Annotated in this window: 38 protein-coding genes and 1 pseudogene; 23 read left to right on the plus strand and 16 right to left on the minus strand. The window is 66.0% G+C overall.

Translation table 11 applies throughout. The features are described from left to right. A partial coding sequence (bla, locus tag AC1DQR_RS34590; RefSeq protein WP_477134668.1) for a class A beta-lactamase occupies positions 1-665 on the minus strand: 665 nt, incomplete at its 3' end. A gap of 29 nt (positions 666-694) precedes the next feature. Beyond that, positions 695-1,495, minus strand: coding sequence for a class D beta-lactamase (gene blaOXA / locus AC1DQR_RS34595; RefSeq protein ID WP_416053365.1), 801 nt, complete (start codon positions 1,493-1,495; stop codon positions 695-697). A gap of 220 nt (positions 1,496-1,715) precedes the next feature. On the opposite strand from blaOXA, the gene AC1DQR_RS34600 reads away from it, so the two are divergent. From AC1DQR_RS34600 to AC1DQR_RS34610, 3 genes are all read left to right on the plus strand, one after another. Continuing rightward, positions 1,716-3,395 carry a hypothetical protein gene (locus AC1DQR_RS34600; protein ID WP_416051725.1) on the plus strand — a complete coding sequence of 560 codons (1,680 nt, stop codon included), beginning with the start codon at positions 1,716-1,718 and terminating at the stop codon, positions 3,393-3,395. Between the two features lie 78 nt (positions 3,396-3,473). Continuing rightward, positions 3,474-5,027 (plus strand): metallophosphoesterase family protein, encoded by a 1,554-nt coding sequence (locus tag AC1DQR_RS34605; protein WP_416051724.1) that lies wholly within the window; start codon positions 3,474-3,476, stop codon positions 5,025-5,027. Continuing rightward, complete coding sequence (locus AC1DQR_RS34610; RefSeq protein ID WP_477134669.1) at positions 5,024-6,361, plus strand: cytochrome-c peroxidase; 1,338 nt, start codon at positions 5,024-5,026, stop codon at positions 6,359-6,361. The genes AC1DQR_RS34605 and AC1DQR_RS34610 overlap by 4 nt, the downstream gene beginning before the upstream one ends. On the opposite strand, the gene AC1DQR_RS34615 is transcribed toward AC1DQR_RS34610, so the two are convergent. Further along, positions 6,358-6,933 (minus strand): hypothetical protein, encoded by a 576-nt coding sequence (locus AC1DQR_RS34615; protein ID WP_416051722.1) that lies wholly within the window; start codon positions 6,931-6,933, stop codon positions 6,358-6,360. The two genes, AC1DQR_RS34610 and AC1DQR_RS34615, sit on opposite strands and share 4 nt — an antisense overlap. Positions 6,934-7,185: 252 nt before the next feature. Between AC1DQR_RS34615 and AC1DQR_RS34620 the strand changes: the two are divergent. The 5 genes and pseudogenes from AC1DQR_RS34620 to AC1DQR_RS34640 all read left to right on the plus strand — a co-directional run. Continuing rightward, a pseudogene (locus tag AC1DQR_RS34620) lies at positions 7,186-7,620 on the plus strand (pyridoxamine 5'-phosphate oxidase family protein); the annotation flags it as partial. A gap of 280 nt (positions 7,621-7,900) precedes the next feature. Beyond that, positions 7,901-9,070, plus strand: a complete 1,170-nt coding sequence (locus tag AC1DQR_RS34625) for an MFS transporter (RefSeq protein WP_416053364.1) — start codon at positions 7,901-7,903, stop codon at positions 9,068-9,070. A 28-nt stretch (positions 9,071-9,098) separates the two neighbouring features. Beyond that, positions 9,099-9,794, plus strand: coding sequence for a glutathione S-transferase family protein (locus AC1DQR_RS34630; RefSeq protein WP_416051720.1), 696 nt, complete (start codon positions 9,099-9,101; stop codon positions 9,792-9,794). Between the two features lie 35 nt (positions 9,795-9,829). Continuing rightward, positions 9,830-9,961, plus strand: coding sequence for a hypothetical protein (locus AC1DQR_RS34635; RefSeq protein WP_477134670.1), 132 nt, complete (start codon positions 9,830-9,832; stop codon positions 9,959-9,961). A gap of 60 nt (positions 9,962-10,021) precedes the next feature. Beyond that, on the plus strand, positions 10,022-10,990 hold the full coding sequence (locus AC1DQR_RS34640) for a serine hydrolase domain-containing protein (protein ID WP_477134671.1): 969 nt from the start codon (positions 10,022-10,024) through the stop codon (positions 10,988-10,990). 460 nt (positions 10,991-11,450) lie between these two features. On the opposite strand, the gene AC1DQR_RS34645 is transcribed toward AC1DQR_RS34640, so the two are convergent. Then, the gene (locus AC1DQR_RS34645; RefSeq protein WP_477134672.1) at positions 11,451-12,323 is read right to left on the minus strand and encodes a LysR family transcriptional regulator; all 873 of its coding nucleotides are present in this window, start codon (positions 12,321-12,323) and stop codon (positions 11,451-11,453) included. A gap of 167 nt (positions 12,324-12,490) precedes the next feature. Here AC1DQR_RS34645 and AC1DQR_RS34650 point away from each other — a divergent pair, with 167 nt between their 5' ends. From AC1DQR_RS34650 to AC1DQR_RS34675, 6 genes are all read left to right on the plus strand, one after another. After that, positions 12,491-12,913, plus strand: a complete 423-nt coding sequence (locus AC1DQR_RS34650; RefSeq protein ID WP_150990449.1) for a VOC family protein — start codon at positions 12,491-12,493, stop codon at positions 12,911-12,913. A 34-nt stretch (positions 12,914-12,947) separates the two neighbouring features. Further along, positions 12,948-13,643 (plus strand): fumarylacetoacetate hydrolase family protein, encoded by a 696-nt coding sequence (locus AC1DQR_RS34655; protein WP_416051717.1) that lies wholly within the window; start codon positions 12,948-12,950, stop codon positions 13,641-13,643. Between the two features lie 213 nt (positions 13,644-13,856). Next, complete coding sequence (locus AC1DQR_RS34660; protein WP_463322598.1) at positions 13,857-14,648, plus strand: HpcH/HpaI aldolase family protein; 792 nt, start codon at positions 13,857-13,859, stop codon at positions 14,646-14,648. A gap of 168 nt (positions 14,649-14,816) precedes the next feature. Continuing rightward, entirely contained in the window at positions 14,817-15,707 is an 891-nt protein-coding gene (gene glxR / locus AC1DQR_RS34665) for a 2-hydroxy-3-oxopropionate reductase (RefSeq protein WP_416051715.1), read from the plus strand. Positions 15,708-15,852: 145 nt separating this feature from the next. Further along, positions 15,853-17,043, plus strand: coding sequence for a glycerate kinase (locus AC1DQR_RS34670; RefSeq protein WP_416051714.1), 1,191 nt, complete (start codon positions 15,853-15,855; stop codon positions 17,041-17,043). Positions 17,044-17,192: 149 nt separating this feature from the next. Continuing rightward, positions 17,193-17,567 (plus strand): hypothetical protein, encoded by a 375-nt coding sequence (locus tag AC1DQR_RS34675; RefSeq protein ID WP_416051713.1) that lies wholly within the window; start codon positions 17,193-17,195, stop codon positions 17,565-17,567. Positions 17,568-17,782: 215 nt separating this feature from the next. Here the strand turns inward: AC1DQR_RS34675 and AC1DQR_RS34680 are convergent, their stop codons facing one another. Then, a complete protein-coding gene (locus tag AC1DQR_RS34680; protein ID WP_416051712.1) occupies positions 17,783-18,226 on the minus strand; it encodes a MarR family winged helix-turn-helix transcriptional regulator in 444 nt (147 codons plus the stop codon). A 129-nt stretch (positions 18,227-18,355) separates the two neighbouring features. Between AC1DQR_RS34680 and AC1DQR_RS34685 the strand changes: the two genes are divergently transcribed. Further along, positions 18,356-19,894 (plus strand): DHA2 family efflux MFS transporter permease subunit, encoded by a 1,539-nt coding sequence (locus AC1DQR_RS34685; RefSeq protein WP_477134673.1) that lies wholly within the window; start codon positions 18,356-18,358, stop codon positions 19,892-19,894. A gap of 18 nt (positions 19,895-19,912) precedes the next feature. On the opposite strand, the gene AC1DQR_RS34690 is transcribed toward AC1DQR_RS34685, so the two are convergent. Further along, a complete protein-coding gene (locus AC1DQR_RS34690; RefSeq protein ID WP_416051710.1) occupies positions 19,913-20,590 on the minus strand; it encodes an alpha/beta hydrolase in 678 nt (225 codons plus the stop codon). A gap of 252 nt (positions 20,591-20,842) precedes the next feature. On the opposite strand from AC1DQR_RS34690, the gene AC1DQR_RS34695 reads away from it, so the two are divergent. Continuing rightward, positions 20,843-21,232 (plus strand): hypothetical protein, encoded by a 390-nt coding sequence (locus AC1DQR_RS34695; RefSeq protein ID WP_477134674.1) that lies wholly within the window; start codon positions 20,843-20,845, stop codon positions 21,230-21,232. Positions 21,233-21,323: 91 nt separating this feature from the next. Beyond that, the gene (locus AC1DQR_RS34700) at positions 21,324-21,764 is read left to right on the plus strand and encodes a GFA family protein (RefSeq protein WP_416051708.1); all 441 of its coding nucleotides are present in this window, start codon (positions 21,324-21,326) and stop codon (positions 21,762-21,764) included. A 203-nt stretch (positions 21,765-21,967) separates the two neighbouring features. Here the strand turns inward: AC1DQR_RS34700 and AC1DQR_RS34705 are convergent, their stop codons facing one another. Both AC1DQR_RS34705 and AC1DQR_RS34710 read right to left on the minus strand, forming a co-directional pair. Then, the gene (locus tag AC1DQR_RS34705; RefSeq protein ID WP_477134675.1) at positions 21,968-22,915 is read right to left on the minus strand and encodes a DMT family transporter; all 948 of its coding nucleotides are present in this window, start codon (positions 22,913-22,915) and stop codon (positions 21,968-21,970) included. Between the two features lie 109 nt (positions 22,916-23,024). Further along, positions 23,025-23,552 carry a hypothetical protein gene (locus AC1DQR_RS34710; protein WP_043353372.1) on the minus strand — a complete coding sequence of 176 codons (528 nt, stop codon included), beginning with the start codon at positions 23,550-23,552 and terminating at the stop codon, positions 23,025-23,027. Between the two features lie 119 nt (positions 23,553-23,671). Here AC1DQR_RS34710 and AC1DQR_RS34715 point away from each other — a divergent pair, with 119 nt between their 5' ends. Further along, the gene (locus tag AC1DQR_RS34715) at positions 23,672-24,721 is read left to right on the plus strand and encodes a DMT family transporter (protein ID WP_416051707.1); all 1,050 of its coding nucleotides are present in this window, start codon (positions 23,672-23,674) and stop codon (positions 24,719-24,721) included. 256 nt (positions 24,722-24,977) lie between these two features. After that, a complete protein-coding gene (locus tag AC1DQR_RS34720; RefSeq protein ID WP_477134676.1) occupies positions 24,978-25,742 on the plus strand; it encodes an SDR family oxidoreductase in 765 nt (254 codons plus the stop codon). Between the two features lie 202 nt (positions 25,743-25,944). Here the strand turns inward: AC1DQR_RS34720 and ada are convergent, their stop codons facing one another. The 5 genes from ada to AC1DQR_RS34745 all read right to left on the minus strand — a co-directional run bounded on the left by ada (position 25,945) and on the right by AC1DQR_RS34745 (position 36,525). After that, positions 25,945-27,012 carry a bifunctional DNA-binding transcriptional regulator/O6-methylguanine-DNA methyltransferase Ada gene (gene ada, locus AC1DQR_RS34725; protein WP_416053362.1) on the minus strand — a complete coding sequence of 356 codons (1,068 nt, stop codon included), beginning with the start codon at positions 27,010-27,012 and terminating at the stop codon, positions 25,945-25,947. Between the two features lie 151 nt (positions 27,013-27,163). After that, complete coding sequence (locus tag AC1DQR_RS34730) at positions 27,164-31,006, minus strand: response regulator (RefSeq protein WP_416051705.1); 3,843 nt, start codon at positions 31,004-31,006, stop codon at positions 27,164-27,166. After that, on the minus strand, positions 31,003-32,169 hold the full coding sequence (locus AC1DQR_RS34735; protein ID WP_477134677.1) for a response regulator: 1,167 nt from the start codon (positions 32,167-32,169) through the stop codon (positions 31,003-31,005). The genes AC1DQR_RS34730 and AC1DQR_RS34735 overlap by 4 nt, the downstream gene beginning before the upstream one ends. A 720-nt stretch (positions 32,170-32,889) precedes the next feature. Beyond that, positions 32,890-34,527, minus strand: a complete 1,638-nt coding sequence (locus AC1DQR_RS34740) for a methyl-accepting chemotaxis protein (protein WP_416051704.1) — start codon at positions 34,525-34,527, stop codon at positions 32,890-32,892. Between the two features lie 384 nt (positions 34,528-34,911). Then, complete coding sequence (locus AC1DQR_RS34745; RefSeq protein WP_416051703.1) at positions 34,912-36,525, minus strand: EAL domain-containing protein; 1,614 nt, start codon at positions 36,523-36,525, stop codon at positions 34,912-34,914. Positions 36,526-36,998: 473 nt separating this feature from the next. Between AC1DQR_RS34745 and AC1DQR_RS34750 the strand changes: the two genes are divergently transcribed. The 3 genes from AC1DQR_RS34750 (at position 36,999) to AC1DQR_RS34760 (ending at position 41,629) form a co-directional block, all read left to right on the plus strand. Beyond that, complete coding sequence (locus AC1DQR_RS34750) at positions 36,999-37,838, plus strand: tetratricopeptide repeat protein (RefSeq protein WP_477134678.1); 840 nt, start codon at positions 36,999-37,001, stop codon at positions 37,836-37,838. Between the two features lie 709 nt (positions 37,839-38,547). Beyond that, positions 38,548-39,591: a transporter gene (locus AC1DQR_RS34755; RefSeq protein ID WP_416051701.1), complete on the plus strand. Its 1,044-nt coding sequence runs from the start codon at positions 38,548-38,550 to the stop codon at positions 39,589-39,591. Between the two features lie 49 nt (positions 39,592-39,640). Continuing rightward, the gene (locus AC1DQR_RS34760) at positions 39,641-41,629 is read left to right on the plus strand and encodes an alkyl/aryl-sulfatase (RefSeq protein WP_477134679.1); all 1,989 of its coding nucleotides are present in this window, start codon (positions 39,641-39,643) and stop codon (positions 41,627-41,629) included. Positions 41,630-41,652: 23 nt separating this feature from the next. On the opposite strand, the gene AC1DQR_RS34765 is transcribed toward AC1DQR_RS34760, so the two are convergent. Genes AC1DQR_RS34765 through AC1DQR_RS34775 form a run of 3 tightly spaced genes read right to left on the minus strand, consistent with a single transcriptional unit; the run spans position 41,653 to position 46,035 of the window. Next, complete coding sequence (locus AC1DQR_RS34765; protein ID WP_477134680.1) at positions 41,653-43,245, minus strand: hypothetical protein; 1,593 nt, start codon at positions 43,243-43,245, stop codon at positions 41,653-41,655. Then, complete coding sequence (locus AC1DQR_RS34770; protein WP_477134681.1) at positions 43,223-44,500, minus strand: ATP-grasp domain-containing protein; 1,278 nt, start codon at positions 44,498-44,500, stop codon at positions 43,223-43,225. Before AC1DQR_RS34770 ends, AC1DQR_RS34765 begins: the two co-directional genes overlap by 23 nt. Beyond that, positions 44,497-46,035, minus strand: coding sequence for a pyridoxal phosphate-dependent decarboxylase family protein (locus AC1DQR_RS34775; RefSeq protein WP_477134682.1), 1,539 nt, complete (start codon positions 46,033-46,035; stop codon positions 44,497-44,499). Before AC1DQR_RS34775 ends, AC1DQR_RS34770 begins: the two co-directional genes overlap by 4 nt. A gap of 280 nt (positions 46,036-46,315) precedes the next feature. On the opposite strand from AC1DQR_RS34775, the gene AC1DQR_RS34780 reads away from it, so the two are divergent. Next, positions 46,316-47,722, plus strand: a complete 1,407-nt coding sequence (locus AC1DQR_RS34780; RefSeq protein WP_416051695.1) for an MFS transporter — start codon at positions 46,316-46,318, stop codon at positions 47,720-47,722. Positions 47,723-48,016: the final 294 nt, after the last annotated feature.

Consider the following 48,016-nt stretch of genomic DNA (forward strand, 5'->3'; position numbering starts at 1 on the left):
AGCTGTTCGCGCTCTGCCCCGCCCAGCAGCTGTTCGCGCTCTGCCCCGCCCAGCGCATCGCCCAGCGTGAGCCGTTGCAGGCTAGCTGCCATGGCCGCCGGGGTTGACGTGTCGCGCGGGTCGCCAGGCAGCGCGGTGTTGAGCTCGGTCTCCCAGCGGTCGAGCCGGAACTGGTCRTCGCCGAMCGCACGGGCAAACGCRGTCACGGCGGCAGGGCCGCCGAGCAGCTTCATCAGCAGGTTGGCGGCCGTGTTGTCGCTGTACTGAAGGGCCGCCGCACACAGTTCGGCGACCGTCAGGCCGTCGCCGACGTGCTTCTCCGTGATCGGGGAATACGCGACCAGTTCGTCCTTCTTGTAGGCAATGCGCCGTTGCAGCAGCCCGGCCTGCGTTGCGCTGCGCTGCAGGACGGCGGATGCGGCGATCACCTTGAATGTGCTGCATAGCGCAAAGCGTTCGCTTGCGCGGTGACTGAGCCGCGCGCCATTGGCGGTGTTCAGCGCAGCGACGCCAAGGCGCCCGCCTGCCGCGGATTCGAGCGCGGCCAGGCGGTCTTGCGCCGCGACGCTCCCTTCGGTCCTGCCGGCCCACGAAGTGCAGGCTGCGGCGAAGGGGGCCGTCGCGGCGGCGAGCAGCAGCGTGCGGCGAGCGGGGGAATGTGTCATCGGTCCTTTCCTGTGATTGAGCGGTTGCATCAGAGCGATCCCAACAGTCCCGGCAACGCCTGCATGAACGCATCACGCGCGCGCAATCCTGCGCTGACAGGCTCCTCCTTCTCATCCTGGATCAGGCGCGCAAAGACGACGTTCCGGCCGTCCTTCACCGCCCAGCCGACAAACCATCCATAGCCGTGGCTCCAGTCCTCGGCGCCATTGGCCAGGCGCGGGGCGCCGGTGCCCGTCTTGCCGTAGACGGCCCATCCGTTTGGCAACGCGCCGAGCGCCATGATCCGGCTTGTCATGTCATAGGCATGCGCGGTCACGGGCAATTTGCGATTGACCACCTTTTGCAAAAAGGCAACCTGCTCCAGCGGCGAGATCTTCAGCGACGAGCTAAGCCATGAGTGCGTCAGCCCGTTGTGCTTGCCGGGGTCGCCAGAGATATCGCCGTTGCCGTACTGGAACGCACTGATGTACCGCCCGAAGCGCGCCTGGCCAAGCTGTTGCGTCAACTGCTGCGAGTACCACACGACCGAGATCTTCATCCAGCGCTGCGGGTCCGTGGTGACGCGCTTTGACGGGTTGCTCTCACGATACGCCTCGCGATACGGCATGGCTGGCGCGTGCTCATCGGCCAGCAGCCCCGCGTCGAAGCCCATCAGGCTGAGCGGGACCTTGAACGTCGATGCCGCGGTCACGCGCTGGTCGCAGGTGCCCTCTTGTTTAAGCAGCTTGCCGCTACTGGCATCCGCCAGGACCGTGCACGTCAGCTCGGCACGGGCGGTTGATAGGGACAGCGCCGCGCAGAGCGCGGCAAAGATGGCGATTGGCTTCAATATGATCTCCGTGATTTTTATGAGCGCGATCGATTTGGCCGGCCAGGCCGGCGCACGAAACGGAGCATAGGAGCGCGGCGGCATGGCGCCAAGCCCGCCGGCTGTAACCTGCGTAACTTAGTACCCTCGGCACACGCGCGGATGGCACAATTCCCACACGCCCCGCTAAGAAGTACCGCCGCAAAATCCCGTTTCAACGTCCCACACACAACCGTCCCGCATGCGCCAGCCCGCCCTTGCCATCGAGCTATCCGCCCCCTATCTCGTCAACGGCGAGCCCGCGCGCTACCAGAGCCTGTGGCTGCTCGCCGCCGTCTGCGCGGCCGCGCGCAACCGCGGGGCCAGCCTGCCGGCGGTGCATTTGCAAACGCGCTTCCCCGATGCCGCCAATATCCGCATGATGGTCTCGCGCGCCTTTGCCGACTTCGCACGCTGGGGCGTGCCGGTGGGCTGGGGTCCGGACCGGGGCCAGGGCATCGCGGGCCTCAACCCGGCGCGCCGCAGCCGCGGGCCGTTCTGGATCGAGCCGGCGCACGGCAAGCGCGTGCGCTTCACCGTGGATGGCCACAGCGCTGGCGATGCGGCATTGGCGCGCTTCGTGGGGCTGGGCACTGCCGCCGCGCAGCACGCCGCCGCCCAAGCGGACGAGGCCCACCCCGCGGTTGACTACGTGATGCGCGACATCAGCTACTGGAGCCATCTCACGCAAGCCATGCGCGGCATGCAGGACGGTGTGGGCGTTGCCGGCGTTGCGGGTGGTGGTGCCAGCAACGGGGTAGCGGATGCCCTGCGCGCCGCGCAGCGCTGCGCCACCGACGATTTCCAGCACGCCTTCGCGCTGCTCAAGGAGAGCCTGGCCTGGCGGCGCGGCGACGACCTTGCGCGCAGCCGCGCGGCGCTCCAGCGCTTTGACCGCATTGTGGGCACCGGCACCGTGGACACGGCGGTGCCCACCTTCGCCGCCATGGCGCGCGTGGTGCGGGCCTGGGAGCGCTATGCAGGCAACCAGATGGAGGCGGCGCAGGCGGAACTGGAAGGCCTTGCCGCCGATCCGGCGCTGCAGCCCGTGGTGCGCTACAACCCGCGCGTGCGTTTCGAGACCCTCAACCTCGGTGCGCTGATCCACAAGACGGTGGCGATCCGCGACATGGCAACGCAGCCAGAGGCGGCGCGGCAAGCGGCCGAAGCGGCCGTGGCAGGCTTCTCCGGCGCCCTGCAGGCAGCCTATGAGGCGGACTCGGTGGATGCCGCGCAGCACGTGGCGGCCAACCTCGGGCTTTGCCTGTGGCTGTTCTGGAACCACGCACTGATCGATCCCCGGCGCGCATGGCCCGCGGGCCAGGTGCAGCGCCAGGCCGTGCGCTGGCTGGGCTTGTCGGAATGGATCTGCGACCGCTTTGGCGTGGGGGGCGGTTCCGCGTGGAACACCATCTTCCTGCTGCGCATTGCGCGCGGCAACTGCGCGCAGGACGGCGGCGGGGCGCTCAAGGCGTTTCGCGCGCAACAGCCACTGCCGCTGAATGAAGCGGTGGACGCGCTGCGCCCCTTCCATGCGCCCTTTGCGCGAGCCAAGGGCTTTATCAGCTGGTCGTCGCTGGCCAGCTTTGCGCTCGACGAGCACGACACCGGCCACGTGCACTACGGCGCCCTGCCACTCGCCAACCTGCTGCTGGAAGCCAGCTGGTTCCACGCCTTCGAGCACGGCGCCACGCCTGCCGCGTTTGCCACGGTGGAGCGCCTGGCCGAGCTGCTCGGCAAGCTGCGCCCGGCGGAGCGCCGCTTCTTCGTCTCAGCCATCACCGCGCTGCCACGCGAGCTGCAACTGGCCGCCGCCGAAGCCATCCGGGCCGCACCGCGCCCCGCCCGCAAGACCAAAGCAACGCCACGCCGGTCAGGCTGACACATAACGTTCATCGTGCCGAAACATCCCATCCGTATATTTCCGCCTCGCAATCAGGGATAACAGGGAGATATAAGAATGGGTAACCACAACACCAACCGGCAAGCCGGTCCCGCCATGCGCCTGGGCGCTGGCGCCATCCTCGCCATGCTGGCTGCGGCCGCCGTGCTGCACGGCTGCGGCAGCGACAGCACGGACGCGGCGCCAGCCGCCGCCGCGCCGGTCACGCCGGTCACGCCGTCCGGCGATGCACCCAGCGCCAGCGCCAACATCCAGGCCGCGTGGGTCGAGATCGGCGACAGCAACCAGGCCATCGCCCGCGTCATCACCAACTATGCGGCGCCAACCGCCGCCGCAGGCAGCGCGTTGCCCTCGAACGCCCTTTGCCCGCTGCTGACGGTGGACGGCGTGCAGCAACGCATGGCGCTGCGGGCCGGCGCCGGCACGATGGCGCAGCGCACCACCGCCAGCGCCGCGGCCGACTCCAAACCATCGGATTTCCCGGTCTCCGTATGCGAAGCCACGCTGCCGGCCGGCGCCGCCGCTGCCAGCGTGGCGGGCCAGACGCTGCCGCTGCCCAAGGCCCAGCCGCAACGCGTGCTGGTGCTGGCCGATACCGGCTGCCGCCTGAAGAAGGCGGATAACGCCTACCAGCCTTGCAGCGACGGCACCGCCTGGCCGTTTGCCGCACTGGCCACCACCGCCGCCGGCATGAACCCGGACCTGGTGCTGCATATTGGCGACTACCACTACCGCGAAAACCTCTGCCCGCCCGACATCGCCGGCTGCCAGGGCACGCCGTGGGGCTACGGCTGGGATACGTGGCAGGCCGATCTCTTCAAGCCCGCCGCGGCACTGATGGCCAAGGCACCGTGGGTGGTCGTGCGCGGCAACCATGAAGAATGCGCCCGTGCCGGCCAGGGCTGGTTCCGCTTCCTCGATCCGCGCCCGTACTCGGACGCGCGCTCCTGCAACGACCCCGCCAACGACAGCAACGCCAACTACTCGGAGCCCTATGCGGTTGCGCTGGGCACCGGCTCGCAGGTCATCGTGTTCGACTCGGCCAAGGCCGGCAAGGCCGCGCTGCCGACCACCGACCCGCAGTTCATCGCCTACCAGAAGCAGTTCCAGACGGTAGGCTGGCTGGCCGCCAAGCCGGGCATGACCACCACCATGTTCACCAACCACCATCCCATCCTGGCCTTTGCGCCGGTGGCGGGCAGCAACCCGGCGCCGGGCAATCTGGCCCTGCAATCGGTCATGAGCAATGCCAACGCCCAGGCCTACTACCCGCCCGGCGTGCAAGTGGCGCTGCACGGCCACGTGCATGACTTCCAGGCCATCAACTTTGCCTCCAGCCACCCGGCCACCATCGTGTCGGGCAACGGCGGCGACAACCTGGACGTAGCGCTGCCCGATCCGCTGCCGCCCGGCACGATTCCCGCGCCCGGCACCGTGATCGACAAGATCACGCACAGCGCAAGCTTTGGCTTCCTGATGATGGAGCGCAATGCGTCGCCCGCCACCGGCTGGACCTTCAAGGCGTATAGCGTGGCCGGCAAGCTGATGGCGACCTGCGTGCAAACCTCCAATACGCTGGCTTGCGACAAGACCGGCTTCCTGGCGCCGTGATCGGGGCCCTGCGCGCCGCCAGCGCCACCCTTGCCGCCATCTGTCTTGCGGCTGGCGCTGGCGGCGCGGCGCTTGCAGCGCCCGCGCCGGGGGTGGTGCTGATGCCCGGCGCCCCACCCGCCAGCGTGGTGGACACCATCGGCAAGGGCAYGCCCAAGGTTGCCGCCAAGGTCGACCCCACCGCTGCCGTGTTCCGCTCCGACCCCGCGCTGGCCGCGCTGGGCAAGCGCATCTTCTTCGATGCGCGCCTGTCCGAGCCGCGCGGCATGTCCTGCGCCGGCTGCCACGACCCCGCGCGCGCCTTCGCGCCGACGCTATCGCCCGCGTCACTGGCAGGCCCGCACGTGCCTCAGGGCAGCCGGCCCGGCCGCTTCAGCCTGCGCAACGCGCCCTCGCTGCTGTACGTGCGCTACATCCCGCGCCGGCACTTCTACCAGGACGACGACGCACCTTACGCGTCGCCCTTCGGCGGCCTGTTCGCCGACGGGCGCGCCGACACGCTTGCCGAACAGGCGCGCGGTCCCTTGCTCGATCCCAACGAGATGAACAACGGCACGCCGGCCAGCCTGCTGCGCAAGGTCAAAGGGACAGAGCTGGCGCCCGCGCTGGCGGCGCGCTTCGGCCCCGCCGTGCAGACCGATCCCGAGCAAATGCTGCTGGCGCTCGGCAAGGCGCTGGAGGCCTACCTGCAGAGCGATGAGATGGCGCCGTTCAGCTCCCGCTTTGACGACTACCTGCGCCATCGCACGCCGCTGGCGCCGGCGCAAGCTCGCGGCCTGGCCTTGTTCAAGAACCCGGACAAGGGCAACTGCATGACCTGCCACACGCTCTCGGACACCGCCAGCCGGCCGGAGCGCTCGCTGTTCACGGATTTCGGCTATGACGCGATTGCCGTGCCCCGCAACCGGGCGCTAGCCGCCAACCGCGATCCCAAGCGCTTCGACAATGGCCTGTGCGACACCGCCCGCCGCCTGCGCTGGCCCGAGCCGGAGCAATGGTGCGGGTATATCCGCACGCCCGGCCTGCGCAATGTCGCGGTGCGCCAGAGCTTCATGCACAACGGCGTATTCACCACGCTGCGCGATGCCGTGGCGTTCTACAACACGCGCTCGACCGACCCGGGCAAGTGGTATCACGGCAGCAAGACCTTCGATGACGTGCCGGCGGCGTATCGGGGCAATATCAATATCAATTCGACGCCGATGAACCGGCGCGCGGGGACCTCGCCGGCCATGACCGAAGCGGAGATCGACGATCTCGTGGCGTTCCTGCGCACGCTGACCGACGCGCCCTATGTGGGCGTCATGCCGGCCGCGCAGGCCGCCAAGCCCTAAGGGCCCCGCGCCTCGCAGACGGCATCGGCCTCGAACCCGCGAAAGACCAGCTGCGTGGGATCCGGCTGAGGCTCGATCTCGCGGCCGTCCTTGCCGGCCAGCCGCAGCACCTGCCCGGTGCAGCTCTTCGCCGCCGCGTTGCGCTGGTAGCGCAACTCGTACTGCCAGCCCGGCAGCGGCACAAAGGAAACCCCCACCGCGCACCGATAGGGCTGCTCGCCAGCGGCAACCGCCCCTGCTGTCAGGTAGATGCGCTGGCCAGCCACCAGCCACCGCTCACGCGTGCGGCCGGGCGGCTCCGGCGATATCCCCACCATGGCCAGGTCACGCTCCGTGCCCATCGCGGGCAGCTGCTTGCCCGTGCCGCCCAGCAGGAGCGGCTTGGGTGGCTTCGGGCACCGGGTGGCGTCCACCACGTTGAAGGTCGTGTTGTCGTCCGTGTTGGTCACCAGCCGGATGCGGGCGGCGGGCGTGCCGGTCTCGACCCGGTAATGGGAGATGCAGCCGGACAGGGCAAGCGCCAGGACGCAGAGCGCAGCGGGCGGGATGGCGGTTTTGCGGACTTTCGACATGGGGATGCAGGAAAGTTGGCCACCGGCAGAGCATACCCGCTTTGATTTCATGACGGGTTCCCCCAAGCGGCCATCCGTATGGCTCATGGCACAATGGCCGCGAGCGCGTGGCGGATATCGTCGCTGCGCACATCCGGGCGCGCCCCGCCAAACGCAACGGACCTCTATGCAAATGCCTTCCCTTGCCTTGCCGATGCCTGGCCCACCATCCGCGCGCTGATCGAGCGCTGACAGCGATCCTCCCTTTATTGCGCCCTTGCCACCGTCGGCGCCGACGGCATGYCTACGGTCACGCCCATCGGAACCGTGTTCGCGCGCGCGGACCAGACGGCATTCTTCTTCGACCGCTACACCAGCACGCTGGCCGCCAACCTTGCGCACAACGACCAGGTTTGCCTGATGGCCGTCGATTTCGGCAAAGGCTTCTGGTTTCGTTCGCTGCTACGCGGCCGCTTTCACCAGCCACCTGGGGTACGCCTCTATGGCACCGTCGGTCCGCTGCGCCCGGCAACGGCCGCAGAGCTGCAGCTGATCCAAGCCAGGGTAAAGGGGTCTCGCTGGCTCAAGGGTACGCGGCTGCTGTGGTCGAGCTTCACCCACGTGCGGGATATCCAGTTCTCTGCCTTCAGGCCAGTGGCCTACCCGGTGATGATGGAGGGGCTGTGGGAGGCGGCGCGCAAGCCTTGACCTCGCCCGGCTAGCCAAACCCAGCCTTTTCCATATCCAGATTGACAGCGCTTGCGCTCGGACTTACCCTCGGCCGGGTTATCCGATCGGCCCGCATACCGATATCAATATCGATATCACTTCACGGCTGCGTGGCTTCACGCCTACTCGTAGTGTGCCGATCAGGTCACGACAAAGAAGAAAACAATAACAACAATACAAAGACAGAGACCGTTCCACCGTGCCCCCTCGCCTGTCCGACCTCCGCCCCGTCCTGCCGATCCTGCTCGGCGCTTCCGTCATGCTGAGCCTGGCCATGGGCCTACGCCAGAGCCTTGGCATCTTCATGCCCCCGCTGACCAGGGACATCGGCATCTCGGTGTCGGATTTCACGATTGCGATCGCGGTGCAGAACCTGGCCTGGGGACTGCTCCAGCCCATGGCCGGCGCCTGGGCCACGCGGGTGGGGTTCCGGCCGTTGATGATGAGCGGCTCGCTGCTCTATGTGCTGGGGCTGGCGCTGCTGGCCACGGCGCACGGCATCGCAGGCGTGACGCTCGGCGCGGGCGTGGCGATCGGCGCATCGATGGCTTGCACGGGCAGCGCCATTGCCATGGCGGTGGCCGCGCGGCCGGTGCCGGCGGCGTTGCGCAGCGCGGTGCTTGGCATTGTGTCCGGCGCCGGCTCGCTCGGGGCGCTGGTGGCGGCGCCGATCGGACAGGTGGTGGCGCAGTCGTTCGGTTGGCGCGTGGGGCTGGCGGCCTTTATCCTGCTTGCACTGGTCATGCTGCCCGCCGCGTGGTACGCGGGCAAGGTGGATCGCCTGCCGTTGCCCTCGTTGCCCGGCGCCGTGCAGCAGAATGCGCGCGAGGCGCTGGGCGCGGCCCTGCGTAACAAGGCGTTCCTGGTGATGGGCGCCGCGTATTTCGTGTGCGGCATGCAGCTGGTCTTCCTCACCACGCATCTGCCTTCGTATCTCGACATCTGCGGCATGGACCCGATGCTCAGCGCCAAGGCACTCGGCGTGATCGGCGGCTTCAATGTGCTGGGCAGCCTGTTCTTCGGCTGGGCCGGCGGGCGGGTCAACAAGCTGGTGCTGCTCGGCAGCATCTACAGCGTGCGCTCGCTGGCGCTGGCATGGTACTTCTCATCGGCGCCCACGCCGGGCAGCACGCTGGTGTTTGCCGCCGTGATGGGCTTCCTGTGGCTGGGCGTCGCGCCGCTGGTGGCGGGCTGGATCGCGCAGACCTTCGGCCTGCGCTGGCAGGCCATGCTGGGCGGCGTGGCGTTCTTCAGCCACCAGATCGGCAGCTTCGTCGGCGCGTTTGGCGGTGGGCTGGTCTACGATGCGCTGGGCTCGTACACCCTGGCGTGGCAGATCGGCGTGGCGCTGGGGCTGGCCGCCGGGCTGGCGCAGATTGTCTTTGCGGTGGCCACGCGCCCGCGGCCGCCGCAGCTGATGACCACGTAGGCGGGCACTACGGCAAGGAGCAACCATCATGGCCCTGACGCTTCATTATCATCCGCTGTCTTCGTTCTGCCACAAGGTGCTGATCGCGCTCTACGAAAACCAGACGCCATTTTCCGGCGTTGTGGTGCACCTTGGAGAAAAGGACTCGCGCGCCGCGTTCCTGGCGCTCTGGCCCGTCGGCAAGATGCCGGTGCTGCGCGACGACAGCCGCGACGTGACGCTCCCGGAAACCACGATCATCATCGACTATCTCGACCAGTACTACCCGGGCGCGCAAGCGCTACTGCCGGCCGGCGACGATGAGCGCCGCGAGACGCGGCTGTGGGATCGCATCTTCGACCTGTACGTGCACCAGCCAATGCAGAAAATCGTGGGCGACCAGCTACGGGCCGAGGCAGAGCGCGACCCACGCGGCGTGGCGGACGCGCAAGCCGCGCTGCGCACTGCCTACGACGTGATCGAGCAGCGCATGGCCAGCCGCACCTGGATGGTCGGCGAGCACTTCACGCTGGCGGACTGCGCCGCGGAACCCGCGCTGTTCTACGCGGCAATGCTGGTGCCGTTCGCGCAAACGCATCCGCTCCTGGCCGCTTATTTCGAGCGGCTGGTAGCTCGTCCTTCGGTTGCGCGGGTGCTGGCCGAGGCCCGTCCCTACTTCCACATGTTCCCAATCAAGGACGCCATCCCTGCGCGCTTTCTCCAGGGCGAGCCCCCGGCTGCCTGATCCTGTTTATGCAAACTGACGAAGGACGACCTGAGATGCCGGCTACAGATCGCAGGAAATTCCTGCTCAAGTCAGGCGCGCTGCTAATGAGCGGCGTGGCCGGCATGGGGGCCGGCGGCATGGCGCGGGCCGCCGGGTGGCAGGCCGTTTCGCCGGCGGACGCCTGATTCAAGCCCGACCTGGAAGGCCGCTTCAATGCGCTGCAGGCAAACGGCAAGCTGGCTGGCTTGCATGGCGTCGTCGCCTTGCGCCACGGCCGCATCGTGTTCGAAAAATACATGGCGGGCCCGGATGCGCGCTGGGGTGAACCGCTTGGCAAGGTCAGCTTCGGGCCGGACACCTTGCACGATATGCGCTCCGTGACCAAGAGCGTTGTCGGCCTGCTATACGGCATCGCGCTGGCCAGCCAGAAGGTGCCCGCGCCGGACCAGCCGCTGCTGGCGCGGTTTCCCGAGTACCCCGACCTGGCAGCCAACCCCAAGCTTGCGCCACTGACGGTGGCGCAAGCGCTGACCATGACGCTGGGCACCGAGTGGAATGAGAACGTGCCCTACACCGACCCGGCCAACAGCGAGATCGCCATGGAGATGGCGCCGGACCGCTACCGCTTTATCCTGGACCGCCCCGTGGTAGCCACGCCCGGACGCGGCTGGATCTACAACGGCGGGGCGCCGGCATTGCTGGCCAGGCTGATCGAGAAAGGCACCGGACAGTCGCTACCCGCGTTTGCTGACGCGGTGTTGTTCGCACCGCTGGAGATCGGCAAGACGGAATGGGTCCGGGGCGCCGACGGCGTGCCATCGGCCGCGTCCGGGCTGCGGCTGACGCCACGGGACCTGGMGCGGATCGGCCAGATGGTGCTGGCCGGCGGCAAGTGGAATGGCCGGCAAGTGGTGCCCAAGACTTGGCTCGACGCCAGCCTGCGCCCGGCCGCGGTAGTCGACGATACGCGGCGCTATGGCTACCTGTGGTACGTCGGCGAGATTCCCCTGAACACCAAGGGCGGCGTCATCGGACAACGCTGGGCGGGCGCATTCGGCAACGGCGGGCAACGCCTCTTCGTGTTTCCGGACCTGGATTTCGTGCTGGCCGTCACGGCCGGCAACTACGACACGCCGGACCAATGGGTTGCGCCTGTTGTGGCCCTGCGACAAGTCTTCCTCGCCAGCCTGGTGGAATCAATGCCTGCGCGCTGAAAGCGCATGACGACACCTGCGCGGCATGTGCACCAATATGCGGCGAATTGCCGCCTCAAGCGCCCGCCAGGTGACGCACGCGGCAGTTCATCCGCCCTCCCCGCTCCCGCCTCGCCGGCCACGGGCCGCACCGCCGTTCCTAAAGCCGGGATAAAGCCGCAATGGCCCTGCTCCTCCTCGCATTGATCCCTCTTCCCGCTGCTTAAGATGCCGCCGCACCTCGCGAAACGCGACGAGGTGCCACAGCCTCACCACCCATCACGCAAGAAGGCCCCGGCCCACGCGGTGCAGGGGACATGATGAACTGGAACCCGGAACTTTGAGAATCTGAAGATTTGCTGGCCCGGCAGCGCCCATGCGGGCGCCGCCATTTAGTCCTGGTCGCCCCGCGTGTGCTCCCGCCGCGCGGGGCGCTTTTTTTTCAGGCCGCGGCAACGTATGCGCGGCCCGGGCAAGGGCATCATGGCGCGCGCGCGGCCTCGGCAACAAGCGCATCGATCAGCGCTGCCATCGACGCCCGCTTGAGCGACGACTGCCTGACCAGCACGCCGATCTCGCGGAATATGGGTTCGCCGGGCAACGGTATCTCCACAACGTGACGCGCGGCCCGCAGCGGCACCAGCTCGGCCGGAATGATCGCGCAGCCCAGCCCTTCATCGACCATCCGCAGGATCACGGCGGGCTCGTCCAGCTCCATGCCTTCCTCGACCCACAGCCGGTGCCGGCGCAGATAGCGGTCCACCAGTTGCCCGCCCATGGAATGCCGGTTGTAGCGGATGAAGGGCATGGCCGCCAGCACCGCCTTCAAGTCGCGCGGCGAGCCCGTCGGCGCAATGCCGACAAAGCGCTCGCGCATCAGCGACACCCATTTGAGTTCCTGCGGAATGCCGAGCCTTGGCTTGATCAGCACCGCCACGTCGAGCTCGCGGGCATCGACCTGGGTCAGCAATTGGGTAGATGTGCCGGGGACGATGTTGACGTGTGTCTTGGGAAATCCGGCGCGAAAGCGCTTCATGGCCCCGGGCAGCAGCGTGGCCTGCACGGTGGAGACGGCGCCAAGATCCAGCGGCGTGGTGTCGGAGGCGGAATGCACACGGCCCTTCATGGACTCATATAGCTCGACGAAGCGCATGGCTTCAGGCAGCAGCTTGCGGCCCTCCTGGCTCAGCGCGACCGATTTGCCGGCCCGGTCGAACAACGTACAGCCAAGGTCTTCCTCCAGCCGGCGTATCTGGGTGCTCACCGCTGACTGGGTGAGGGCAAGGCGTGCGCCGGCGGCGGAAAAGGAGGAGGTCTCGGCCGCCACAAGGAAGGTGCGGAAGTAACGGATCATTTGGGGGTCATGTTGGGATCATGTGGGGATCACAGGCGGCATGGCGTGATTCATATTCATATTTTTGATGCTGAGAACAGAAATCATTCGTTTCATATTACGACTTCTGCTGATTACAATCAAACACGGCAACACACCGACAACCCCCACGCACAAGAGCCCCTTTGATGAGCGCAACCCCGTTGTTCCACCTGGCCTTTCCCGTCAACGACCTGGAAGAAGCCCGCCGCTTCTATGGCGAGCTCCTCGGCTGCCCCGAAGGCCGCAGCTCAAATGCCTGGATCGATTTCAATTTCTATGGCCACCAGGTCGTCGCCCACCTCGCGCCGGAAGAGTGCGGGCACCGTGCCACCAGCGCCGTCGACGGCGACGAGGTGCCGGTGCGCCACTTCGGCGCGATCCTGTCCATGGATGCCTGGGAAGCGCTGGCCGAAAAGCTGCGCGCTGCCAATACGCAGTTCGTGATCGAGCCCCATGTGCGCTTCAAGGGGCAGGTCGGCGAGCAGGCGACGATGTTCTTCCTGGATCCGTCGGGCAACGCGCTGGAGTTCAAGGCTTTTGGCGACATCAGTCAGGTCTTCGCAAAGTAATCCCTCCACGCTTTCGTCACAGAAGGACCCAGACATGACCGAATTCGTTATCCAGCCCGCCGAACAGGCAAGCGTCGCCGTGGCCGGCAGCAGCGCCCGCTTTCCCATCCGCCGCGTGTTTTGCGTGGGCCGCAACTACGCCGCGCACGCCCGCGAGATGGGCAATGACCCGGACCGCGATCCGCCGTTCTTCTTCACCAAGCCGGCCGATGCCGTCGTGGCCGCCGAGGGCACGGTGCCATATCCGCCGCTCACGGAGAACCTGCACCACGAGATCGAACTGGTGGTGGCGATCGGCAAGGGCGGTGCGAACATCAAGCCCGAACAAGCACTCGACCTGGTGTGGGGCTATGCCGTGGGCGTGGACCTGACCCGCCGCGACCTGCAGGACACCGCCAAGAAGATGAGCCGTCCGTGGGACTGGTCCAAGGGTTTCGACGCCTCCGGCCCTTGCGGCCCGCTGCACCCCGTGGCCAGCATTGGCCATCCCGGCGCAGGCCACGTGTGGCTCAAGGTCAATGGCGAGACGCGCCAGGAAGGCGACCTGAACGAGCTGATCTGGCCCGTGGCCGACGTCATTGCCTATGTGTCGCAAAGCGTGACCCTGGCACCTGGCGACCTGATCTTCACGGGCACGCCGGCCGGCGTCGGCGCGCTGCAGCCCGGCGACGAAGTGACCGCCGGTGTGGCGGGTGTCGGCGAGATCGCTTTCCGCGTGGGCAAACGTTAAGACGCATTGCATCAGCAAGACATACTATGACATGACTCACCACGAGCCATGTCATAGCCTCAGCACGATTCCCGCCTGCCTCGGGCCACGCCGAACGCACTAACTTTCCTCAAATCGGCCTTAACCTTGCCGCTTCGCTTGACGACGTGCCTGCGCGGGTTATACTTGCCCCATGTTGTACGATAACTTATAAGTCAGGCTACAGGAGACACAATGCGCGAGAACCGGATACGGAACATGTGGGCGAACGGGCAAGCCGTCGTCAATGGCTGGCTGTCCATCCCCAGCAGCTTTGCCGCGGAGACCATGGCCCACCAGGGCTGGGACTCCCTCACGGTGGACCTGCAGCACGGCGCGCTGGACTACCGCGACGCCCTCAGCCTGTTCACGGCGATCTCCACCACCGACACCATGCCGGTGGCGCGCGTGCCCTGGAATGAGCCAGGCATCCTGATGAAGGTGCTCGACGCCGGCGCGTACGGTGTGATCTGCCCGATGATCAACACGCGCGAAGACGCGGAGCGCCTGGTCGCCGCCACCCACTACCCGCCGATGGGCACGCGCAGCTTCGGGCCGATCCGCGGCATGCTGTATGGCGGCCCCGACTATCCCGAGCGCGCCAACGAAACCATCGTCGTCTTCGCGATGATCGAGACCAGGCAGGGGCTGGATAACCTGGACGACATCCTGTCGGTCAAAGGGCTCGATGCGGTTTATATCGGCCCGTCCGACTTGTCGCTCGCGCTCGGCTGCCGCCCGACCTTCGACGATGTCGACCCGCCCGTTGCGGAGGCGATCGCGCACGTGGTGGCCCGCGCCAAGGCGCACGGCGTGGTCGCCGGCATCCACAACGGCGCGCCGGAAGCGGCGTTGCGCAGGATCGAGCAAGGCTTCCAGTTCGTCACCGTTGGCTCCGATGCGCGCCTGATGGCGGCCGGTGCGCGGCAGGTGGTGACGCAGATGCGCGACGGGCAGGCAGCAGGCGGCCAAACATCGGGATACTGAGCCGGTACTGAGCCGACCCCGTTTCGGGACAAGCATTTCAGACAGCGATTCAAACAGCGCTTCAGACAATATCGAGGCAAGAGATTTGAGGCACCGGCATCGCGGTGCCCGCCGCGCAGGCGTCCGGCGGCAAGCGATGCCATTGAGATCGACTAACGGAGAACGAAAGTGAAGCTTGGATTTATTGGCCTTGGCATCATGGGCACCCCGATGGCCACCAACCTGATCGCCGGCGGGCACGAAGTCAGCCTGTCCAGCCGCAGCGGCGTGCCGCAATCCCTGCTGGACAGCGGTGGCGTGGCTTGCAGCTCCGGCAAGGAAGTGGCCGAACGCGCAGACGTGATCTTCCTGATGGTGCCGGACACGCCCCATGTGGAAGCCGCGCTGTTCAACGACGGCGGCATTGCCGCCGGGCTGAGCGCCGGCAAGATCGTGGTCGACATGAGCTCGATCTCGCCCATCGCCACCAAGGCCTTCGCCGAGCGCGTGAACGCGCTTGGCTGCCAGTACCTGGATGCGCCGGTGTCCGGCGGCGAGGTCGGCGCGCGCAACGCCACGCTGTCGATCATGGTCGGCGGGCCGCAAGCGACGTTCGAGACCGTGCGCCCGCTGTTCGAGCTGATGGGCAAGAACATCACGCTGGTGGGCGACAACGGTGCGGGGCAGACCGCCAAGGTGGCCAACCAGATCATCGTGGCACTGAACATCGAGGCGGTTGCCGAGGCCCTGCTGTTCGCCTCCAAGGCCGGCGCGGATCCGGCGCGCGTGCGCCAGGCGCTGATGGGCGGCTTTGCGTCGTCCAAGGTGCTGGAAGTGCACGGTGAACGCATGATCAAGCGGACGTTCGACCCGGGCTTTCGCATCGGGCTGCACCAGAAGGACCTGAACCTTGCGTTGTCGAACGCGCGCGAGATGGGCGTGTCGCTGCCGAACACGGCCACCTGCCAGGAGTTGTTCAATGCCTGCGCAAGCCATGGCGGCTCGGACTGGGATCACTCCGCACTGGTCCGCGCGCTTGAGCTGATGGCCAACCACGAGGTCGCGGCCAAGAAGGATTGAGGGCACGACTTAGCCAGCAGTCTTTGCCATCGGGCGGTACCTGCCGCCGCCCGATGGCCCCTCCCCTTCCCCCCTTCCCCCCTTCCCACTTTTCCTCGGCATGGCGCTTGCCCTGCGGTGAGCGCCGTTCACCCCGCCCCGCCCTATGCCTAGCCTTCCCGATCCCCTTATCGTCATTGCCCCCGATTCATTCAAGGGCTCCCTTGCGGCCGACCAGGTCGCCGCCGCCATCGCCGCCGGGATCCAGCGCGCGCTGCCCGGCGCGACGATCCGGCAACGCCCGATGGCGGACGGCGGCGAAGGCACCCTCGACGCGATGCTGGCCGCCGGCGGCCAGCGCGCCGGCATCGAGGTGCGTGGCGCGGACGGCGCCCCGCGCATCGCCACGGTAGCGCTGCTCGCGGGCGACCGCGCCGTGATCGAGTCCGCGGAAATCGTCGGCATCACCGATCCGGCAGGCATGGCATGCTCCGTGGCGCAGCGCTCGACGACCGGCCTCGGCGATGCCATCAAGGCCCTGCTCGACCTGGGCGTGCGCGAGATCTTCGTCGGCCTTGGCGGCAGCAGCACGAACGATGGCGGCGCCGGCCTGCTGCATGGCCTGGGGCTGCGCTTGCTGGATGCGCAGGGCCGCGACATCCCGCCAACGCCCGCCGCGCTGCCCCAGCTGGCGGCAATCGATGCCCGCCAGCTCGACCCGCGGCTGGCCTCCACCAGGCTGGTAGCGATGTGCGATGTCACCAACCCGCTGACCGGGCCGCAAGGCGCCACTGCCGTGTTCGGCCCGCAAAAGGGCGTGCAAGCGCAGGATGTGGATGCCATCGATGCCGCGCTCGCCAGCTATGCGAGCTTGCTGGAGCCGGCGCTCGGGCGCCACGCCGTGGACGCCGCGGGTGCGGGCGCGGCCGGTGGCCTGGGCTACGCCTTGCTGATGCTTGGCGCGCAGATGCGCCCGGGCGCCGACATCGTGGCGGACTGCGTAGACCTCGATGGCGCGCTCGCGGGCGCCGACTGGCTGATCACCGGCGAGGGGCGCAGCGATGTGCAGACGCTAAGCGGCAAGGCGCCGTTGATCGCCTGCCAGCGCGCGCATGCCTGCGGGGTGCCCGCCTCACTGCTTTCCGGCGCCATCGACCCCGCCGCGCTGCCGGCACTCGGGACCCATTTCACGGGTTGCTTTTCCCTGGCGCCCGGCCCGATCACTGTCGAGCAGGCCATGGCCAACGCGAGCGCTTTGCTATCGGATGCGGCGGAGCAGATGGCAAGGCTGCGCTTCACTAGCACCCACCCGCTCGAACATGAGCGCCCCCGCCAGGCGGGCGAGGCCTTGCACTGAGGGCAAGGGCGCACGCCTTCCTGCAAATCCAGAAATTTCTTAAAGGTGAGCGACCGCGGAAGCAGTATGCTTTTACGAGTCCGCCACGCTCGCGTTGAAGCAGGCGGCCTGGTCTTGCCCCGTAGCCTCCCCTTCTTTCAGGAGCTTGCATGTATCCTAGCGCCCGAGCCGGCCCCAATTCGATCACGCGCGGCGGCAGTCCCACCGCCCCCCTCCCAGCCATCAGCAAGCAAGGCGATCTCATCGCCGAGCTGATCGGCATGACGCGTCCCGCCAATGCCGAGGAACAGCCCCTCGTATCCGCACTGATCGACCGGATCGAAACGCTGGATCGCGGCCTGCGCGAACGCATCGCCAACGGTTGCGCGGAGTTGCAAAGCGTCAGCGCCGGGATGGATAGCCTGCTGCAACTGGCGGAGCTGCAGAGCGAGAAGACGGAGGAAGCTTACGGCTTGTATTGCTTGCTCAAGCTGCTGAAGCTGCAACTGGATAACGCTGTGGAGGATGTGGCTCGACTGGTCTGAGACGCCGGCTGCCGGGCCGCGGCCTCCACGTTGAAGACATTGCAAACCGTGCCGCTACGCCGGCGTGTCATGCGAATTGGATTTGATTTAAATAGAATGATTTAAAAATCCTGACGGAACGCATTTCCGGGCGGGTCCCTTCTCCCCTATCAAGCGTCTTTTGGCGGCGCCGGGGTAGTGAACTCCAGGGGCTCGGGTGGGCTCGCCACCCGCCTTCAACGATCGACGATCGTGCCCAGGTTTTGCCGCACGCGCTGGAGCAGGCCAATCAGTTGCTCCCGCTCCGGCTCGCTGAGGCCGGCCAGCGCCTCCGCCGCAACCTCGTCGCCGACCCGCCGGGCCTTGTCCAGTGCGCTTTCCGCCTTGGGCGTCATGCGCACCACGCGCTCGCGGCGGTCTTCCGGGTTGGGCACGCGCGCTATCCAGCCGCCCTCTTCCATCCGGTCAAGCAGGCGTCCCGCCGAAATCGGCGCGACTTCCAGCAGCTCGGCGAGCCGCACCTGGTTGACTTCACCATAGTGCGACAGATAGGCGAGCGCGCGGCATTGCGCCCGCGTGAGATCGAGGGACGACTTGGCCAGTTCATCGAACCGCTTGCCGTTGAGGCGGCCAACGTCCGAGACCAGGAAGCCAAAGCGCTTTTCCAGTTTCGTTTCCATGGCGCGATTGTACAAAGATCTCCCTCGGGCACGCCGCCACGCTCGCAAGAAGCGGCTTGCCATGCTTTGGCGCGACCGTATAATAAGCATGCTTATTATCTAACCAAACCCCTCCAGGTTGTTCAAACCATGTCTTCCGAAGCGGTAGCCGGGCGCATAGAAATGCCGCTCAACCGGCCCATGATCACCATCGCGATCATGGCCGCGACCCTGATCCAGACACTCGACAGCACCATCGCCAACGTGGCGCTGCCGCACATGCAAGGCAGCCTGTCGGCGTCGCAGGACGAGATCACCTGGGTGCTGACCTCGTACATTGTCGCTGCCGCGATCGCCACGCCGCTCACCGGCTGGCTGTCCGACCGGCTCAGCGTCAAGCGTCTGCTGGCCATCTCGATCACCGGCTTCACCATTGCCTCGGCGTTCTGCGGGATGTCCGACACGCTGGCGCAGATCGTGGCGTCGCGGCTGCTGCAGGGCGTTTTCGGGGCGTCGCTGGTGCCGCTGTCGCAATCCATCCTGCTGGATATCAACCCCCGCGAAAAGCAGGGACAGGCGATGGCGGTGTGGGGCATGGGCGTGATGGTGGGACCCATCCTTGGCCCGACGCTGGGCGGCTGGCTGACCGATAGCTACAACTGGCGATGGGTGTTTTTCATCAATGTGCCGATTGGCGCATTCGCGTTGTTCGGCGTGCTGTCCTTCCTGCCCAACCGGGCGCCGGCGCGGGCCGTGAAGTTCGATGCGTTCGGCTTCATCACGCTTGGCCTGGCCATCGGCGCGTTCCAGGCCATGCTCGACCGCGGCGAACAGCTCGACTGGTTCGGCTCGCTGGAGATCCGCATCGAGGCCATCCTGGCGGGGGTCAGCTTCCTGTATTTCCTGGCGCACACCGCCACGGCCGGGCCCAGGTCATTCTTCCGGTACCAGTTGCTCAAGGACCGCAACTTTGCCACCGGTGCCTGCTTTATCTTCGTGATCGGCGCGGTCATGTACGCCACCCGCGCCTTGCTGCCGCCGATGCTGCAAAACCTGATGGGCTATCCGGTGGCCACCACCGGGCTGGTTACCGCGCCAAGCGGCGCCGGCACCATGCTCTCCATGCTGCTGGCCGGACGCCTGCTCAAGCGGATCGACGCGCGGGTGCTGCTGTTTGCGGGTTTCCTGGTTTCCGCTTTCGCGCTGTGGCAGATGATGCAGTACACCGTGGTGCTGTCGGTATCCGATATCGTGTGGCCCGGCATCATCCAGGGCTTTGGCCTGGGACTGGTGTTCGTGCCGCTGAGCGCGCTGACGTTTTCCACGCTCGCGCCGGCGTTGCGCGCGGACGGCACGGCCACCTACAGCCTGATGCGCAATATCGGCAGCAGCATCGGCATTTCCGTGATCCAGACCTTGATGACGCGCAACACGCAGGTGGCCCACGCCGACCTGGCGGCCAATGTGAGCGTGTACAACCCGGCCCTGCAATCCCTGCTGGCAAGCGGCTCGCGCTACGACCTGGCCATGCTCAACCAGTCGATCAACCAGCAGGCCGCGATGATCGCCTACCTCAACGATTTCAAGGTCATGTTCCTTGCCACGCTGCTGGTGGTGCCGCTCATCCTGCTGATCAAGCCCACGCGCCACGTCGACGACGATGCCGTGGCGCATGCGGCCATGGATTGACGCGCTTTAAGAGAGTCTTTAGCTGGCGGCCCCGGCGATTCGCTGCCGGACATCAAGGTACTCCGCCACGGCGCGCTGGAACACCGGCAGCTTGCCGGTGAAAAAATGGTTAGCGCCGGGCACCACCACGACCGGCAGCTCCTGCGGGCGCGCCCAGTCGAACACCGCTTGCAGCGGCACATTGGCGTCGTTCTCGCCATGGATGACAAACGCATCGGCCGGCACCGCGGGCGTGTCGTAGGTGCGCCCGCCGGCCGCCGGCCCGGCCGGCATGCCGGCCAGGATCAGGTGCGCGACAGGCTCGCCGCTCTGCAGCAAGCGCTGCGCCACGCGCGTCTGCACATAGGCGCCGAACGAGAATCCCGCCAGCGCCAGCGGCAGGCCCGGGTGCGCTGCCTGGATCTGCCGGACCACGGCAAGCACATCGTCCGTCTCGCCCTCCCCCGCATCGTGGCTGCCTTGCGTGCCGCCCACGCCCCGGAAATTCGGCCGCACGGCTAGGAAGCCGCGCGCCTGGAAGATCCTGGCCAGCGCCACCGGGATCTTGTGTTCCGCGCTGCCGCCCAGCAGCGGATGCGGGTGCGCCACGACGGCGATCGCGCGGATCGGGCCTTGCGGCGCATCCGTCAGGGCTTCGATGCTACCGGCTGCACCGTCGAACCAGATGCGATTGCCTGAGGGGGGAAGCGAGGACATAAGGAGGTAGGGGATTAGGCGTAGGCAAAAAAACAGGCCGGCCAGCCTTGCGGGCAACGCGGCGGCTTGGAAGCCGCATTGTAATGCCAGCAGAGGGTGGATAACGGCCACGGATGGTCGGATACAGAGGGTCGCAGAGGGTCAGATGCAGAGGCCAGGCGGGAGCGTTGGCGCCGCGACCCGCGCCCGGCCGGTGCCTATACTCGTTGCATCACTTCCGGGGCCTTGCGGCACCAATCAGGAGGACAGCCCATGACCGCCTCTCAAGCCGATCCCGATCCTGGCCCCGCGGTCCCGCCGCCGCCCGCCCCCAAGGCGGCAGGCGCACCGCCGCAGGTCGTGCCGGCCGGCTACCGGCAAGGCATCATCACCGCTATCACGGTCCTGCTGGGCTTCTCGCTGGCGTTCTGGCGCTTCTGGGGCTTCGAGAGTCCCGGCCACTGGAGTGTCCAGGCGTTGTTCGCCGCCACCTCGCTGGTGGCGGCGGTGTGCCTGCAGATCATCGCCCTGTTCCGCTCGCTTCGGGTGGAGGACGACCAGGTGCCCGAGTACCGCAAGACCGTGCGCTGGTTCATCGCCTCGGCCATCGCGCTGCTGATCGGGTTGTTCGGCGCCATGCTGGATGCGGCCGTGGCGGGATAGGTGCCCGGAGGGCTCGCCCTGCAGCCTGCATCGCGGCCAAGTAGAATGCACTCCGCCATTCAGGAAACACAAACAACAGGAGATAACGCCTATGCAGATTCCCGCTACGTTGGAGTGCCTTTGCGGCCAGGTGCAGCTGCGCATTGCCGGAGAACCGGTGGCGAAAGCCAATTGCCATTGCCAGGCCTGCCGGGATTTCTATGCCACGCCGGTGTTCGCCGCCACGGCCTGGGAGCCGGCCAACGTGGTGGTGGCGCGCGGCGCGCAGCACCTGGCCACCTATCACCATGCGACCCGGCAGCTCCAGCGCCAGTTTTGCCCGCAGTGCGGCGAGACGCTCTTTGGCATCAACCGGTTGGGCATGTCGGTGATCCCGAACACCCTTTTCGCGCGGGCCTGCGGCGGTGCGCTGCCGGATGCGCTGCAGCCTGCCATGCACCTGTTCTATCGCCATCGCGTGCTGGAAGTCGACGACGCCCTGCCCAAGTACCTCGACGGCTGGGATGGCCCGGTGCACAAGGCAGGGTTCTGAGCCAGGGGCCGGCGGCCCGGATGCCATCGGCAGCGCCAGGCGCCCTAAGCGGGTTCAAGCATGCGGGTGCGGGTGCGAATGCCGGTGCGTGTGGCCGGCGTCAGCCTCGACCATCACGAAATGGTGAAGCGTTCCATGGTGTGGGCAAGAGTGCCGGGCGGAGTGCCTGGCTGGCGCGAACCACAATATACCTTGGCCGCGGCTTATTCCCGTTGCGCGACTGGCCGGTGCCGCGCAGGCATTGTCATGGCGGCTACGCCCGCGACGACACACGCCAGGCCGGCCCAAGCCCCCGCGGCCAGCGATTCCCCAAGAAACACGATGCCAATGGCCACGCCGATCGGCACGCGCAGATAGGCTTGCGCCGTGGTGCCCACCGGCCCCAGCGTACGTACCAGGCGAAAGTAGATGACAAAGGCCAGCGCGGTCGAGAACACGGATAACGCCAGCAGCGCCGCAAGCGATGACAGCGACGGATGCAGCGTCCAGGGCCGGTCGATGGCCAGGCTTGCCGGCACCAGCACCGCCGCCCCGACGATCATCGAGCCCGCGGCAGGCGCGGCGGCGGGCAGGTCCTTGAACCAGCGCCCGTAGATAGCCGCGCCGGCGTAGCAGACGGTCGCGGCAACGATGGCCAGTTGCGCAAGCAGTTGCTGCCCAAGCCCGCCCAGCACGCTGGTACCGACGATCAGGCAGATGCCCGCAAGCCCCGCCACCACGCCGAACAGCTTGCGCGCCGTGATGCGCTCATGGCGCGTGACCAGCCACGTGCCCAGTACGGCGATCACCGGCGACGCGGAGTTCAGGATCGTCGCCAGCCCCGCCGGGACCGATTGCTCGGCCCACGCAATGAGCGTGAACGGCACTACGCTGTTGAGCATGGCCTGCACCGCAAAGCGGCGCCAGACTGCCGCACCGCGCGGGATCTGCATGCCCCTTGCCGCCATCCACGCCACCAGCAGCGCACCGGCGATCAACGTCCTGGCCGCAATCAGCGTGACCGGGGGAATCGTGGCCACGCCAAGCCGGATGAATGTGTAAGACGCGCCCCAGAGCGTGGACAAAGCCAGCAGCAGGGCCATGTCCAGCGCGCGGCCGCTGGCGCCTTGGGCGTGGTTGGCGCGTGCATCCGCGCTGGGCAGGGCTGGCATGGCGTTCTCTCTGAAAGGGCTCATCGCCATTGTGGGCGCGTGCCGCGGGAGAACGTTTCAGCTTGTGGCGAAGCATGGATTGCAGGCCAAGCCAGCCCACATCAGGGCATCAGGGCGCCCTGCTGGAATCCCCACCCAGCGGATCCAGGGTGATCTGCACCTGCCTCAGGATGCCCTGCTTGTCGAAGTAGCAATTGAACAGCGAGGACAGGTTGCCGTCCTGGCGGAAGCGATAGGACCAGACGTCGCGCTGCATCAGCGGGTAGTACTGCACCGGCTCGAGCGGCTTGCCGAAATGCTCTTCCACGTCGCGCTTGGTCCAGCTATCGACCTTGGCCTGGTAGATCTCGGAAGTGACCAGCATCTGCCGGAAGTTCGTGAGTTTTCCGCTGGCATCGAAATCGGCCGCGTAGGCCTCATAGCCCAGCGGTTGCTTGGAGTAGATCCAGCGCACGGAACCGTCGGCCAGCCGGTAGATATTGGTGGGCTCACCGAAGGTCGCGCGCACCGCGCTTTCCGGCGAGCCGATCAGTTTCTGGCCTTCCTGCACCGGTTGCAGGATGGCGCAGGCTGGCAGCATCAGCAGCGCAGCCGCGCAGATCAGCCAGCCGCCCACGTATTGCGAGGGGGTTTTCATAGCATTCCAGAGTGGCAACCGCCATGCCGTGCATAGCGTCCAAGGCTGAAATATATAGCATCCCCCCCACCACGCCATGGCGCGACAATAGCGCATTGCCACGCCTTGCTGCCTTGCCCATGACCATCCGAACCGCCGCCCCCGCCCTGGCCGCCGCCCTGCTGTTTGGGGCAAGTACGCCACTTGCAAAGGCCCTGGCCGGGTCGATTCCGCCGTTGCTGCTGGCCGGCCTGCTTTACCTGGGCAGCGGGCTGGGGCTTGGCATCCTGCTGGCGCTGCGGCGCAGCATGAGCGGCGCCGCAGCAAGCCCGCTCACCGTGCCGCGCCAGGAGACGCCCTGGCTGCTGGGCGCCATCCTGGCCGGCGGCGTGGCGGGGCCGGCCCTGCTGATGACCGGCCTGGCCAGCACCAGCGCGGCATCGGCCTCCCTGCTGCTGAACGTGGAAGGGGTATTCACCGCGCTGATCGCCTGGGTGGTCTTCAAGGAAAACGCCAGCCGCCACATCGTCCTTGGCATGCTTGCCATCGTGGCGGGCGGCTTGCTGTTGTCCTGGCAGCCGGGCAGCCTGCGGCTGTCCGCCGGCGCCTTGCTGATCGTCGGCGCGTGCCTGTGCTGGGCCATCGACAACAACCTGACGCGCAAGGTGTCAAGCAACGACGCCATGCTGATCGCCTGCATCAAGGGGCTGGTTGCCGGCGTGTGCAACACCGGGCTCGCACTGGCCAGCGGTGACCATCTGCCGGCGCTGCCCGCGCTGGGCGCGGCCATGATCATCGGGTTCCTCGGCTACGGCGTGAGCCTGGCGCTGTTCGTCATCGCGCTGCGGCTGCTGGGGACCGCCCGCACCGGCGCGTATTTCTCCGTGGCGCCGCTGTTCGGCGTGGTGATCGCGTTCGGCATGTGGCCGCAGGCGCCGCAGCCGGTGTTCTACGTGGCGGCGCTGCTGATGGCGCTGGGCGTGTGGCTGCACCTGCGCGAGCACCATGAGCACGAGCACAGCCACGAGGCGACCGAGCACAGCCACGCGCATCGCCACGATGCGCACCACCAGCACGAGCACGCCTTCGACTGGGACGGGCAGGAGCCGCACCGGCACCTGCACCGGCACGAGCCGCTGGTGCACAAGCACCCGCACTATCCGGATACACATCACCGGCACTCGCACTGAGGTACTGAGGTACTGAGGTACTGAGGCACTGAGGCACTGAGGCAAGGGCTTGGTATCCACACGGTTTTCTTGAAGCCGTGCACGTAGTTGCGCTTTTTCCAACACTGCCCCGAGCGAGGTTGCCGTTGTTGAGATCGGTGATCGGCGGCTGTCGTGTCTTTCAATTTCGCCGCAATTCAATGCCAAGAAACGGAGTTCTTGCGCCTCGACAGGCGAGCAGACTGACGGCTGATCAATTTGAACATCGGAAAGAAGAATGAATGCGCTTGCAAACAAAGTCGCCATCGTCACCGGCGCCAGTTCCGGGATTGGACGCGCGACCGCGCTACTTTTCGCTCGTGAGGGCGCAGCGGTGGTCGTTGCCGCCCGTCGCCAGGCTGAGTTGGAAGACCTTGTGAGGGAAATCACCGGAAACGGCGGAACGGCGACATACGTCGCAGGCGACGTCAGAGAGGAGGCCTATGCACGGACTCTCGTTCAGACGGCCGTTGAGCGTTTCGGTGGATTGGACATCGCGTTCAACAACGCGGGGACACTCGGCGAAATGGGGCCTACGCCGGGCGTCTCGGCGACGGGTTGGAGCGAGACCATTGACACCAACCTCACCAGCGCGTTCTTTGGCGCGAAGTATCAGATCCCCGCGATGGTGTGTCGCGGCGCCGGAAGCCTCATCTTCACTTCGACTTTCGTTGGGTACACCGTCGGCTTCCCCGGCGTCGCGGCCTACGCCGCCAGCAAGGCAGGATTGATCGGGTTGACACAATCACTCGCCGCAGAGTTTGGGCCGAAGGCCATTCGCGTCAATGCCATCCTTCCTGGTGGAGTAGACACGCCCATGGGGCGCACAATGAGTGCGTCGCCGGAAGCCATGGCGCATGTGGCAGGACTACACGCTCTCAAACGCATCGCGACACCGGAGGAGCTTGCGCAGTCGGTCCTCTACATGGCGTCCGGCGCCTCGTCATTCATGACCGGCGCAGCGCTGCTGGTTGACGGAGGCGTGTCGATCAATCGCACCTGATGTTGCTGGGCGTCGGCGCGCGAGGCCCGCTGAGGTCTTTACGTCGTCAGACACATAGCCCCGTTATTCGCGGTCCGTCAATCGGGATGCCGACGCCAGCAAACGCTGGCGTATCCCTCTTGGCCGGGTTCGGCGCTCAAACGTGGCTAGTCCAAGCCGGCCATCACTTTCGCGCTCGTGGTTCGGCTTTGGCGTTGCGGGACTATGCCTCGCGCTTGAGCAATTCCCGCTTGCGCTCAACGCCCCATCGATATCCCGAGATGTCGCCATCTCGTCGGACAACGCGATGGCAAGGAATGGCCACCGCAATGTGATTTGCGCCGCAAGCCTGGGCAACTGCGCGCACGGCCTTCGGTGAACCTATACGCGCTGCGATCTCGGCGTAGCTGGCCGTTGCACCTGGCGGAATCTCGCGAAGCGCTTGCCAGACCCTCTCCTGGAACGCGGTACCTCGGACGTCGAGCGGAAGATTCAACCCGATTGCCGGCGCCTCGATGAAGCCGACAACGTTCGCGACCAGTCGCTCGAAATCCGCGTCCCCGCCGACGAGACTTGCTTTGCGGAACAGATCCTGCAGATCACGCACGAGAAGGTCGGGGTCATCTCCCAACAAGATCGCGCAGATGCCCCGTTGGCTTTGCGCGACCAGGATGGCACCCAGTGAGCACTGGCCGACAGCGAAGCGGATGACCGCGTTTTGGCCGCCATCCCGATAGTCACGTGCGCACATGCCGAGCATGCCGGCGGATGCCTCGTAGAAGCGACTGTTCGAATTGAACCCGGCCTCGTAGATTGCATTCGTAATGGTCTCGGCACCGGCGAGTTCCTCGCGCAGCCGCCGAGCACGGGACGCGCTCGCGTACGCTTTCGGCGTCAAACCAGTCTCGGCTTTGAATATCCGGTGGAAGTGGAACATGCTCATGCCAGCTTGCAGAGCCAGCGCTTCGAGATTGGGCTGGACCGCCGAGACGTCAATAAGCCGGCAAGCTTCGGCGACCAGGGCGGCACGCTGGGCAGCCGCAGCACTTCGGTCCGAAGAGACACGTCGACTGGATCGGTAACCGGCAGCTTCCGCGGCTTCGGCGGAATCGAAGAACTCGACGTTCTCCCGTTTCGGGAGACGGGCCGAGGAACTCGGGCGACAGTAAATCCCCGTCGTCCTGACTCCGTAGACGAATTTGTCGTCTGCCGAAGGATCTCGCGCTTCCACGGCCGCCCATCGCTCGTCATCGAGCGATGGAGCCCCTGGCGTATTGGCATCTCTATGCATGATCGCGTTCAAGAGCTGCTTGGTATGAGGACACTATATTCCTCAATTCGATCGCAAGAACTCCGTTTCTTGCGATCGAAACGCCTCACGGCATGCACCGCCGCAAGTACCCCGAAGCGATTCCCGCTATCCGGGGATGCCGAGGCCGCCCCTAGGGCGCGACGACGCCATCCAGCGTGGCCAGCGCCGCCACGTAGTCGTAGCGCTCGACTTGCGCCTGCAGCCGCTGGCAGCCATCGGCGGACAGCAGGCGGGTAAAGACGTCCCGGTAGCGGGCAAAGGTGTTGTTGGCCGCGCTGTCGCCCTCTTCCAGCTGTTCGCGCAGTAGCTTGAGCACGGCCTCCTGCGTGACATCGGGATCCGCATGGGGGCCGGACGTATCCGGCGCGCCGCCATCCAACGCTGCGGGCCCGGTTGGCAGGTGCGTGCGCAAGGTCGCCAGCAATGGCGGGAAGCTGGTGCGCAAGGCAGCCAGCAGCGTGACGGGGTCGGGGCGCCCGGGCGCGTGAGGAAGCTGCAGGCTCGCCTCCAGCGTAGCCGCCGCGCACGAGATCGGCATGGCACCAAGATTGGCGGCCAGGCCCTTGAGCGAGTGCGCGAGCGACAATGCGCCGTCGCGGTCGCCGCAGGCCAGCCGCTCGCCGATCCGGTCCGGCATGTCGGCGTAACCGCTGGCAAAACGCTCAAGCAACTGCCGGTAGACTTCCGCGCGGCCGCTGACGCGGCCCAGGCCGCCGCCGACGTCAAGATGCGGTGAGCTTGCCAGCGCGTCCACCCAGGCCGGCCGGGACCCGGCTGACGGGGCCGCGTCATCGCCGCCCGGCACCGCCAGCCACTGGCGCAGCATGGCATAGAAGGCCGGCGGGCTGATCGGCTTGGCGATATGGTCGTTCATGCCGGCCGCCAGGCAGCGCGCTCGGTCTTCCGGCAACGCGTTAGCCGTCATCGCCACCACCGGCAGGCTTGCGAACTTCTCTTGCTCGCGGATGTGCCGGGTGGCTTCGAACCCGTCCATCACGGGCATCTGCACGTCCATCAGGACCAGGTCGTAAGCGCCGGACTGGAGCAGGTGCAGCGCCACGGCGCCGTTCTCGGCCGTATCGGGATAGATGCCCGCGGCCTGCAGCAAGTGAACCGCGACCTCGCGGTTGATGTCGTTGTCTTCTACCAGCAGCACGCGCGCGCTCGGCAGCTCCGGCATGGCGTCGAGCGCCGCTGAATGCGGCTCAGCCGCCTCCGGTGGCGCGTCATTGTCCGGGGACAGCGTGCGCACCGTCGCCTCCAGCAGCAGCGATGCGCTCACCGGCTTGATCAACGTCGCGTCAAAGCCCGATCGCTCGCCCTCGCGCAAGACTTCCTCGCGGCCATGGGCGGTAATCATGACGCGGCGCGGGCGCGGGTGGCGCAGGCGCATGGCATCGATATGGCGAGCGGTCTCGATGCCGTCAAGGCCAGGCATCTTCCAGTCGATGAACACGGCCTGGTAGGGATCGGCGGCTTCGTCGGCCTGGGCGATCCTTGCCAGGGCGGCCCGGCCGGAACCCGCCTCGTCCACGCGGAAACCAAAGTTGCGCAGCATGGCAATGATGACCTGGCGGGCGTAGTCGTGATCGTCCGCCACCAGCAGGCGGCAGCCCGCCAGTTGTGGCGCGACCATGGCGCTGGCAGGCCGCTTCTTGCCCGCCAGCAGGTCCAGCTCGAACCAGAAGTTGCTGCCCTTGCCCGGCGTGCTTTCGACCCCGAGGGTGCCGCCCATCAACTCCACCAAACGGCGGCAGATGGCCAGGCCCAGGCCGCTGCCGCCGTAGCGCCGGGTAGTCGAGGCGTCGGCCTGCTCGAAACTCTGGAACAGGCGCGCGCAGATCGCGGGGTCGATGCCGATGCCGGTGTCGCGCACCTCGAAGCGCAAGCGGATGCGGGGCTGGCATTGCCCGTCGCCGTGGCGCTCGACGCGTATGACGATTTCACCCTGGTGCGTGAACTTCACCGCGTTGTTGGCGAAGTTGATCAGGATCTGGCGCAAGCGCAGCGGATCGCCGCGCAGCGAGTCCGGCACGTCCGGGGCGACTTCGACGATCAGCTCGAGGTGCTTGGCAACGGCCCGCTCGGCCACCAGGTCGCTCACCGTGCGCAGCATCCGCTCCAGCGAAAAATCGATCCGTTCGATCTCCAGCTTGCCGGCCTCGATCTTCGACAGGTCCAGGATGTCATCGATGATCTCGAGCAGATGCTGGCCGGAATGCTGGATCTTTTCCAGGTAGCCGCGCTGCTTGTCGTCGAGCCGCGTGCGCAGCGCCAGATGCGCCATGCCGATCACCGCGTTCATCGGGGTACGGATCTCATGGCTCATATTGGCCAGGAAGCTGGCCTTGGCATGCGCGGCGCTCTCCGCGGCCTGCTTGGCCACGACCAGTTCGGCATTGGTCTCGGCGAGCTCGCGCGTACGTTCCTCGACGCGGCGCTCCAGCGTCTGGGACAGCGAGGTCAGCCGGTTGTTGGCCTCGACCTGCTCCGTGATATCGATGCCCACCGCGCCGACCCCCACCACCTCATGGGTAGCCGGGTTACGCACCGGGAAACGCGTCACCTGGAGATGGCGCTCGCCATGGGGCGTCTCCAGCGCATAGATGTGCTCTTCGGCCTTGCCCGAGGACATCACGCGCGCCTCCATGTCCCGGCGTGCCCGTGCGACTTCAGGATTGGAGCCGAAATCCCAATCGGACCTGCCCAGGACTTCGCCCTCGCTCGCGCCGAGCAGCGCCTGCATGGCCGGGTTAAGGGCCAGCATGGCGTGATCGCGGTCCTTGAGCGACATCATGGCGGGCGAGTGCTCGAGCATCGCGCGCATCCTTTCCTGGCTCTCCGCCAGGCGCCTGCCGTCCCGCCGCGCGATCCACGTGGCGGTGCCGATCAGCAGCAGGATGATGGCCGTCAGTGCCGCCAGCACGTCGCGGGTAAACAGGTACGGGGCGAACGCTTCGCCCATGTCCTGCTCCACGATCAAGCCCATCTCCAGGCCGGGGACCCAGATGCCTGCGCCCGCGGCCCGCTGGCCACGGTAGTCGGCATAGTCGTAGGCAAGCACAGAGGCATGGTCGCGCAGCAAGCGCTCGGCAACCAGGGTCAGCGGGCCGCCCGGCTGGGCGCTACCCCCGTCCTTGCCGCTTTGGCCAGGGACCCGGGCCCATACATTGAGCATGGATGCGGTGCCCGGCGCCAGCCGGCCCTTGGCCTCGAGCTCCGGACCGAAGCGGCTGGGAGACACCAGCCGGCCCCTGGCGTCGATGGCGTAAAGCTCACCGGTGCGGCCGAACTGGCCGGCCGCAATGATCGGCAGCATCACGGCACCGGGATCCAGCCGCAGGCATAGCACGCCAATGGCGCGTCCCGCGTCCAGCAGCCGGGCGCACACCACCTGGAACGGCAGGTCCACCAGCGTGCCCCATGGGTCCCGGGTTCGCTCCGGCGCAGGATAAGGCGGCGAGGCCGCGCTGCCCTCTTCCAGCGCCCGCCGGGCCGTCTGGGCAGGTTCCGGCAAGAGCAGGCGGCCGGTGCGCCCCGGCAGCTCCGACGCCACGATCTTGAGGTCCGGCGTAGCCAGGACATAGCCGAGGTAGCCGCCGCTCTGAAAGACCGGGGTCACCCAGCGTTCGAACCTGGCCACCGCCTCGCCATCCGGCAACGGCTGGCCTGGCGCCAAGAGCAGCGGGCGCGCGAAGCTGAGTGCCTCCGGCAGGCGCGCAATCCGCTCGGCGCGCCGCTGTTGCTCGCCACTCCAGAGCCCCAGCAGCCGCGCGTTCGTCGCCAGCATCGACTCCACGCGCATGCCCAGGTTGGCCCGGTCGTTCTCGTACACCAGCTGGGCGGCGCCGCCGGCCAGCAGGCAGACTGTCACCACCAGCAGCACGGGATAGACGTAGCGCCGCAGACCGGCGCGCGTGGCCACCCGCCTGCGCCAGGCCGCCAGCAATCCAGAGCCGGATGCGGCCATCATGCTTGCGGCGTGGTGGCGGGATAGCCGTTGGCGGCCAGCAATGCTGCCTCGCGCGCATGGTCCGCGTCGGTGTCCGCGTAGCGCTGGGATATGGCCAGGAACTCAGGCGCGATGGCCAGGAACGCGTCCACCATGTCCGGATCGAAATGGCTGCCGCGTCCTTCGCCGATCATCCTTACCGCCTGCTCGTGCGGAAATGCGGGCTTGTAGACACGCCGGCTGATGAGCGCGTCGTAGACATCGGCRAYCGCCATSAGGCGCGCGGASACMGGAATCGCATCKCCCGACAACCCKTCSGGGTAGCCGCTGCCRTYCCAYTTCTCCTGGTGATAGTGCGCAATCTCSCGYGCGTAGCGCAGGAAGGAGTTAGGGGTGCCGCACTGGGCCTCGGCATGCGCAATGGCATCACGCCCCAGCGTGGTGTGGGTCTTCATGACCTCGAACTCTTCGGCGGTCAGCTTGCCGGGCTTGAGCAGGATGCGATCGGGGATGCCGACCTTGCCGATGTCATGCAGCGGGGCCGACTTGAACAACAGCTCGATGGTCTCGTCGTTGAGCTCGTCGCAAAAGCGAGGATGGTGGCGCAGCGCCTGCGCCAGGCGGCGCACGTAGTGCTGGGTGCGCCGCAGGTGGTTGCCGGTTTCGTTGTCGCGCGTCTCCGCCAGGGATGCCATGGCCATGATGGTGACATCCTGGATCACCGAGATCTCCCGCAGGCGCCGCTGCACCTCCTGCTCCAGGTAGGCCGACTTGTCCCGGAGAAAATCCCTGGCGTTCTTGAGGGTGAGATGGGTGGCGATGCGCGCGTGCATCACCAACGGGCTGAGCGGCTTCATGATGTAGTCCACCGCGCCCACCTGGAACCCGCGCGTCTCGTCGTGCTCGCCGGTACGGGACGTCAGGAAGATCACCGGCACGTCCATGGTGGCCGGGTTCGCCTTGAGCTGCCGGCACGCTTCGTAGCCGTCCATGTCCGGCATCATCACGTCAAGCAAGATCAGGCTTGGCGGCGCCGCCGTGGCGATGCGCACCGCCGCACTGCCCGAGGTCGCCACCTTCACCCGATAGCGATCCTGAAGCAACGCGGCCATCATCGCGATGTTTTCTGGAAGATCATCCACCACAAGAATCGTGGGCTGGGCGTCGGAATTATCAGAGCGCATGGGGAGATTCAGGTCGGGATACTTGCCGGGCAGGCAAGATGACGGCGTTTCCGGCGCGCTTCGAAAGACATACCGTCATATTGCGTTGACATAGCGGATTACTCGCACCGGTTCGCTTTTCGCCCGGGCTAGGCCACAGATTGCACGGGACGCAACAACCCCAGGCGCATCCCGGCCCCTGTCTTGCCATAACGGACATCTTGCGCCGCAATTCAGCCCCCTCTTGCGGAGGGGATCAAGTATTGGCATCCGCTGCCGTTAACCACGCTCCGGGCGGGCATCGAGGCTCGTCTTTCGCTGAATCGAAGCAACGGCCGCATTGTCATGGGTTCCCGCTGGATCGGAAAGAGTAAAAATACTCTCCCCCTCCCCTAGTCCTTCCCCTGGCAACGGATGCGAATACAGGGTGTGTGAACTGAGTAATTCCACTCTTTCGCGGCAGCCATCGCCAAGCCATCATGAGGCATGGAATCTCATCAGCTAACTGTTCGCCACACCTTGCGCATCGACCAGTGGATGACGGCGGTGGGCAACGGCGAAACCTCACCGGCGTATGACGACTGGTTAAGCGGCGTGCTCAATGAGCTCGCGCCCGGGCTGCCGGAGCACGCAATATCGATCGTGACCCGGGAAGGCAAGAACGATCAATGTGCCAGCGGCACCCGGAATGACTCCGGGGCGCTGGCCACGCCAGCCACATCCGGGAACGCAAGCGCGCGCTCAGGCCACTGCTGCGGAGCGCTGGCGGCGTGCTTCCCGGCCGCTCGCCGGTGCATGCGGCCGCCCAGCGCCGCCGGCCCCCGGCAGGCGGAAGAACGCCACCACCTCGTTGAGCTCCTGGCCCTGTTCCTGCAGCGCACGCGACGCGCTGGCGGCTTGTTCCACCATGGCAGCGTTCTGCTGGGTCACCTGGTCCATCTGCGAGATCGCCTGGTTCACCTGCTCGATGCCGCGGCTTTGTTCCATCGACGCGCTGGCAATGTCTTCCACGATGCTGCTCACGCGCGCGACCGCCTTGGTCACCGAGTTCATGGTCTGCCCGGCTTCGCCCGCCAGCGTGGAGCCGTCCTGGATCTGCTGGAGCGAGCCCGCGATCAGTTCCTTGATCTCCTTGGCGGCGCTTGACGAGCGCTGCGCGAGGCTGCGCACCTCGCTGGCCACCACGGCAAAGCCGCGGCCTTGCTCACCGGCGCGGGCAGCTTCCACCGCGGCGTTGAGCGCGAGGATATTGGTCTGGAAGGCGATGCCTTCGATCATGCCGGTGATGTCGGCTATCTTGGTAGAGCTGGCGCTGATGCCCTGCATCGTATCGACCACGCGGCCAACCGCCGTGCTGCCGCTCTGCGCGATATCGGCGGCTTCCCGGGCCAGTTCGTTGGCTTGCCTGGCGTTCTCGCTGCTCAGGCGTACGGTGGTGGTCAGCTCTTCCATGCTAGCGGCGGTTTCCTCGAGCGATGCCGCTTGCTCTTCGGTGCGCTGGCTCAGGTCCGCATTGCCCGCGGCGATCTCCGCCGACGCGCCGGCGATGCTTGCGCTGCTCTGGCGCACGCGGGAAACGATCTCCGTCAGGCGCTCGTTCATGTCGCGCAGGGCCGACAGCAGGCGGCCTGTCTCGTCCCGCGCCACTACGGCAATCTGGCTGCCCAGATCACCGCGCGCTACCGTTTGCGCCACGTCCACGGCCGTTTGCATGGGCCGGGTGATGGAGCGCGTGATCAGCAGGCCGCCCACCGCGGCGAGCACCACGGCGGCAATGGACATGACGATCAGCAGGTTGCGCTGCGCGGCATAGTCCTCCTCCAGCTTGCGCACCGTATCGACCTGGCGGCCTTTGGTGAACTCAGTATAGGCATCGGTCGCCTTGACCAGCGCCCCCAGCAAGGGGCGGCATTCGTCGTTCATCTTGAGGATGGCCTCGTCGCGCTTGGCGGCGAGCGCGAGGTCCACGATGGCGATGGCCACGGGACCATAGCGCGACTCCACGCGATCGATCTCGCGCACCAGGTTGCGCGCGGTGTCACTGGCGTCGCTGTTGCCCGACACCATGTCCTTGAGCTTTGCCAGCTGCGCCTGCACATCGTCATGCGCGCGCAATGCGGCCGCCTTCTCCAGGGCCAGGTCCTCGGGCCTGGTGACAAGAACCAGGTTGCGCGCCGCGATGGCGCGCCGGTCGACAGCGGTCCGCACCTGCGCGGCGACTTCGGCGCGTGCGTTGATGCCATGCAGGTAGCGGGAAAAGCCGTCCGTGGCCTGGCTCAGCGCGCGTAGCGACAAAGCGGAAATGGATAGCGCGATGAGGGCTAGCAGGCTAAAGCTCAGCACGAGCTTACCCTTGATGGTCAGGCTGTTGAAGTTCACGATTTGATCCCCTTGTCCCGTTGGGACGTTGGCGCTGCGGAATGGTCCATGCGTCATGGCTTGAATCGCCAATGCGAACCGTTGCGCTGCAATCCCGTTCCCGCCTTTCCTATTTGTGATGATCTGGGCGATCGTCTTCGCGTCGCGCCGTCTTGTTATGGCCTAAACAGCACAATTCCGAATGCATACGGAACCATGCTGCAGAATGGCTAACGGCAAGAAATCGGAAGATATCCCCCCTCCTGGAGAGGGGGCAGGTTTTATGGAATTTGGCGCAAGTAGCGCCGGGGCCGCTTTGCGTTGCGCAAGCGGGTGTTAATGGGGAGCGTTAAGGTCTCAACAAGCAAGCGGCGTGGTGCCACCCGCCGGTTGAATCCGCAGGTCTCAACCCGGCAATGGGGCCGGCATGGTCTCCGGGGCGGCCTCGGTGACACGGGGACGGTTGTGGCGCCATGCAGCCAACTCACCCGCCCCCAACGGCGCAGCGAACAGATAGCCTTGCGCCCAATGCACGCCGTGCCGTCGCAGGTAGGCGGCCTGCACCTCGTTCTCGATCCCCTCGGCGGTCAGCTCCAGATGCAGCCGCTGGCCCAGGCTGATGATGGTGTCGAGCACCACGGCGTTGACGGAGTCCGTGCCGATGCCCATGACGAACGAGCGATCGATCTTGAGGAAATCGGCATGGAGCTGTTCAAGGTAGGACAGCGAACTCTGCCCCGTGCCGAAGTCGTCGAGCGCCCAGAGCACACCCAGCGCGCGCAGGTGCGCGATATTGCGTTGCACCTGCTCGTCGTTCGGCAGCGCTTCGCGCTCGGTCACCTCCAGGACCAGCAATGGCCCGTCGGGGCCGAGCTTGCCCAGGAGCCGCTGCACATCATCGACGAATCCGGGCGTCGCCAGGTGGGAAGCGCTGACATTGACACCAATGTGGTCACGCGGCCCCAGCCCCAAGCGTGGCAAGTCGGCGGCCACCAGATCGAAGATATGCCGAGTCAGGTCGCCGATGACGCCATTGTCTTCCGCCAGCGGGATGAAGATGTCCGGCCGGATATTGCCCCGGCCGGGCCGGTGCCAGCGGACCAGGGCCTCGAGCCCGCTGCACTCCCCCGTGGCCAACCGGATGACCGGCTGGTAGACCATGTGGAACTCGCGCTGGCGCATGCCTCGGTAGATCTCGTTGACCAGGGACAAGCGCCGCCTGCAGAACAGATGTGCCAGGTATCCCGAGAACAGCGCCGCCAGTACCAGGAAAGGCGCGTAGTGACGCCACAGTTCATGGCGGTAAGCGGTGATCAGCGCCGGTGCGACCGCGACGCGCACCTCGATGGGAAAAGCGGCAGACTTGGCCAGCTTCATGCTGTTCCGGTAGCGCGGGCCGGTTGGCGTCGCCAACGGCGCACCGGTCGGCAACTGGCGCAGCGAGTCGCTGAGCAGGATCTGGACCTGGAACTGGCCGCTGTACGAGGCGGCTGCCTGAATGTCCAGCAGATACTGCCCGTCGATCACGGCCAGCACGCCCGAGCCGTTGCCGATGCCTCGCGAGACGATGACCGCGGGCCGGTCCGGGACCAGGGAGGTGCCCGCGCTCGGGGTGATCCGCGGCCCCAATGGCAAGCTGGTCATCGCGTCGAATGCCAGGGTGAGCGGGATGTCATTGACCTTGCCCAGGACCGGCGAGCAGTAGAGCTTCTCTTGATGGACCAGGATGAGCGAGCGGAAATACGGACTCAGGGTGCTCATCCGCGTGAGTTCGCCGATCACCTCCTGGCATGGCTTGCCGAGCAGCGCCATGGATTTGTCGACATTGGCGGTGACCACGCCGAGGATGTTGTCCATCTGCTTCTGGATCGCCACCGCCGTGACCAACGCTTCGCCGTCGGCGCGTTGCCTTCCCTGCAGGAATACCAGCGGCACCATGACGAGTGCGGGAATCAGCATGGCTGCCAGCACGATTGCCAGGTGCCAGTATTGCTCACGCCAAGGCTTGATGATCTGCACGTTCGATGCTCCTGCGCGTGACGTGCAGTCGGGGGGCCATGTTTAGGTACCCCATACCTGGTGACGTGCCCGCGCTACGGTGTGATTGATGTGTACTCGTCCAGGCCCGCCATGCGTCCAGGTCCCACCTTCAGCACTACAACCGCTGCAATCCAGGTCGATTTCCCGATGATCTTGTGTTTGTCTCGCGAGCGTTCCCTTTGCCTTGCTGCATCCTGGCCGGGGCCCTCATTTTTAGTACAAATCCTAAATTTAGAAGATAGATCTTACAATAAGGCATCGCTTGGGCGGCGAATTCCATGAGCACCGCCACCTCTCTCGCATTGATGTCGGTGCAGTGACTGGCCCGGGGAATAGCGATCGATTCCGCTCGAAGGGATCGGTTGCAGCCGACGCTTGCATTTTAGGACTTGTCCTATTCTATTGACGGCATGCCACCAGTAAGCTGGCGCCTTGCCTTACCGAGAAGCGAAATGAAGCACAACGAAACACGCCGTACCTTGACGCTCGGACTCGCGGCCATTTCCATGGCCGCGGGCAGCGCCTGGGCTGGCGAGGCCGAGGACCTGTACGCGGCGATGATCAGTGGCAAGTGCGAGCCCGCCACCACCACCTTGCAAGCGCGCGCCAAAGCTGGCGTGGCCGCGGCCCAGGGCCATCTGGGCATTGCCTATGTCCGCGGCGCCTGCGTCAAGGAGGACATGCAGGCGGGCGTGGCTTGGCTGCGCAAGGCCGCCGAGCAGGGCGACGCGGATTCGCGCAATGAGCTTGGTAGTCTCTATTCGACGGGCAACGGCGTGCCCAAGGACTTTGCGCAGGCGAGGCGCTGGTTCCGCCTGGCGGCCGAGCAAGGCTACGGGCCGGCCCAGTACAACCTGGCGCTCCAGTACCACTTCGGAGAAGGCGGCCCGGTGGATGATCGCGAGACGGTCAAATGGCTGCGCAAGGCGGCCGTGCAGGGCCTTGCGGATGCGCAGGCGAACCTGGGCGGCATGTTGATCAAAGGCGAAGGCGTGGTCCTGAGCAACAAGCGCGAAGGCGTGCAATGGCTGCGCAAGTCCGCCATGCAAGGCCACCCCACCGGCCAGAACAACCTGGCGGCGGCCTACGAGAATGGCTTGGGCGTGGCGCGCAACATGGTGCTGGCCTACGCCTGGGTGCTGCTGTCGACCCGCGAGGCCGAGCCGGGTTCGGAAGACATGGCGCTGCGCACCGGAATGGCTGCGGAACTGACCGCCAAACAGCGGGCCGAGTCCGAGCGGCTGGCGCGCGAGTGGAGGGTGGGACAAGACCTCACGACCACGATGCCCTGAGCGGAGGATGCGCCGTGGCAAACCATCGACCATCGTCGAATGGTTTCTGCATCAACGTCTTGGCAAGTTCAACGGGTTCGCCCCCTAGGCCTGCCTGCGGCTCCGGCTCGCTCGCACTGCTGATTATCCGTTCAATCGCGTTGATGAACGGCTGCCCTGGGCCATAGCCGATCGGCCTTTTGCGCCTGTAACTCTTACCCAAGAAAATGTACCTGCTTCCGCTATCGCTATCCCTGATTGCACTCAGTTCCGGCTGCGCTTTGACGCCCGAATCCATGATCCGGTCTCAGCTTGACGAGGCGGTGGCGAAGGCGGAGAGCATGGCAGTCACTGACTCCGGAGATAGGGGCGACTGCAAAGCGCCCCCCAAGACCTGGCGTGCACCAATCCACTCGCTATCGCAGGATATCCGCGTACAAAGATGCGAGACCGTCTACTACTATTTCGCCACCTACGCACAATTTGTGGGAGACGCCTACCCAATCGCCTTTGCGCCGAGCATCGCTTTCGTTGGGTCCGAGGATCTTCTCACGGGTGAAAAAAGAATGGCCGACTAGCCATGCGCCGGCGGCCGTGGGGCATCGCTTTAATGCCCCTCTTCCGGGCTTCAAGCTCGCAGTCATTTATCCAAGCTCGCCGTCACACATCAGCCGGTCATCCACCGATGATCATTTATTGCGTTTCACTTCGCATCAGATTGGGAGCATTCATGCGAAAAGGCATTACCCCAGCCGTTCGTTCCGTACGCCGCGCGCTGGGAAAACGAGCAATAAAATGCGGCAAGAACTTAACGAGCGCACGCACTTCGCGCAGGCCTGCATGGCAAGGCTATCTCGACGCCGTACGGTTGAACCCCTCGGCCGCGGCGTTATTGTTTGGCCTGCTGCCTGGCATTGCGGCTGCCGACGGCGCACGGGACTGGATGAATCTCCCGATCGACACGAATCTGGTCTATCTCTACTACAACCATGTTCAGTCCAACACGCAACTGGACACGACCCTTCCCGTGCAGGGGGTCAACGCCACCATGAACATGGCGTTGGTCCGCTATGCATATTCCTTTCCGGTGGCAGGCAAGACCGGTGGCATCCAGTTCCTGCTGCCCTACAGCTGGGCAAGCGCCAACATCGATAGTTCCATTGCCCCGCTGGCGTCGCGGGAGTTCAGCAAGAACGGCACGGGTGACCTGACCGTTGTGCTCGCAGCCAACCTGTTTGGCGCACCGGCACTGACTCGGGAGGCATTTGCAAAGGCCACACCAGAGACGCTTCTCACCTCGGCAGTCTTCCTTACCGTCCCCATCGGGCAATATGACCGGAGCAAGCCGGTCAACTTCGGTGGAAATCGTTGGGTGGTCAAGCCACAGCTCGCATTCAACTACCCTTTTGGCAAGTCAATGCTGTCCGTCAATGGCAATGTCTCGTTCTACACCGAGAACGGCGAGTACTTCCAGCCGGATGGTCACGGAAAGCTACAGCAAGCGCCGTTAGGAACGCTGGAAGCGCACTACAGTTACAGCTTCAACCGCGCGCTGTGGGCGGCGGTGGACATGGTCTACAGCAACGGGGGGCAGACCAGAATCAACGGCATCAAGCAAGACAATGCGCAGAACACGCTCAAGCTTGGTGTCAGCGGAAGTTTCAATTTCACCCCTACGGATGCCGTGGCGGCTTCCTTCCTCAAGACCGTCAGCACGCCGGCAGGGGCCGCAAATGTGAAGGTCCTGTCCATCAACTACAACCACGCGTGGTAGTAGTCGACATCCTTGCTGTGAATACCCATAACAAGAAGAAGCGATAAACATGAAGAACAGACTTGGTCCTCAGCGACGCCTGCTGGCAATGGCGTTCGCCCTGGCGAGCACCCCGGCACTCCTTTACGCGCAATCCGCCCCGGCGCCTGGCAAACCTGCCACGGACCGGACCCGGCAAGCCAACGCCGCGGTGCTCAAGGCACTTCCGTTCAACGACCGGACCGACTTCGAATCGGCCCAACGCGGGTTTATCGGCACCACACCTGACCTTGTCATTCAGGCGGGGAATGGCAAGCACGCTGCCTGGAACCTGCCGGCGTACGATTTTCTCAAGGCTGAGACGGCGCCCGACACCATCAATCCCAGCCTGTACCGTATGGCGCAGCTCAATATGTTCAACGGGCTGTTCGCCGTTGTCGACCGCGTCTACCAGGTACGCGGCTTCGATCTGTCAAACATGACGATTATCGAAGGCGACACCGGACTGATCCTGATCGATCCGTTAATCAGCAGGGAAACCGCGAAAGCCGCGCTTGACCTGTATTACCAGCACCGGCCGCGCAAGCCGGTCGTAGCAGTGATCTACACCCACAGCCACGTGGATCACTATGGCGGCGTCAAGGGCGTCGTGAACGAGCCGGATGTAAAGGCTGGCAAGGTAAGGATCCTGGCGCCCGAGGGCTTCCTGGAAGAAGCGGTCAGCGAGAATATCTACGCCGGTACCGCGATGAGCCGCAGGGCCACGTATATGTATGGGTCGCTACTGCCGCGCGGGCCGCAAGGCCAGGTCGATGGTGGACTCGGCAAGAGTACCTCGCTTGGCGAGGTCACCTTGATCGCCCCCACCGATTCGGTGACAAAGACCGGCGAGACCCGCACGATTGACGGCGTGCAGATGGAGTTCCTGATGGCGCCCAATACCGAAGCGCCCGCGGAAATGCTGATCTGGCTGCCTCAGTTCCAGGTGCTCAACATGGCCGAGGATGCCACGCACACGCTCCACAACCTCTATACGCTGCGCGGCGCCCAGGTGCGCGATGCCAGGGAATGGTGGAAGACCGTCAACGAAGCGGCCAATCGCTATGGCGTGCGCGCCAAGGCCGTGATCGCCCAACACCATTGGCCGACCTGGGGTGACGCCATCGTGCCGTTCCTGGAGAACCAGCGTGACATGTTCAAGTACCTTCACGACCAGACGCTGAATCTTGCCAACCAGGGCTACACGTCGGTAGAAATTGCCGAGATGCTGAAACTCCCCGACAGCATTGGCAAGCAATGGTACAACCGGGACTACTATGGCACGGTCAATCACAACGCCAAGGCGGTCTACCAGCGTTACCTCGGCTGGTATGACTCCAACCCCGCAAACCTGTACAAGCTGCCGCCCACCGAGGCAGCCGTGCGTTACGTGGCGTTCATGGGCGGCGCGAAGAGCGTGATCGACAAGGCCCGGCAATCGTTCAAGGAAGGCGACTATCGCTGGGTGGCGGAAGTGATGAACCACGTTGTCTTTGCCGATCCGGATAACAAGGAGGCGCGCGAACTGGGCGCCGATGCGCTGGAGCAGCTTGCGTATCAAACCGAGAGTCCCACATGGCGTAACGAATTCCTGATGGGCGCCCTGGAATTGCGGCATGGCACCGTCAAGCTACCGGGCGCCGGCGTGGCCTCGGCGGATACGGTGAACGCGATGACCGCCGACATGATCCTGGATTACGCCGGCATCCGCCTGAATGGGAAGAAGGCAGCCGGGAAGACGCTCAATGTCAACTGGATCAATCCGCAGACCAACGAGCAGTACGCGATCGAGCTGCGCAATTCGGTCCTGATCTATACCCTCGGGAAACAGCTTCCCAAGGCGGATGTCACGATCACAACCAACAAGCTCGGCCTGGCCAGCGTGCTGGGCGGGGCCACCACACTGAGCAAATTGTCGCAGGCGGGAGGGGCGAAGGTGGAAGGCGCTGGCGAGAAATTCGACGAACTCGCGGGCATGCTCGACACATTCAAGCCTGACTTCAATATCGTGACGCCGTAATCCGCGAGGAAACGCGATTGCATTTATGAAAAGGCTGTATCCAGCACCGGCGCGACACCAACGTCGCGCGTGGGGGTGTGCACCAGCGCGCAGACCATATCCAGGCATGCCAGGGCCTGGCCGATGAGGTGCCGCTCCTGATCCGGGTCTCGCGCTGCCTGGACTACCAGCCTGGCGCTCATGCACAGCCGCAAGGCGCTGACCGGGACACCTGCCCTGTGGCCGCTGTCCACGGGCTGGCCAAGCTGGTAGGCCACGCCCGCGTCGGCGCTCCCCGGCGCCTGGACCCGGCGAAAGATGGCGGCCGTCTCTTCCCGGCTGAGTGCGGCCCTGCCGCCCGCCGGCTGGCACCGGTACAGCAGAAAGGGGTGAATGGTCTGGATCTCGTCCCAGTGGGATGGCGTGTCCAGCGCGGTGCGGTCAAGCGCCGGCACCGCCAGCGCGGCAAAGGCAGGATCGCTGCCCAGCCTTTGCTGGATGGCACTGGCAAAACGCCGCAGGATGTCAGCGGCTTGCCCGGCCGGCACCGCGAGGAATTCGCGCAGCTCGTGGATCGCGGCCTGCCAGCGCAGCAGCAGGCCAAAGTTCGCATAACTGCCGAGCGCCTGCGCGCTTGCCCAGCCTTGCGGCCATTCCTCGCGCGCGGAGTACAGGCGCAGCTCCGCCGGAACGCCGCGCTCGCGCAGTGTCTTGCCAATTGCCGCGGGCAGCAGCAAGGCGCCGGAAAACGAAGGCCCGGTCACAAACTTGGAGCCGGTCAGCGCCACCATGCAGCCGTTGCGCAGGTAGGCCTGGAGCGTACCCGGCTCAATGCGGAACTGGCAGGCGTCGACCAGGACCTGCACCGCCGAGGGCCAGCGGCGATGCAACGCCGTCACGCACGCAATGCTCGGCGCAATGCATCCGGTCTTGGAAACGTCGATCAGCACCAGCAGCACCTGGCGCCCGTCTTGCACGGCTTGGCTGACGAGCGCCTCGATTTGCGCATCGACCACGCTCGCATCCCGCAAGCTGCCGTCCGCATGGCGGATCGGCACATCGAGGATGTCGCTGGCGCAGGCCTGGCTCAGCGACTCGCCCGGGATGGTGGTACGGCCCAGTGCGTTATAGGTGCTGAAGTGGCGCCCGGCGAGCGCGGCGGCCACGCCGCTGCCGCTCTCGGCCTCGCCGGCCAGGATCACCAGCGGCCGGCCCGGAACGCCCTGAACGCCCGCGTTGCCCGCATCGCTGCCGGCCCCATCGGCCGCCACCCGCGCGGCAACGCGCGCCGCGAGCAGGTGCACATCGGTGCCGGAAGCCGAGAAGACAAGCCCGGTGCCGAGCGCATCGCCTATGCCGCACAGCGCCAGCAACTCGCCGCGCAGCCGGTCCAGCTCGCGGCAGTACAGCTCGGGCGCGCTCTGGTGCGGCAGCGCCGCGGCAAGCCGGTTGCGCAGCGCGTCCACCTCGGCGAACGCGGCGGGAGAAATCCCCGAGGACGTGGAAGAGCCAAAGGGAACCAGCCCCGTTGAGGCGAGCGGCTGGCAACCGTACTTGTTACGGCCGGTCTCCGGATCCAGCGCGATGCGGTGGTCCCCGCCGCTGACCAGCAGGTCAGCCGTCGATGGCAGCGGCATCGTGCGCGTCCACGCGGTCGGCATGGGCCTGGCTGGCGTTGATCAGCATGGTCCGGAACGCCGCGAAGATCTTGTGCATCTGCGGCTGCTTGTACGGGAAGAGGTCAACCGGATCGATATCGTGCACCACCATCGCCGTATCGGCCTCGAACACCAGCAACGCACCATCCGGCGTCTCGGCGCAATCCAGGCCCACGTAATCAAGGCCCAGCCGCGCCTGGATCAGTGCGAGGGCATCCTTGTGGCGCAGCGCGAAGGTGTCGTCGAAGTCGCGCATGATGGCGGCCTCTTCATCCCGCTTGGCCGCGCTCTCGGCCATGCCCGCATTGAGATAGTGGATCATCCAGTGCTCGGAGATACCGACGTGGCACACGTACGCGCGCCCTTCGATCAGCACCAGCCGGTACTTGCGAAACTGGCCGTCATCGTTGCGGTAATCGATGAAGTAAGAGACATAGAAAGCCGGCTCGTCCGTCTGCGCCAGGTAGCCAGCGAGTTCGGCCGCGTCGCCGATCTTCTCCAGGCCCTTGCCGGCATGCGAGCCGAGCGGCCTGACGATGATCGGGAAAGCGCCCTCGCCCAGCACCGACGAGATCGCTGCCTGCCCGGCGGCGATGCCTGCCAGCACCTGGCGATCCACGCGCAGCGTCGGCGGCATGCACACGCCCGGCGCCGAGGCCAGCAACAACGCCGCCCGGTCCCGCGAGAGCTGTTGCAGGCGATCCGGCTGGTTCAGCACCGGGCGCGGCCAGATTGCCGCCAGCGCGCGCAGGTGCTCCAGCACGGGCTGGGTGCGGTCGGATTCGCCCACGGCGATGAACAACACGTCGTGCTCCGGCACGGCCTGCGGCAGCGGGTTTTCCGGCGTGACGTAGAGCGCATCGAGCGCCACGTCGGAGTTGCCCAGCAAGCACTCCAGCGGCGTGTTGGCCATCAGGTCGCCCGACACCATGATGGCCAGCACGCGCAGGCGGGCTTCGCCATCGCGCAAGGTCGGCAAGTGATAGAGCTGGCGCGCCTGCAGCGCCTCGGCCTGCATGGTCATGGCCAGCGCGTGATCGCCGATGAGCTGCAGGACCAGCGAGAGATCCATCAACGCATTGGCATCGTCAGGCTGCGACTGCAGGTGGTTGATCAGCTCGGCGCCGAGCGGGCGCAGGTCCTCGTTCTGATGGGCCGCCCGCAGCAGGTGGCGCAGGCCGATCAGGGTGTCAGGGGCCGGCATCATGTTGGCGGGATCAAGGATTGCGTTCATTGTGGTAGGCCGCTGGCTTCGGGAACGGAGACGGGTGATATGGCGCTCAGCGACCGGCCAAGCGCGAGAGTGGCGTTCAGCAGGACATCGATATCCTGCAGCGCGCTGCGATGATTGAAGAGCGCAACCCGGATCGCAAAGCGAGCGTCGAGCACGGTCGACGAAGGCGCGGCGAGGCCGGATTCCTGCAGGGCGACGACAAGATCGCGGTTGACCTGTTCGATGGCGCCGTTCGCATCGGCATCAACATTGGCATTGGCGCCGATAAAGCGGAAGCAAACGATGTTGAGCGATACCGGCGCCAGCAGCTCAAGCTCCGGCTCGGATTCGATGCGCCGCGCGAGTTCCTGCGCCAGGGTGCAGGTGTGGGCGATCATGCCGCCCAGCCGCTCGGTGCCGTACACCTTGATCGTGAACCAGGTCTTCAGCGCGCGGAAGCCGCGCGACAGGTCCGGCCCGAAATCGCAAGGCCAGGGGGAGCCGGCCGCCATGCCGCGCTCGCCGCGGCTCAGGTACGTGCCCTCGTGCGTGGCAAAGGTGCGCAAGTGCAATTGCCGGTCGCGGACCACAAAGAAGCCGGCGTCATAGGGGACCTGCAGCCATTTGTGGAAATCGAAGGCGATCGAATCCGCCTGCTCGATGCCGCGCAAGCGCGGCGCCAGTTGGGGGCACAGCATGGCCAGGGCGCCAAAGGCACCGTCGACGTGAAAATGCAGTTGCTCCCGGCGGGCAATGCGCGCGATCTCGGCAAGGTCGTCGATGGCGCCCGTATCCACGGTGCCGGCGGTGCCCACCACGAGAAACGGCTGGAAGCCGGCAGCGCGGTCGACAGCGATGGCGGCGGCAAGGCACGCCATATCCATGCGCCCCATCTCGTCAACGGGAATCGAGCGCAGATTGTCTTTACCGAGGCCGGCCAGGTCCATGCCTTGGGCGATGCAGCCATGCGCCCGGGTGGAGGTGTAGGCCGTCAGGCGCCGCGAAGCCTGCGCCATGCCGGTTGACCGCACCCCCGACCCGAGCGCCCGCGTCCGGGCGACCAGCACGCCGGACAGGTTGGCCATGGAGGAGCCGGTCAGGAACAGGCCGCTGGCATCCTCGGGAAAGCCGAACAGCTCGATCACCCAGCGCAGCACCTGCCACTCCACCTCCACCGGGATATGGTCGCGCCCGCCCAGGTTGGCATTGAGCCCGGCCGCCAGCATTTCCGCCAGCATCCCGACCGGCGTGCCGCCGCCGTGCACCCAGCCCATGAAGCCGGGATGCGCATTGCCCACGGCAAACGGCAGGATGCTATCCATGAAGGTCTCATGCACCTGGTCCAGCCCGCTGCCCGCACGGGGCAGCGGCTCGCGGAAGCTGGCGCGCACCGCGTCGGGAATCGGCTGCCAGACCGGGCGGGCGCGGATGCCCTGGAGGTGGTCCAGCATATCGTCGAGCATGCTGTGCCCCTGCGCCCTCAGCGCGCTCCAGTCGACGGGATCGAGACTGGTGGGGACTGGCTGCCAGCTGCCCTGGGTGGTTGGTGTTGACATGGCTAATGGCGGTCCGGAAAACGCTGCGTCCCCATGGGAGGTGCGGTTCGCGACCTGGTTTCCGGGACATCGTGCCGGGGATCATAGCGCTGGGCCAGCAGGGCATTTGGTGGAGTACGGCGGGTTTTCCGCCCTATTTCTCTGCGACCGAAAAACAACACTGCCGGCGCCGCCTTACCACATTCCGATCATTTGCAAGCGCCGCTCCGCGAGACGATAATTGTGTCGTCAAGCATCTCAAGCATTGCTCGCGCCACTCCTTCAGCCGCCGCCCTCCCTCATGCAGCCACACCAAGGCCTACCCTATCCCCAACGCTCCTGGGCCATCCTCACCGTGTTTTGCGGCCTGATCATGGCCGTGCTCGATGGCTCGATCGCCAATATCGCGCTGCCCTCGATCTCGCGCGAGCTGGCGGCGGACCCGTCCAGCACCATCTGGGTGGTCAACGCCTACCAGCTCACCGTCACGGTGTGCCTGCTGCCACTGTCCTCGCTGGGCGACATCCTTGGCTACAAGCGCGTGTACCGCAGCGGCCTGGCGATATTCCTGGCGGGCTCGCTGTTGTGCGCGCTGTCGCCCAACCTGCCGGTGCTGGTGGCCGCGCGGGTGCTGCAGGGCATCGGCGGCGCCGGCATCATGAGCGTGAACACGGCACTGGTGCGCTTTATCTATCCGCCCACCAAGCTGGGCCGGGGCATCGGGCTGAACGCGCTGGTGGTGGGCATCACCATTGCCGTGGGGCCCTCGGTGGGCGCGCTGATCCTGTCGGTGGCGAGCTGGCCGTGGCTGTTCGCCATCAACGTGCCGGTGGCGATCTTCGCGCTGGCACTGGCCCGCACCGCGCTGCCGGCGACGCCGCCCCAGCCGCGCAGCTTCGACTATCGCAGCGCGCTGCTCTCGGCCGTGGTCTTTGCCTTGTTCATCCTGGGCGTGGACGGCGCGGGCCACGCGCAATGGCGCCCCGCCGCCGCCGCCGGCCTGGTGGTGGCAGCGTTGCTGGGATGGTGGCTGGTACGCATGCAGCGCGGCAAGCATGCGCCGCTGGTGCCGGTGGACCTGTTCGCCAGCCGCGCCTTCACGCTGGCGGTGGGCACATCCTTCTGCTCCTTCATGGCACAGATGCTGGCCTTCGTGGCGTTGCCTTTCTACCTGGAATACCAGCTTGGCCGCACGCTGCACGAGACCGGGCTGCTGATCACGCCGTGGCCGCTGATGGTGGCCATCATGGCGCCCATCTCGGGACGCCTGTCCGATCGCTATCCCGCCAGCATCCTGGCCGGCATCGGGCTGGCCTTGCTTGGGACCGGGCTGATCGGCCTGGCGACACTGGGGCCGGAAGCGTCCAGCTTTGCCGTGTGCTGGCGCATGGCCATGTGCGGATTGGGATTCGGGTTATTCCAGTCGCCGAACAACCGCGCGATGATTGGCGCTACGCCGCCGGCGCGCAGTGGCGGCGCTAGCGGGGCGCAGGCGACCACGCGGTTGCTGGGGCAGACTACCGGGACAGCTGTTGTGGCGTTGTTGTTTAGTGTTGATGCCAGCGGGGCGGCCCGGGTGGCGCTTTTTGTTGCCGCGGGGGTGGCTTTGGTGGGGGCCGTGGTTAGTTTTAGCCGGTTGCGGAGTGGGAGTGGGAGTGGACCTGCGGTGCGGGTGGGGGTGGGGTTGGCCGCTGAGGCGGATTTGTGATTTTCTTGTTGGTGTTGGATTTTGGGGCCATACGACACCGCCCAGCAGGGGGTTTCGCTGTTTATTTCATCGGCGATGGCGCTTGCACCCAAGAGCCATACGACATCCCCCTGCGGGGGCTGCCGGTCACTCTTCTTTGCGTCGGCAAAGAAGACTAACGAGAAGAAAGCCGAGGTACGACTCACTCACATAGGTAACACTTGAGTTCAAGCACATAGGTAACAGTTTTCTACGCTGCATGGGCGACCCTGAAAGGAGATGCCCATGCCCTGGAGCGAGCTGAAACCCATGGAC

This window comes from Cupriavidus sp. 05L411, assembly GCF_056398045.1.

Coding starts and splice junctions, on each gene's coding strand:
- AC1DQR_RS34600 (WP_416051725.1), top strand. CDS start 1,716: ATGCGCCAGCCCGCCCTTGCCATCGAGCTATCCGCCCCCTATCTCGTC.
- AC1DQR_RS34605 (WP_416051724.1), top strand. CDS start 3,474: ATGGGTAACCACAACACCAACCGGCAAGCCGGTCCCGCCATGCGCCTG.
- AC1DQR_RS34615 (WP_416051722.1), bottom strand. CDS start 6,933: ATGTCGAAAGTCCGCAAAACCGCCATCCCGCCCGCTGCGCTCTGCGTC.
- AC1DQR_RS34625 (WP_416053364.1), top strand. CDS start 7,901: ATGCTGAGCCTGGCCATGGGCCTACGCCAGAGCCTTGGCATCTTCATG.
- AC1DQR_RS34630 (WP_416051720.1), top strand. CDS start 9,099: ATGGCCCTGACGCTTCATTATCATCCGCTGTCTTCGTTCTGCCACAAG.
- AC1DQR_RS34635 (WP_477134670.1), top strand. CDS start 9,830: ATGCCGGCTACAGATCGCAGGAAATTCCTGCTCAAGTCAGGCGCGCTG.
- AC1DQR_RS34645 (WP_477134672.1), bottom strand. CDS start 12,323: ATGATCCGTTACTTCCGCACCTTCCTTGTGGCGGCCGAGACCTCCTCC.
- AC1DQR_RS34650 (WP_150990449.1), top strand. CDS start 12,491: ATGAGCGCAACCCCGTTGTTCCACCTGGCCTTTCCCGTCAACGACCTG.
- AC1DQR_RS34655 (WP_416051717.1), top strand. CDS start 12,948: ATGACCGAATTCGTTATCCAGCCCGCCGAACAGGCAAGCGTCGCCGTG.
- AC1DQR_RS34660 (WP_463322598.1), top strand. CDS start 13,857: ATGCGCGAGAACCGGATACGGAACATGTGGGCGAACGGGCAAGCCGTC.
- AC1DQR_RS34670 (WP_416051714.1), top strand. CDS start 15,853: ATGCCTAGCCTTCCCGATCCCCTTATCGTCATTGCCCCCGATTCATTC.
- AC1DQR_RS34675 (WP_416051713.1), top strand. CDS start 17,193: ATGTATCCTAGCGCCCGAGCCGGCCCCAATTCGATCACGCGCGGCGGC.
- AC1DQR_RS34680 (WP_416051712.1), bottom strand. CDS start 18,226: ATGGAAACGAAACTGGAAAAGCGCTTTGGCTTCCTGGTCTCGGACGTT.
- AC1DQR_RS34685 (WP_477134673.1), top strand. CDS start 18,356: ATGTCTTCCGAAGCGGTAGCCGGGCGCATAGAAATGCCGCTCAACCGG.
- AC1DQR_RS34690 (WP_416051710.1), bottom strand. CDS start 20,590: ATGTCCTCGCTTCCCCCCTCAGGCAATCGCATCTGGTTCGACGGTGCA.
- AC1DQR_RS34695 (WP_477134674.1), top strand. CDS start 20,843: ATGACCGCCTCTCAAGCCGATCCCGATCCTGGCCCCGCGGTCCCGCCG.
- AC1DQR_RS34700 (WP_416051708.1), top strand. CDS start 21,324: ATGCAGATTCCCGCTACGTTGGAGTGCCTTTGCGGCCAGGTGCAGCTG.
- AC1DQR_RS34705 (WP_477134675.1), bottom strand. CDS start 22,915: ATGCCAGCCCTGCCCAGCGCGGATGCACGCGCCAACCACGCCCAAGGC.
- AC1DQR_RS34710 (WP_043353372.1), bottom strand. CDS start 23,552: ATGAAAACCCCCTCGCAATACGTGGGCGGCTGGCTGATCTGCGCGGCT.
- AC1DQR_RS34715 (WP_416051707.1), top strand. CDS start 23,672: ATGACCATCCGAACCGCCGCCCCCGCCCTGGCCGCCGCCCTGCTGTTT.
- AC1DQR_RS34720 (WP_477134676.1), top strand. CDS start 24,978: ATGAATGCGCTTGCAAACAAAGTCGCCATCGTCACCGGCGCCAGTTCC.
- ada (WP_416053362.1), bottom strand. CDS start 27,012: ATGCATAGAGATGCCAATACGCCAGGGGCTCCATCGCTCGATGACGAG.
- AC1DQR_RS34730 (WP_416051705.1), bottom strand. CDS start 31,006: ATGATGGCCGCATCCGGCTCTGGATTGCTGGCGGCCTGGCGCAGGCGG.
- AC1DQR_RS34750 (WP_477134678.1), top strand. CDS start 36,999: ATGAAGCACAACGAAACACGCCGTACCTTGACGCTCGGACTCGCGGCC.
- AC1DQR_RS34755 (WP_416051701.1), top strand. CDS start 38,548: ATGCGAAAAGGCATTACCCCAGCCGTTCGTTCCGTACGCCGCGCGCTG.
- AC1DQR_RS34760 (WP_477134679.1), top strand. CDS start 39,641: ATGAAGAACAGACTTGGTCCTCAGCGACGCCTGCTGGCAATGGCGTTC.
- AC1DQR_RS34765 (WP_477134680.1), bottom strand. CDS start 43,245: ATGCCGCTGCCATCGACGGCTGACCTGCTGGTCAGCGGCGGGGACCAC.
- AC1DQR_RS34770 (WP_477134681.1), bottom strand. CDS start 44,500: ATGAACGCAATCCTTGATCCCGCCAACATGATGCCGGCCCCTGACACC.
- AC1DQR_RS34775 (WP_477134682.1), bottom strand. CDS start 46,035: ATGTCAACACCAACCACCCAGGGCAGCTGGCAGCCAGTCCCCACCAGT.
- AC1DQR_RS34780 (WP_416051695.1), top strand. CDS start 46,316: ATGCAGCCACACCAAGGCCTACCCTATCCCCAACGCTCCTGGGCCATC.